At 66.5% G+C, this 50,306-nt stretch carries 56 protein-coding genes and 2 tRNA genes; 22 read left to right on the plus strand and 36 right to left on the minus strand.

The features are described 5' to 3' along the window. Positions 1-536 precede the first annotated feature (536 nt). The 16 genes from VFV09_12290 to VFV09_12365 all read right to left on the minus strand — a co-directional run bounded on the left by VFV09_12290 (position 537) and on the right by VFV09_12365 (position 15,959). Entirely contained in the window at positions 537-974 is a 438-nt protein-coding gene (locus tag VFV09_12290; GenBank protein ID HEU4868492.1) for a DUF1801 domain-containing protein, read from the minus strand. A 12-nt stretch (positions 975-986) separates the two neighbouring features. Further along, positions 987-2,150: a hypothetical protein gene (locus VFV09_12295; protein HEU4868493.1), complete on the minus strand. Its 1,164-nt coding sequence runs from the start codon at positions 2,148-2,150 to the stop codon at positions 987-989. Positions 2,151-2,212: 62 nt separating this feature from the next. Continuing rightward, positions 2,213-2,926, minus strand: coding sequence for a peptidylprolyl isomerase (locus VFV09_12300; protein ID HEU4868494.1), 714 nt, complete (start codon positions 2,924-2,926; stop codon positions 2,213-2,215). Between the two features lie 182 nt (positions 2,927-3,108). After that, a complete protein-coding gene (locus tag VFV09_12305) occupies positions 3,109-4,047 on the minus strand; it encodes a Ppx/GppA phosphatase family protein (GenBank protein ID HEU4868495.1) in 939 nt (312 codons plus the stop codon). Next, on the minus strand, positions 4,044-4,517 hold the full coding sequence (locus VFV09_12310; protein HEU4868496.1) for a DUF501 domain-containing protein: 474 nt from the start codon (positions 4,515-4,517) through the stop codon (positions 4,044-4,046). The genes VFV09_12305 and VFV09_12310 overlap by 4 nt, the downstream gene beginning before the upstream one ends. Before the next feature lie 43 nt (positions 4,518-4,560). Further along, the gene (locus VFV09_12315) at positions 4,561-4,926 is read right to left on the minus strand and encodes a S1 RNA-binding domain-containing protein (GenBank protein HEU4868497.1); all 366 of its coding nucleotides are present in this window, start codon (positions 4,924-4,926) and stop codon (positions 4,561-4,563) included. A gap of 97 nt (positions 4,927-5,023) precedes the next feature. After that, positions 5,024-5,404: a septum formation initiator family protein gene (locus VFV09_12320; GenBank protein HEU4868498.1), complete on the minus strand. Its 381-nt coding sequence runs from the start codon at positions 5,402-5,404 to the stop codon at positions 5,024-5,026. After that, on the minus strand, positions 5,383-6,675 hold the full coding sequence (gene eno, locus VFV09_12325; protein HEU4868499.1) for a phosphopyruvate hydratase: 1,293 nt from the start codon (positions 6,673-6,675) through the stop codon (positions 5,383-5,385). Before eno ends, VFV09_12320 begins: the two co-directional genes overlap by 22 nt. Positions 6,676-6,911: 236 nt before the next feature. Then, positions 6,912-7,619 (minus strand): MazG family protein, encoded by a 708-nt coding sequence (locus VFV09_12330; GenBank protein HEU4868500.1) that lies wholly within the window; start codon positions 7,617-7,619, stop codon positions 6,912-6,914. Positions 7,620-7,628: 9 nt separating this feature from the next. Continuing rightward, positions 7,629-8,738 carry a peptidylprolyl isomerase gene (locus tag VFV09_12335; GenBank protein ID HEU4868501.1) on the minus strand — a complete coding sequence of 370 codons (1,110 nt, stop codon included), beginning with the start codon at positions 8,736-8,738 and terminating at the stop codon, positions 7,629-7,631. Beyond that, positions 8,735-12,070 carry a transcription-repair coupling factor gene (gene mfd, locus VFV09_12340; protein HEU4868502.1) on the minus strand — a complete coding sequence of 1,112 codons (3,336 nt, stop codon included), beginning with the start codon at positions 12,068-12,070 and terminating at the stop codon, positions 8,735-8,737. Before mfd ends, VFV09_12335 begins: the two co-directional genes overlap by 4 nt. Next, positions 12,063-12,674, minus strand: a complete 612-nt coding sequence (gene pth, locus VFV09_12345) for an aminoacyl-tRNA hydrolase (GenBank protein ID HEU4868503.1) — start codon at positions 12,672-12,674, stop codon at positions 12,063-12,065. Before pth ends, mfd begins: the two co-directional genes overlap by 8 nt. 78 nt (positions 12,675-12,752) lie before the next feature. Next, complete coding sequence (locus VFV09_12350; protein ID HEU4868504.1) at positions 12,753-13,415, minus strand: 50S ribosomal protein L25; 663 nt, start codon at positions 13,413-13,415, stop codon at positions 12,753-12,755. A gap of 46 nt (positions 13,416-13,461) precedes the next feature. Next, the gene (locus tag VFV09_12355) at positions 13,462-14,469 is read right to left on the minus strand and encodes a ribose-phosphate diphosphokinase (GenBank protein HEU4868505.1); all 1,008 of its coding nucleotides are present in this window, start codon (positions 14,467-14,469) and stop codon (positions 13,462-13,464) included. Continuing rightward, positions 14,469-15,878 (minus strand): bifunctional UDP-N-acetylglucosamine diphosphorylase/glucosamine-1-phosphate N-acetyltransferase GlmU, encoded by a 1,410-nt coding sequence (glmU, locus tag VFV09_12360; GenBank protein ID HEU4868506.1) that lies wholly within the window; start codon positions 15,876-15,878, stop codon positions 14,469-14,471. Before glmU ends, VFV09_12355 begins: the two co-directional genes overlap by 1 nt. Before the next feature lie 10 nt (positions 15,879-15,888). Then, positions 15,889-15,959, minus strand: a tRNA-Gln gene (locus VFV09_12365). Between the two features lie 161 nt (positions 15,960-16,120). On the opposite strand from VFV09_12365, the gene VFV09_12370 reads away from it, so the two are divergent. After that, positions 16,121-17,332 (plus strand): class E sortase, encoded by a 1,212-nt coding sequence (locus VFV09_12370; protein ID HEU4868507.1) that lies wholly within the window; start codon positions 16,121-16,123, stop codon positions 17,330-17,332. 6 nt (positions 17,333-17,338) lie between these two features. Here the strand turns inward: VFV09_12370 and ispE are convergent, their stop codons facing one another. From ispE to VFV09_12390, 4 genes are all read right to left on the minus strand, one after another. Then, positions 17,339-18,244 carry a 4-(cytidine 5'-diphospho)-2-C-methyl-D-erythritol kinase gene (gene ispE / locus VFV09_12375; GenBank protein ID HEU4868508.1) on the minus strand — a complete coding sequence of 302 codons (906 nt, stop codon included), beginning with the start codon at positions 18,242-18,244 and terminating at the stop codon, positions 17,339-17,341. After that, on the minus strand, positions 18,241-19,080 hold the full coding sequence (gene rsmA / locus VFV09_12380; GenBank protein HEU4868509.1) for a 16S rRNA (adenine(1518)-N(6)/adenine(1519)-N(6))-dimethyltransferase RsmA: 840 nt from the start codon (positions 19,078-19,080) through the stop codon (positions 18,241-18,243). Before rsmA ends, ispE begins: the two co-directional genes overlap by 4 nt. Then, positions 19,074-20,123 carry a ubiquitin-like domain-containing protein gene (locus VFV09_12385; protein ID HEU4868510.1) on the minus strand — a complete coding sequence of 350 codons (1,050 nt, stop codon included), beginning with the start codon at positions 20,121-20,123 and terminating at the stop codon, positions 19,074-19,076. Before VFV09_12385 ends, rsmA begins: the two co-directional genes overlap by 7 nt. Before the next feature lie 240 nt (positions 20,124-20,363). Continuing rightward, the gene (locus VFV09_12390; protein ID HEU4868511.1) at positions 20,364-21,053 is read right to left on the minus strand and encodes a DNA alkylation repair protein; all 690 of its coding nucleotides are present in this window, start codon (positions 21,051-21,053) and stop codon (positions 20,364-20,366) included. A 74-nt stretch (positions 21,054-21,127) separates the two neighbouring features. Here VFV09_12390 and VFV09_12395 point away from each other — a divergent pair, with 74 nt between their 5' ends. Next, positions 21,128-21,511: a PPOX class F420-dependent oxidoreductase gene (locus VFV09_12395; GenBank protein ID HEU4868512.1), complete on the plus strand. Its 384-nt coding sequence runs from the start codon at positions 21,128-21,130 to the stop codon at positions 21,509-21,511. Here VFV09_12395 and VFV09_12400 read toward each other — a convergent pair. After that, the gene (locus VFV09_12400) at positions 21,508-21,942 is read right to left on the minus strand and encodes a nitroreductase family deazaflavin-dependent oxidoreductase (protein ID HEU4868513.1); all 435 of its coding nucleotides are present in this window, start codon (positions 21,940-21,942) and stop codon (positions 21,508-21,510) included. The genes VFV09_12395 and VFV09_12400 overlap by 4 nt on opposite strands. 44 nt (positions 21,943-21,986) lie before the next feature. Here VFV09_12400 and VFV09_12405 point away from each other — a divergent pair, with 44 nt between their 5' ends. After that, complete coding sequence (locus VFV09_12405; protein ID HEU4868514.1) at positions 21,987-22,745, plus strand: DUF5995 family protein; 759 nt, start codon at positions 21,987-21,989, stop codon at positions 22,743-22,745. A 35-nt stretch (positions 22,746-22,780) separates the two neighbouring features. After that, complete coding sequence (locus tag VFV09_12410; GenBank protein HEU4868515.1) at positions 22,781-23,878, plus strand: WD40 repeat domain-containing protein; 1,098 nt, start codon at positions 22,781-22,783, stop codon at positions 23,876-23,878. On the opposite strand, the gene VFV09_12415 is transcribed toward VFV09_12410, so the two are convergent. After that, on the minus strand, positions 23,871-24,248 hold the full coding sequence (locus VFV09_12415; protein ID HEU4868516.1) for a TraR/DksA C4-type zinc finger protein: 378 nt from the start codon (positions 24,246-24,248) through the stop codon (positions 23,871-23,873). The two genes, VFV09_12410 and VFV09_12415, sit on opposite strands and share 8 nt — an antisense overlap. 105 nt (positions 24,249-24,353) lie before the next feature. Here VFV09_12415 and cutA point away from each other — a divergent pair, with 105 nt between their 5' ends. Next, positions 24,354-24,677, plus strand: a complete 324-nt coding sequence (cutA, locus tag VFV09_12420; protein ID HEU4868517.1) for a divalent-cation tolerance protein CutA — start codon at positions 24,354-24,356, stop codon at positions 24,675-24,677. Here the strand turns inward: cutA and VFV09_12425 are convergent, their stop codons facing one another. Next, a complete protein-coding gene (locus VFV09_12425; GenBank protein ID HEU4868518.1) occupies positions 24,678-25,004 on the minus strand; it encodes a plasmid stabilization protein in 327 nt (108 codons plus the stop codon). 144 nt (positions 25,005-25,148) lie between these two features. Here VFV09_12425 and VFV09_12430 point away from each other — a divergent pair, with 144 nt between their 5' ends. After that, a complete protein-coding gene (locus VFV09_12430; GenBank protein HEU4868519.1) occupies positions 25,149-26,078 on the plus strand; it encodes a dienelactone hydrolase family protein in 930 nt (309 codons plus the stop codon). Here the strand turns inward: VFV09_12430 and VFV09_12435 are convergent, their stop codons facing one another. Next, a complete protein-coding gene (locus VFV09_12435; GenBank protein ID HEU4868520.1) occupies positions 26,079-26,489 on the minus strand; it encodes a nuclear transport factor 2 family protein in 411 nt (136 codons plus the stop codon). Between the two features lie 159 nt (positions 26,490-26,648). On the opposite strand from VFV09_12435, the gene VFV09_12440 reads away from it, so the two are divergent. The 4 genes from VFV09_12440 (at position 26,649) to VFV09_12455 (ending at position 29,806) form a co-directional block, all read left to right on the plus strand. Then, positions 26,649-27,320 (plus strand): response regulator transcription factor, encoded by a 672-nt coding sequence (locus VFV09_12440; protein HEU4868521.1) that lies wholly within the window; start codon positions 26,649-26,651, stop codon positions 27,318-27,320. After that, positions 27,317-28,696 carry a HAMP domain-containing sensor histidine kinase gene (locus VFV09_12445; GenBank protein HEU4868522.1) on the plus strand — a complete coding sequence of 460 codons (1,380 nt, stop codon included), beginning with the start codon at positions 27,317-27,319 and terminating at the stop codon, positions 28,694-28,696. The genes VFV09_12440 and VFV09_12445 overlap by 4 nt, the downstream gene beginning before the upstream one ends. A gap of 115 nt (positions 28,697-28,811) precedes the next feature. Continuing rightward, on the plus strand, positions 28,812-29,099 hold the full coding sequence (locus VFV09_12450; GenBank protein HEU4868523.1) for an SHOCT domain-containing protein: 288 nt from the start codon (positions 28,812-28,814) through the stop codon (positions 29,097-29,099). Then, positions 29,096-29,806, plus strand: coding sequence for a YceI family protein (locus tag VFV09_12455; protein ID HEU4868524.1), 711 nt, complete (start codon positions 29,096-29,098; stop codon positions 29,804-29,806). The genes VFV09_12450 and VFV09_12455 overlap by 4 nt, the downstream gene beginning before the upstream one ends. Positions 29,807-29,877: 71 nt before the next feature. Here VFV09_12455 and VFV09_12460 read toward each other — a convergent pair whose 3' ends face one another. Beyond that, positions 29,878-30,609, minus strand: a complete 732-nt coding sequence (locus VFV09_12460) for a hypothetical protein (GenBank protein HEU4868525.1) — start codon at positions 30,607-30,609, stop codon at positions 29,878-29,880. Between the two features lie 79 nt (positions 30,610-30,688). Here VFV09_12460 and VFV09_12465 point away from each other — a divergent pair, with 79 nt between their 5' ends. Further along, the gene (locus tag VFV09_12465) at positions 30,689-31,186 is read left to right on the plus strand and encodes a cupredoxin domain-containing protein (GenBank protein ID HEU4868526.1); all 498 of its coding nucleotides are present in this window, start codon (positions 30,689-30,691) and stop codon (positions 31,184-31,186) included. A gap of 7 nt (positions 31,187-31,193) precedes the next feature. Here VFV09_12465 and VFV09_12470 read toward each other — a convergent pair whose 3' ends face one another. Continuing rightward, positions 31,194-31,550: a VOC family protein gene (locus tag VFV09_12470; protein HEU4868527.1), complete on the minus strand. Its 357-nt coding sequence runs from the start codon at positions 31,548-31,550 to the stop codon at positions 31,194-31,196. 67 nt (positions 31,551-31,617) lie between these two features. Between VFV09_12470 and VFV09_12475 the strand changes: the two genes are divergently transcribed. Both VFV09_12475 and VFV09_12480 read left to right on the plus strand, forming a co-directional pair. Then, on the plus strand, positions 31,618-32,193 hold the full coding sequence (locus VFV09_12475) for a pyridoxamine 5'-phosphate oxidase family protein (protein HEU4868528.1): 576 nt from the start codon (positions 31,618-31,620) through the stop codon (positions 32,191-32,193). Between the two features lie 29 nt (positions 32,194-32,222). Further along, positions 32,223-32,669: a TspO/MBR family protein gene (locus VFV09_12480; protein ID HEU4868529.1), complete on the plus strand. Its 447-nt coding sequence runs from the start codon at positions 32,223-32,225 to the stop codon at positions 32,667-32,669. Here VFV09_12480 and VFV09_12485 read toward each other — a convergent pair. Then, positions 32,666-33,232, minus strand: a complete 567-nt coding sequence (locus tag VFV09_12485) for a hypothetical protein (protein HEU4868530.1) — start codon at positions 33,230-33,232, stop codon at positions 32,666-32,668. The two genes, VFV09_12480 and VFV09_12485, sit on opposite strands and share 4 nt — an antisense overlap. 109 nt (positions 33,233-33,341) lie before the next feature. Here VFV09_12485 and VFV09_12490 point away from each other — a divergent pair, with 109 nt between their 5' ends. Further along, positions 33,342-35,081, plus strand: coding sequence for a hypothetical protein (locus tag VFV09_12490; GenBank protein ID HEU4868531.1), 1,740 nt, complete (start codon positions 33,342-33,344; stop codon positions 35,079-35,081). Positions 35,082-35,086: 5 nt separating this feature from the next. On the opposite strand, the gene VFV09_12495 is transcribed toward VFV09_12490, so the two are convergent. Then, positions 35,087-35,839 carry a methyltransferase domain-containing protein gene (locus tag VFV09_12495; protein ID HEU4868532.1) on the minus strand — a complete coding sequence of 251 codons (753 nt, stop codon included), beginning with the start codon at positions 35,837-35,839 and terminating at the stop codon, positions 35,087-35,089. 38 nt (positions 35,840-35,877) lie between these two features. Here VFV09_12495 and VFV09_12500 point away from each other — a divergent pair, with 38 nt between their 5' ends. Continuing rightward, on the plus strand, positions 35,878-36,630 hold the full coding sequence (locus VFV09_12500) for a glycosyltransferase family 2 protein (protein HEU4868533.1): 753 nt from the start codon (positions 35,878-35,880) through the stop codon (positions 36,628-36,630). Between the two features lie 17 nt (positions 36,631-36,647). Here VFV09_12500 and VFV09_12505 read toward each other — a convergent pair. After that, a tRNA-Arg gene (locus VFV09_12505) sits at positions 36,648-36,720 on the minus strand. Between the two features lie 362 nt (positions 36,721-37,082). On the opposite strand from VFV09_12505, the gene VFV09_12510 reads away from it, so the two are divergent. The 3 genes from VFV09_12510 (at position 37,083) to VFV09_12520 (ending at position 39,090) form a co-directional block, all read left to right on the plus strand. After that, positions 37,083-37,304: a hypothetical protein gene (locus VFV09_12510; GenBank protein HEU4868534.1), complete on the plus strand. Its 222-nt coding sequence runs from the start codon at positions 37,083-37,085 to the stop codon at positions 37,302-37,304. A 92-nt stretch (positions 37,305-37,396) separates the two neighbouring features. Then, entirely contained in the window at positions 37,397-38,779 is a 1,383-nt protein-coding gene (locus VFV09_12515; protein ID HEU4868535.1) for a cytochrome P450, read from the plus strand. 41 nt (positions 38,780-38,820) lie between these two features. Continuing rightward, positions 38,821-39,090, plus strand: coding sequence for a rhodanese-like domain-containing protein (locus VFV09_12520; protein HEU4868536.1), 270 nt, complete (start codon positions 38,821-38,823; stop codon positions 39,088-39,090). On the opposite strand, the gene VFV09_12525 is transcribed toward VFV09_12520, so the two are convergent. Continuing rightward, positions 39,068-39,721 (minus strand): hypothetical protein, encoded by a 654-nt coding sequence (locus VFV09_12525; GenBank protein ID HEU4868537.1) that lies wholly within the window; start codon positions 39,719-39,721, stop codon positions 39,068-39,070. The two genes, VFV09_12520 and VFV09_12525, sit on opposite strands and share 23 nt — an antisense overlap. Before the next feature lie 73 nt (positions 39,722-39,794). On the opposite strand from VFV09_12525, the gene VFV09_12530 reads away from it, so the two are divergent. Further along, positions 39,795-40,484: a CPBP family intramembrane glutamic endopeptidase gene (locus VFV09_12530; protein ID HEU4868538.1), complete on the plus strand. Its 690-nt coding sequence runs from the start codon at positions 39,795-39,797 to the stop codon at positions 40,482-40,484. Here VFV09_12530 and VFV09_12535 read toward each other — a convergent pair. After that, positions 40,481-40,981 carry a hypothetical protein gene (locus VFV09_12535; protein HEU4868539.1) on the minus strand — a complete coding sequence of 167 codons (501 nt, stop codon included), beginning with the start codon at positions 40,979-40,981 and terminating at the stop codon, positions 40,481-40,483. The genes VFV09_12530 and VFV09_12535 overlap by 4 nt on opposite strands. Before the next feature lie 245 nt (positions 40,982-41,226). On the opposite strand from VFV09_12535, the gene VFV09_12540 reads away from it, so the two are divergent. From VFV09_12540 to VFV09_12550, 3 genes are all read left to right on the plus strand, one after another. Further along, entirely contained in the window at positions 41,227-41,937 is a 711-nt protein-coding gene (locus VFV09_12540; GenBank protein HEU4868540.1) for a hypothetical protein, read from the plus strand. 131 nt (positions 41,938-42,068) lie between these two features. Continuing rightward, positions 42,069-44,606 carry a hypothetical protein gene (locus VFV09_12545; protein ID HEU4868541.1) on the plus strand — a complete coding sequence of 846 codons (2,538 nt, stop codon included), beginning with the start codon at positions 42,069-42,071 and terminating at the stop codon, positions 44,604-44,606. A gap of 127 nt (positions 44,607-44,733) precedes the next feature. Then, complete coding sequence (locus VFV09_12550; GenBank protein ID HEU4868542.1) at positions 44,734-45,129, plus strand: cupin domain-containing protein; 396 nt, start codon at positions 44,734-44,736, stop codon at positions 45,127-45,129. Between the two features lie 3 nt (positions 45,130-45,132). Here VFV09_12550 and VFV09_12555 read toward each other — a convergent pair whose 3' ends face one another. The 5 genes from VFV09_12555 to VFV09_12575 form a co-directional block, all read right to left on the minus strand. After that, a complete protein-coding gene (locus VFV09_12555; protein HEU4868543.1) occupies positions 45,133-45,690 on the minus strand; it encodes a class I SAM-dependent methyltransferase in 558 nt (185 codons plus the stop codon). 21 nt (positions 45,691-45,711) lie between these two features. Next, entirely contained in the window at positions 45,712-46,362 is a 651-nt protein-coding gene (locus VFV09_12560) for a hypothetical protein (protein HEU4868544.1), read from the minus strand. A gap of 108 nt (positions 46,363-46,470) precedes the next feature. Continuing rightward, a complete protein-coding gene (locus tag VFV09_12565; protein ID HEU4868545.1) occupies positions 46,471-46,926 on the minus strand; it encodes a hypothetical protein in 456 nt (151 codons plus the stop codon). A gap of 86 nt (positions 46,927-47,012) precedes the next feature. After that, a complete protein-coding gene (locus VFV09_12570) occupies positions 47,013-49,052 on the minus strand; it encodes an ATP-dependent helicase (GenBank protein HEU4868546.1) in 2,040 nt (679 codons plus the stop codon). A gap of 22 nt (positions 49,053-49,074) precedes the next feature. Continuing rightward, the coding region (locus tag VFV09_12575; GenBank protein HEU4868547.1) for a LuxR C-terminal-related transcriptional regulator at positions 49,075-50,306 on the minus strand (1,232 nt) is incomplete at its 5' end.

Genomic DNA, 50,306 nt, shown 5'->3' on the forward strand with positions numbered 1-50,306 from the left:
TTGGGCTACGGGGGCGTCAGGCTCCTACCGATATTTCTACCTCTATATGTACTTGTTTGAGCGTGGCAGTTCGGGCACAGCAGCGCAAGGTTCTCCAGCCGGTTGTCGGTGTTTCGACCGTTGACATGCTCCAACTCCAAGGGTATGGGCTGTCCCCTCCACAAAGATCCCCCGCATCCTTCGCAAATCGGTTGCTTGAGGCCCTCCCGGAGAAGCCTCTTCTTGAGGTGCGATGATCTTGTGGTCGACCCATCCACCAGCACTTCAACAAGCGGCCGCGGCGGCCGAAGGGTAATTGACTGTCCCCTCGACCAGCCCTGTCCTCGGAAATGAGAGGTATCTAAATCCAGTTCGAGGATACGCGACTGAACGGTCTTGTAATTGCCTCCGGCAGGTCGCAACCCAATCGCCTTAAGCACTTGCGCAACGCTGAATGCTTCCGGAACGGCTGTTCTCAGGTCGTCGTCCGTGTACTTGCGCTGCATCGCCATGTACACAGCTTAGAGACGACCACTGACATTTTTGAGGCGACTCCGTTACCCCTCCACCGGCACCTTTAACGGCGCCATGATCGCCTCCGACTCCTTCAGGATCTTGCCCAGCACGTCGAAGTCGATGTGCTCGAACTTCTTGAACCGGATGCAGGACTTGCCGATGTCCGCCTTCGGCATCTGGTCCTTGAAGCGCTCGGCCACGTACTGCTCGCCGTCACCGCCGGTGGCATAGACCGAAATGTAGGCCTTCCGGCTCGACAGCCCGATGATCGAGGCTTCGCCCTCCCGGCCGGTGGCGTACTTGTAGTGGTATCTGCCATAGCCGATCAGGTCCTTGCCGTACATGTAGGGCTGAAGATCCGGGACCGTCTTACGGATGAACGCGTGGATCTGCTGCAGGTCGGACCGCCGGGGCTCTTCTAATCCGTCGATGTACGCCTGCGCTGCCTCTGCTCCCGAAATCGGATCCTCTCCGGTCAAACTGAGGTCAGGCTACTTCAGGTTGCCGAGGTGCTTCCAGATCGGGACACCGCTGGACTGGGTGGTGGCGTAGTCGTAGAAGCTGCCACCGATGCCCACCTGGTTGGTGGCGGCGACGTATCCGACCACCTCGGCCTCGGTGACGCAGTCGGCGATGCCGCCCACCGGGTGGATCGGCCGGTCCGACCCCATGTAGCTGCGGGTTAAGGAGACGACCTCCCGGATGTAGGCGTCGGCGTCGTACTGGGTGCCGCAGCCGCCGTTCTTTGCTTTGGTGACGGTCCAGTACGCCATGGGAAGCACCACGTCGTAGTTCTTGGAGATCTCCCCCCACGGGAAGCCGGCGTGCCGCTCGGGCGCCCTCAGGTTGTTCTTGGCGTCGTCCACGATGGCCCCGATGGTTGCGTTCGGTAGCTGGGAACGCAGCCGGACGCTGTACTCGGCGACGCCGGCGTTGTAGCGGGCGGCGCTTCCTCCGACCTCTTCACGGGTCTCGATGTCCGGGGCGAACCCGTCGAACTGGTGGCCGCCGGGTGTCTTGTGCTCAAGCACCACGAGGCTGCGGCGGATGTCCCGGTCGAGGTTGCCGAAGCCGGGAACGTACCACCCGACGACCTTCAAACCCCGGGCATGTGCGGCCTCCAGGAAGGTGTTGACCGCTCCGACGTTGACGATGTCGTTGGGGTCCTTCCAGCGGCCGGTCTGCAGATAGAGGGTCTTGACGCCGCGATCGGCCATCACGTTGACCGCTTCGGGAATGTTCATGGTGTCCCGGATGGCGTAGTCGTAGATGTCCACCCAGGCGCCGAACCCGCGGTAAGGGTCGATGCTTGCCGTGCTCCGGGGGGCCGGCGCCGGTGCGGGCGCAGCTTTCGGTGCAACCGGGGCGGCTTTGGGTGCCGCAGCAGGTTTGGCCGCCGCCGGTGCAGGCGCCGGAGGAGCCGGAGCCGGGGCGGGAGCGGGAGGGGGCGGAGGGGGAGGTTCGCGGTGCAGCGGAACCAGTTCGTCGTCCACGTCGATCACCTTGGCGGACCCGCCCTTCGCCTGGGCGATGGTCTCGGTGGCGTCGCCGACGGACGCGCTCTTGTCCAGCATCACGACCGTGAGGCCTGCCAGGATCAATATCAGCAGGCCGACGACGGTGGTCGACACGAGCGGCAATTTGTGGCGCGTCAAGCGCTCAGAGTGTTTTGGCATGGGTTGGACAGTCTAGCGGAGTTACGTCCAGTTACAACGGACTAGGGTTCTTTAATCTCAACCTTTTCAATCGTAACCGGGTTCACGGGCGTAGATTGTTCCCCGCCGGCAGGTCCGGAGGTCGGCACCGCGTTCAGCTTGTCCACCGTCTCGAGCCCCGAGATGACCTTGCCCAGGATGGCGTAGTCGGGCGTCAGCCGGTCGGCGGCGGCGTCGCTGGGGACGATGAAAAACTGGCTGCCGGCGGTTCCGGCCTCCTCGTCGCCGCCTTTTGCCATGGCAACCGTGCCCCGTACGTACCGAAATCCCTCAGGAATCGCGTCGACGGTCTTCGTGTCCGGGCCGCCGGTGCCGTTACCCGCGGGGTCTCCACCCTGGATCGCGAAGTCCTTGACTATTCGGTGGAAGGTGAGTCCGTCGTAGAACCCTTCCTTGGCCATGGCCTGGAACGCAGCTGCGACGTTGGGAGAGGTGTCGGTCGCCAGCTCGATCTCGAGAGGCCCTTCAGAGGTCGTCATGACGGCCACCGGCTTGGGATCGGAGGGGTCGGCGGGAGTGGCGCTGGCCGCAGGCTCCGGGTCGTCGCCGCCCCGGTCGACAAAGAAGAGGGCTCCGATCACCACGACTGCTGCCAGGACACCGAGGATGCCGGCCGTCCGGCGCTTCTTCGCCAGGGCAGCTTTGCGCTCCTGCTCGAGCTTCAACCTGCGAAGTTCCTTCTGGCGCTGGCGCTTGGGGTTCGGCACGTTGTTCATCTTCAGTGGCCTCCTGGGAGCAGCACTCGAAGCTGCTTCGATGTCTGGTTACCAATTTCGGGTGGCCGCCCACCCAGGACCTGCTCGCAAATCAGCAAGCACGGCTTTTAGCGGTTCTTCACCGCTTCCGATCGGATTCTACTGTGCCGCCGGTGTGATACGTCCCGGGGACAACGGTAACGTCATCCGGGCAAGCCCCGATCGTCCAACCGGCCCATCAGCTGGAGCACCAAACCGTCCAGGATGTCCTTCTCCGATACCACGACCTGATCGAAGCTCCACCTGGCCAGGATGCGCGAAAGGATTGCCGCGCCGGCCACGATGACATCCGCCCGGCCTTCGGGCAGGACAGGAATCCGGGAACGCTCGGCCAGGGACATCCGGGCCAGGTTGCGGTAAAGCGCATCCAGCGACTCCCGCCGCAGGCTGGTCTGGTCCACCGACTCCGGCTTGTATCGGTCCAGCCCCAGGTGAATGGCGGCCAGGGTGGTCACCGTGCCCCCGAGGCCGACAAACACCGCCTCGGAGCCGTTCTGGATCTGGGCGTCGGCCCGCGACAGAAGTTCGTCGATCGCTGCCTCCATGAACAGGATCTCCTCGGTCGCAGGAGGGTCGGAGACCAGGTAGCGCTCGGTAAGCCGGACCGAGCCGATGTCCAGCGAGATCCGGCCGGCGATCTCCGCCGACGGGGTCCCCAGAACGAACTCGGTCGACCCGCCGCCGATGTCGCACACCAGGCATTGGGAGACCGCCAGGTCGCCGGTGGCCCCCCAGAACGACAGACGCGCCTCCTGGTCGCCCGTGAGCGCCACTGCGGGGGATCCGGAGAGCTTCCCGGCGGCCTTGAGAAAGTCGGAGGAGTTTTGCGCATCCCGCACGGCGCTGGTGCCGGCGACCTGCACCTTCTCGACGCCGAACTCGCCGCAGAGCGAGCAGAACTCGGCGATGGCGGCCAGGGTTCGCTTCATGGCGACTGGCTGTATGACCTTGCCGGAGTCGACCCCTTCGCCCAGACGCGTGAAGGTCAGCCTCCTATCCAGCTCCCGGTAGCCGGTGCCCTGCGCCTCGGCGATCAGCAGCCGCGTGGTGTTGGTCCCGACGTCGATGGCGGCGACCCTCATACGCACGGCCTCGTCGGGTCGACCCAGCCCAGTTCTTTCAGGACCTCGGCGCCGACCGGGTTGTCGCCCTCGACCAACTGGTGCGCGGTGTGGGCGTGCAGGCACTTCACCCGATCAGGCCCGCCGCCGGGGTGGGCGGTGGGGCCGAGGGCATCCAACGCGTTCCGTTTGGTGACGTACGCCTCGGTCGACCGGCGCAGAGCGTCGTGAAACTCGGGGTCTTCGACCAGGCGCCGGTTCAGGCCGGCCATCCAGCCGCCCGACTCCAGCCCGCCGATGGCTGACGACAGCTTGCGGCAGCTGAGCCAGTAGAGAGTGGGGAACGGGGTTCCGTCGTCCAGCCGGGGATAGGTTTCCAGGACCTGCGGTTTGCCGCAAGCACACCGGCGTGCGACCTTCCACTGCCCGCGCGGGGCGCGGCCGAGCTGAGCCTTCACGGACTCGAAGTCCTGCTCCGGATCTGGGGTCACTGAGATTAAAGGGGCGACGGCCGGGGTTGGGCCATGCAGTTGATTACTGGCGCTTTGAGTCCCGCTGCCTCCGGACGTCGGCCAGGCGCTCCTGAGATTCACGCATGAACCTCTTGAGCTTGGCTTCGAACTCAGGGTCTCTTCCTGAGCGGGCTCGGGTGGACTGCTCCTCCCAGGAGGGGTCTGCCTGCTTGATGGACAGATCGATCTTCCCATCCTCTTTGATGGCGACAACTTTGACGTTGACCTTGTCGCCTTCCTTCAGATGCTCCTTGATGTCCTTGACGTAGTTGCGGTCTACCTCCGAGATGTGAACCAGGCCTGTTTCGCCTGCTCCAATCTGTACGAAAGCTCCGAAGTCCGCTAGACGCGTGACCGTGCCTTCGACGATTGCTCCTACTTCTGCCAATCAACCCCCTAAATTAGATGCTTCGTGAATGGGCAATAAATCAACCCTAATCGTACCTTGATACCGACATAGACGGCACTTTACGCCTGGGAGGCGCCTATTCGTTGCCGATCAGGTCCTTGATCCACTCGGCCGTGCGCTGCCGGATCCCCTGGGGCTCGGGCTCGACATCGGAGACCGGCTTCAGCGGAGCGGGGGCCGGAACCACCACGTAGGCGGTCTCGCCGGGGCGAATCAAGCCAAGCTGTTCGCGGGCCAGCTTCTCCATGTACGCGATGTCGCTCAGCCGGTTCAGCCGTCCGGTCAGCTCGTCGTTGCGCTCCTGAAGTGCCGAAACCTTGGCCTCGACCTGGGCCAGCTGCTCCCGCTGCTGGAAAGCCTGGCGCGCCGGGGCCACCCCGGTCAGGGCCAGCGCTCCGACCACCAGGCCGAAGGCGCCCATCCGGAAGCGGGCCTTTAGGTGTTTTGGCGGCGCCATCTGGGGAACGCGTCGGTGCCCGCATACCGGGCGTCGGGGCCCAGCTTGGACTCGATGCGAAGAAGCTGGTTGTACTTGGCCACCCGGTCGCTACGGGCGGGGGCGCCTGTTTTGATCTGGCCGGCGTTGTAGGCGACCGCCAGGTCGGCAATGGTGGCGTCCTCGGTCTCCCCCGAACGGTGGCTGAGCATGGAGAAGTAGCCGTGGCGGGCGCCGAGCTTGATGGTGTGGGCGGTCTCGGACAGGGTGCCGATCTGGTTGACCTTGATCAGTATCGCGTTGGCGGCGTTGCGTTCGATGCCAAGCAGGACCTTCTCGAAGTTGGTGACGAACAGGTCGTCGCCCACCAGCTGGACCCGGTCGCCCAGGGCCGAGGTGATCTGCTGCCAGCCCTCCCAGTCCTCCTCGTCCAGCGGGTCTTCGATGCTGACGATCGGGTACTTGTCGAGCCAGCCGCGGAACAGCTCGGTCATCTCACCGGAGTCGAGCGTGAGCCCCTCGCCGGCGAGGTGGTACCTGCCGTCCTTGAAGATCTCGGACGCTGCAACGTCCATGCCCAGGGCGATGTCCTCGCCCGGGGTGTAACCGGCGCCCTCGATCGCCTCGATCAGCAGGGAGATGGCTTCCTCGTTGCTGCCGAGGTTCGGGGCGAACCCGCCCTCGTCGCCGATGCCGGTGGACAGGCCGTTGTTCAGGAGCACCTTCTTCAGCACCTGGTAGACCTCGGCCCCCATGCGCAGGGCCTCGGAGAACGAGGCGGCGCCGTGCGGGACGATCATGAACTCCTGGATGTCGACGTTGTTGTCGGCGTGGGCACCGCCGTTCAGCACGTTCATCAGCGGCACCGGCAGCAGGTTGGCGTCGGCCCCACCGAGGTAGCGGAAAAGCGGCAGGCCGAGTTCGTCGGCTGCGGCGTGGGCGACCGCCATCGAGAGGGCGGTGGTGGCGTTCGCGCCGACCTTCGACTTGTTGTCGGTACCGTCGAGCTCAACCATGAGGCGGTCGATGGCCCGCTGGTTCGTGACGTCCATGCCGACCAGGGCCGGGGCGAGGACCTTGTTCAGGGCGTCGACGGCCTTGCTTACTCCCTTACCGCCGTAGCGGTCGCCGCCGTCGCGAAGCTCCATGGCCTCGAACTTGCCGGTCGAAGCGCCGGAGGGCGCAGCGGCCCTGCCGAAACCGCCCAGGTCGGTGAAAACTTCGGCCTCGACCGTGGGATTGCCCCGGCTGTCGATTATCTCTCGTCCTATTACGGCATCAATCATGGCCAAGTTATAACTCCTTTAACAGCGCCCACGGCGCATATCGACTGTCGGCCCGCCCGGCCCGGCCCGTGGGAGGGGCGTGCCATGGGGGTTGGGTTCGGCGACGGGCTCCAAACGTTGGGACCGGCGGAAAGCCGAATCCAGCTTCAATTCGGTCCTGGGACGCCAACCGGGAATTGCGATGAACCTACAGCGTAGTTGAGAAAGGGCAGGGGCGAGTGCAGGCCGATCGGGAGTGGGGGCTATTCGACCGGAGCGCCGTCCTGGGCCGTCTGCATCAAAGCGTTGGATCGTCGCCTTAGGGCCCCCTCGGGGTCGATACCGGCGCTCCCGGCCAGGGCCACAACCTCCATCAGGAGATCGCCCACGGATTCCTCCGTAACCTCACCGCCCAGCGCCTCGGACAGCTTCGCCAGCCGCTCCGGCGAGGCGTCGAACTCGTGGCCCACGCCGGAAACCCTCCGCAGGACCTTGTGGGCGTACACCAGGGCGGGCAGGCCCTTGGGGAGGCCCTCGTCCAGCTTCGTCCGGCCCTTTTGCGCCTTCTTCAGCGTCTCCCAGTTCGCAACCACGTCGGCCGAGCCGCTCACCTGCACGTCACCGAACACGTGCGGATGCCGGTCGACCAGCTTCTTCACCAGGCCGTCGACGACGTCGCCGATCTCAAACCGGCCGGTCTCGGCTGCGATCTCGGCGTGGAACACCACCTGCAGCAGAAGGTCGCCCAGCTCCTCCTCCAGGTCGTGCATGTTCCCCGAGTCGATGGCGTCCAGCGTCTCGTGCGCCTCCTCCAAAAGGTGGACGGCCAGGGACTGGTGGGTCTGTTCGGCGTCCCAGGGGCAACCCCCGGGGGCCCGGAGGCGGGCCATGATGGCAACCAGCTGCTCGAAAGCCGGTCCGGCGCGCTCGGCCGCTCCCTGGATCGGGGTCGATGCGGCTCCTGAAGTCAAGACGGGGGGTTAGGGGGCTGCTGGCGGAGCGGCGGGCGGCTGTACGGGGTTGCTTGCGCCCTGGGCCTGCTTGGTGGTCTTGGGCACGACCGACTGCGTGATCTGGTCGAAGACCCCGAGCTTCGGGTTCACCTTGACCTGCGAGCCCTTGACGGCGTCGATCAGCCACTCCTCGAAGGCGGCGTTGGCCTTCTGGGTGGCCAGAGCGTTGGCGATCTCCGGCTTGGCCTCCTCGAACGGGCGGCCCACCGCAATCAGCTTCAGCACGTGGAAGCCGAAGGGGGTCTGGACCGGCTCCGAGATGTCGCCCGGGTCGAACAGGCTGAACGCAGCCTCCTCGAGCTCGGGAACCACGTCGCCCCTCGAGAAGAAGTCCAGCTCGCCGTTGCGCTCCTTGCTCACCGAGTCGACCGAAAACTCTCTGGCCATGGCGCCGAAGTCGTCACCGTTGCGGGCCCGCTCGGCGATGTCCTTGGCCCTCTGCTGGTCGGCGGGGCTGACCGCGCAGGTGCGCTTCTCGGCGTCGAAGTTGCCGCAGACGACGATGTGGGCGATCTTGACCTGCTCGTCGAACTGGGACTTGTTGAGCTCGTAGTACCGCTCGACCTCCTGGTCGGTGGGTTTGGCGTTCTTGCCGACGGTGTCACGGACCCGGGCAAGGATGCTCTCGTTCTCCAGGAAACCTCTCAGCTCCCGCTCGGTCAGGCCCTCGTCCTTCAGGGCCGCCTTGAAGGCTTTGTCACCGTCGAAGCCGGCCTTGACGTTTTCGAACCGGTTGTCGATGTCCTCCTGGTCGGTGGTGATCTTCATCGTGCGGGCCATCTGCAGGCCGACCTCCTGGCGGATCAGCTCGCCGAGGATCTCGCGCTGGGCGTCCAGCTTGTTGGTGTTGCCCTCCGGTCCCTTGAAGACGTTGGCGGTGGAGGGGTCCTTTACCACCGACGACAGGCGGCCGTTGATCCGGCTCTCGGGGATCTTCTCGCAGTTGATCGCGCCGCAAACCACGGCGGCAGTGGGTGCGAAGTAGCTGCCCTGCTCGTCGAGGGTCGTTTCGCCGCCGCATGCGCTGAGCAACAGCGCGGCTAGTAGCACGAGGGAAAGCTGGAGTTTGGGTCTCACTGGGGGTCGAGAATATCACGGAGCGTATCGAGAACCCACCGGGGCGTGTCGGCCGCCGGGACGTTCAGCAGCAGAGTCCCGGAGACCTCTTTGTAGACCGCCGTCGGGTACTTGCGCCGCAGGCGAACCTGCTGGGAGTCCCTCAGCTCGGGGATGGGCCGGAGTTTCATCAGGCCGTTGCGCACCCCGGCTTCGGTGATTCCCTTTTCGGCGAGGTACGCGCGCAGCTCGGCGACCACCAGTAGGGTGCTGAGCGGCTTGGGGACGGGACCGTACCGGTCGGTGAACTCCTCGATGAGGGCGACGACGTTCTCCGGCGCCCGCACCTGCTCGATCTGGCGGTAAGCCTCCATCCGCAGCGACTCACGCTGGATGTAGTCGGCCGGGATGTAGGCGTCGGCCGGGATGTCGAGCTTGATCTGCAGCTTGGGCTCGGGCGACCGGCCGGTGAGCTCGGAGATGGTCTCGGTCATCATCCGCATGTACAGGTCGAACCCCACGGCGGCGATGTGCCCGGACTGCTCGGCTCCCAGCAGGTTGCCGGCGCCCCGAAGCTCCAGGTCTCGAAGAGCGATCTTGAAACCGCTCCCCAGCTCGGTGAACTCGGACAGGGTCTTCAGGCGCTCGTGGGCTTCGGCGGTCAGGACCGTCTCGTGGGGGTAGAAGAAGTAGGCGTAGGCCCGCTCCCGGGAACGTCCGACCCGGCCCCGCAGCTGGTACAGCTGCGACAAGCCCAGCAGGTCAGCCCGCTCGACGATAAGGGTGTTCATCGCCGGGATGTCCAGGCCGCTCTCGATGATCGTGGTGCAAACCAGGACGTCCACCTTGCCGTCCCAGACGTCGACCATGACCTTTTCCAGCTCGCCCTCGGTCATCTGCCCGTGGGCGATCTCCACCCGGGCGCCGGGGACGAGCGATGCGATCCGCCGGGCGGTGGCTTTGATCGAGCTGACCCGGTTGTGGACAAAGAAGACCTGGCCGTCCCGCGCCAGCTCGCGCCGGATGGCGGCGGTGACCATGCGGGCATCGTAGTCGCCGACGAAGGTCATCACCGGCCTTCGGTCGGTGGGCGGTGTGTCCATGAGCGAGAGGTCCCGGATGCCGGTCACGCCCATCTCCAGGGTCCGGGGGATCGGGGTGGCGGTCATCGTCAGCACGTCGACGTTCTCCCGCAGGTGCTTGATCTTCTCCTTGTGCTTCACGCCGAAACGCTGCTCCTCGTCGACCACGAGCAGGCCGAGGTCGTGGAACTTCACATCCGGCTGCAGCAGGCGGTGGGTGCCGACGACGACGTCAACCTTGCCGGCGGCCACCTCCTCCAGCACCGCCGCCTGCTGGGCGGTCGTCAGGAAGCGGGAGAGCTGGGCGACCTTCACCGGGAAGCCGGCGAAGCGCTCCGAGAAAGTCTGGTGGTGCTGCTGGGCGAGGATCGTGGTCGGCACGAGGACCGCGGCCTGCTTGGAGTCCTGAACCGCTTTGAATGCGGCCCTGACGGCAACCTCGGTCTTGCCGAAGCCGACGTCGCCGCAGACCAGCCGGTCCATGGGGATCGGCTTCTCCATGTCCTCTTTGACCGCGTCGATCGCCCTCTGCTGGTCCGGCGTCTCCATGTGCGGGAAGGCGTTCTCGAGCTCGGCCTGCCAAGGCGTGTCGGGTGAGAACCGGAAACCCTCGGAGCGGATGCGGGTGGAGTACAGGCGGATGAGGTCCTTGGCGATGTCCTGCACCGCCTTCTTGGCCTTGGCCTTCGACTTCTCCCACTCGCCGGTGCCCAGGCGGTTGAGGCGCGGGGACTCGCCGCCGGTGTACTTGGTGATGGCGTCGAGCTGCTCGGTCGGCAGGTAGAGCTTGTCGTCCCCGGCGTAGCTGATCACCAGGTAGTCGCGGCTGATCCCCGCGACCTCACGCGTCAACATGCCGTGGTACCGGCCGACGCCGTAGGTGTCGTGGACGACGAAGTCGTCGGCGGCCAGCTGGAGCAGCAGAGCCGAGGCCCGGGCCGGCGCTTGCGGGCCCGACGAGACGACCGGCCGGCGGCGCCCGAACAGGTCGTTCTCCCCCACGACGGCGACCGGCGATCCGTTCGGGAAGTTGAGAAGGAACCCCCTGCCGACCGAGTGCTCGCTGAGAACGCCCTTGCCCAGCCCCGGCTCCGAAATGGGGAGGCCCAACCCGTTCTCGGCCAGGATCTGCTGCGCCCGCGGGGCGCTCCTGCCGGCGGCGACGACGACGCTGCCTCCTGCGGAAAGCACGTCGTTCAGGGCGGACGCCAGCCGGTCGACCCGGCCCATCTGCTCGTCCCAGCCGGTGACGTCCAGGTCGAGACCCTCCTCACCCCGGCCGTAGGCCCAGAGCTCGACGGTGACGGCGTCCTCGATGATCTGCTCGAGGGGCACGAACAGGCCTGCGGTTTCCGGTGCGCCCCAGGAGGCGGCCTGCTCCATGAAGTCGGCGCTGCGGTCCCGGATCTGCTTCGGGTCGCAGAGCACCAGCTTCGCCCCCTCGGGCAGCAGGTCGGTGATCGGCTTGAGAGGCCCTGCCAGTACCGAAAGGTAGGCCTCCATACCGGGGAAGACCACGCCCTCGGCAATCTTCGTCAGATCCCCGTGCAGCTCCGAGCCCTCGGGGGCCTGCTCCAGGAGGTGGGCCGCCCTCGTCCGGACGGCGTCGTCGAGCCGCAGCTCCCGGCACGGGGTGATCTCTACCGACTTCAGGTGGGCGCCGCTGCGCTGGCTGGAGACGGAGAAGCTTCGGAGGTCGCTGACTTCGTCGCCGAAGAACTCGGCCCGGACCGGGTCGTCGGAGTCGGCGGGGAACACGTCCAGCAAGCCGCCGCGAACCGAAAACTCGCCCGGCCGCTCCACCAGGTAGTTGCGTTCGAAACCGTAGTCGACAAGGCGCGCGACGGTGTCTTCCAGCGAGACCTCGGACCCGACCGACAGGTCGATCGCATCGGCCGGCGGCTCGGCAACCCCCTGGACCAGCGCCCGCACCGAGGTGACCAGTACCTTCGGCGAGTTTCCGGCAGCCAGGTCCCGCAGCACCTTGATCCGGCACCCCATGGTCTGCAGGGTCGGGGACATCGCCTCGCCGGGCAGCACCTCCCACGCCGGGAACAGGGCCACCTCCGACGGGTCCATCCACACCTTCATCGCCTCGGTGAACATCTCGGCGTCCCGGCTGCGCGGCAGCACGACCAGCAGGACCGGGGCGCGGCGGGCGAGGCCCGCCACGGTGAAGGCGCGCGCCACCTCGGGCACGCCGCCCCCGCCCTGATCCGCCAGCTCATCCAGCAGTCCGGAGGGATCCCAGGCCTTCAGCAGGTCATTCATCGGTGCTCTTCGATACCCCCGTCGAGGTGTTGAACTTGTTCATGGTGGTCTCCAGCCCGGAGTGGACCAGTGACAAAGCCGCTTCACCGGCCCGCTCCTCCAGCGCGAACAAATCGAGCGCCGCGGCCTTCGACAGGGGCTCCAGCACGAAGCTCGCCGGCTCCTGGAACGGGTTCGGGGGCCGCCCCACCCCGATGCGCACCCGGTAGAAGTCTTTAGTACCCAACGATCGGGCGACCGATTCAATTCCCTTGTTCCCCGCGCTCCCTCCGCCTATCTTCACCTTCAGGGCGCCGGCCGGCAGGTCGATCTCGTCGTGCAGGACCACGATGTTCTCCGGGGGGACCTTCTTCAGTTTCGCCAGCACCGCCACCGCCCGGCCGCTCTCGTTCATATAGGTGGAGGGGCGCGCGAGGTAGACGCGGACACCGTCGGAGGTGACCTCGCCCATGGCGGCCACCGAACGGGTCGAGCGCATCCTGACGCCGAACTTTTTGGCCAGCTTCTCCACGGCACGGGCGCCGGCGTTGTGCCGGGTGTACTCGTACTTGGTGCCGGGGTTGCCGAGGCCAACCACCAGCCAGGCGGATTCCGCGGAAGACATGACTTGGTCCTTGGAGGAGTTGAACCTTGAGAAGGGGGGCGTTACGGGGTCCAGCTTAAGAGAAAGGCCGTCAAAGCCTTAAGACTCGTCGGAGCCTTCGGAGGATTTGGAGGTTTCCTCGGCTTCTGCCTCGGCGATCTCTGCATCGGTGGGCACCGGAGCGATGCCGGTGAGCTCCTCCTCGGTGACGACCCTGGGCTCGATCACTGCGGCGATCATCTCTTCGCCCGGCGTCAGGATCTCGACTCCGCTCGGAGCCTTGACGTCGCTAACGTGGACGGTGTCGCCGATACCCATGCCGGAGATGTCGATCTCGATGGAGGTGGGAATATCGGTGGGGACGGCCTCGACCTGAAGCTCGTGCATGTGCTGGTCGAGCACTCCACCCTCATGGACTCCGTGCGAGTCGCCGACCAGGTGCAGCGGTACCTGAGCCTCGATCTTCTGGTCACGGGCGACGTTGACGAAGTCGACGTGAAGGATGGTGCCCCGGATGGGGTGGCGCTGGACCTCACGGGCAACCGTCAGGCGGGACGTGCCCTCGACGTTCAAGTTGATGAGGACGTTGCCTCCGGCCTCGGTGTGCAGAGCCTGGCTCATTGCCTTGGCGTCGACCAGAAGGGACACCGGATCGGCCGAGGGGCCGTAGAAAACTGCGGGGACCTGACCGGACGCGCGGTAGCGGGAGGCGGGGCCTTTACCCGTCTCAGTGCGCGGCTTTACATCCAGTGTGATCTCCATGAGCTACGAGTGTACCCGGTAAAACCGAGTCTCGCTCCTGTCCGCTTTAATCAAGACCACCCAGCCCCCGCTCCGGCGGACTGGCCTCCAGGTGCTCGCCCTGGAAGATCTCCGAAACCGACTCGTCCTCGAAGACCGCCTTGATCGTCGAGGCCAGGATCGTGGCGATGGAGAGAACCGTGATCTTGTCGGATTGCGCCTCGAGTCCCGAGGGCAGGCTGTTGGTCACGATGACCTCTTTCAAGGGCGAGTCTTCGATCCGCTTCATCGCCTCCCCGGAGAAGATCCCGTGGGTCGCGACGGCAATAACCTCCTTGGCGCCGTGGTTCATCAGCTCGACCACCCCGCCGCAGAGCGTGCCGGCGGTGTCGATCATGTCGTCCACGACCAGGCAGATCTTCCCCTCGACGTCGCCGATCAGCCCGGCGGTCTGGCTGACGTTGCGAACGTCGGTCCGCCGGCTCTTGTTCATGACCGCGATGTCGGCGTGCAAATGCCGGGCGAACTTTGCGGCATGCCCGGCCCGGCCGGCGTCGGGGGCCACGACCACCAGGTTGTCCGGGTAGTTCAGCTCAACGTACTTCGACAGGATCGGCAGGGCGGTCAGGTGGTCGACCGGACCGTCGAAGAAGCCCTGGGTCTGGCCGCTGTGCAGGTCGACCGTCAGCACCCGGTCGGCGCCGACCGCCGCCAGAAGGTCCATGACCACGCGGGCGGAGATCGGCTCCCGGGCCAGCGACTTGCGGTCCTGGCGGGAGTAGCCGTAGAAGGGGATGACTGCGTTGATGCGCTTGGCGCTGGCCCGCTTCAGTGCGTCGATCATGAACAGTTGCTCCATGATCATCTCGTTCACCGGGTGGCAGTGGCTCTGGACGACGAAGGCGTCGGTGCCGCGGACGGACTCGTGGAAGCGGACGTAGACCTCACCGGAGGCAAACCGGCTGACCTCCACCTCTCCCAGGCGCATTCCCAGGTGTACCGCTATCTCCTCTGCCAGGTCCGGGTTCGACGTCCCGGAGAAGATCATCGCCCGCTTCTTAACGGAAATCTGCATTACTCCTGCTCCAGCTTTCGTTTCCTAAAAGGCCTGGCGGGGACACCGGCAACGATCTGCCCGTCTTCGACATCCTTGGTGACCACCGATCCTGCGCCGGTGCCGGCGTTGCGCCCGATCCGAACCGGGGCTATCAGGGTGGTGTTGGTGCCGGTGAAGGCGCCGTCCTCCACCACCGTCGGAGACTTTACCTTGCTCTCCGTATCGTAGTTGGCGGTGATGGTTCCTGCCGCGATGTTGACCCCTTTCCCTATCTGGCCGTCGCCTATATAGGACAGATGGGGGACCTTGGAGCCCTCCCCGATGGTCGACTTCTTGGTCTCGACGAAGGTCCCCGCCTTCGAGCCCGCCTCCATACGGGTACCGACTCTGAGCGACGCAAACGGCCCGACCGTTGCACCGGGGCCGATGTGCGACTCCTTGACCACCGCAAACGTCACCTCCGCCCCGTCGGCGACCACCGAGTCGACCAGCCGGGTCGACGGGCCGATCAGGCAGCCCTCCCCCACCCGGGTCCTGCCTTCTATAAAGGTGAGGGGCCGCAGCACCGTGTCCGGCCCGACCTCGGCGCCGACGTCGACGTAGGTGGTGTCGGGGTCCTCCACGGTCACTCCGGAGGCCGCCAACTCGGCGATCTTGCGCCTCCACAGGACCTTTGCGGCCGCCGCCAGCTGCAGCCGGTCGTTCACGCCCTCTATCTCCGCGGCATCCGGGGTGGAGACCGAGCCCAGGCCGCTGCCGTCCCGGGCAATCACCAGCGCCGCCTGCGGCAGGTAGTACTCGCCCTGGGCGTTGTTGTTGTCGATCCGGCCGAGCGCATCGAACAGTTCCTCCTGCTCGAAGCACCAGATGCCGCTGGAGACCTCGGCGACCTTTCGCTGCTCCTCGGAAGCGTCCTTCTCCTCGACCACGTCGAAGACCTCGCCGGCGGCATCCCGGAGGATGCGGCCGTACCCGGCGGGGTCGGGGACCGTGGCGGTCAGAACGGTGGCGGCAGACCCTTTGAGCCGGTGGGCTTCGGTGAGGCGGGCGAGCGTCTGGGTGGTGACGAGCGGGCTGTCGCCAGACAGAACCAGGACCGTGCCGTCGAAGCCGGCCAGGGCGTCCTTGCAGCGTGCAACCGCATCGCCGGTGCCCAACAGCTCGGTCTGGTGGACGAAGACGGTGTCGGGAAAATGCTCCTCGATGTAGCCGGAGACCCGGTCCGCCCCGTTCCCGATGACCACCAGCACCTGTTCGACGCCGGGCAGGGAGTGAGCCGCCGAAAGGACGTGGTGCACCAGCGGCAGGCCTGCTGCTCGGTGGAGCACCTTCGGAAGGTCGGAGTGGAAACGCTTCCCGGCGCCGGCCGCCAGGATCACGACCGACAGCTTAGGAGAATCGGGTTCGGGCGGGTTGGGCGGCGGCATTGATCTCACGCTCCGGGACAAGGATTCGAACCTTGACTAAGGGATCCAAAGACCCTGGTGCTGCCATTACACTATCCCGGAATAGGCGGGTGGACGCCCCTCCCCTACATTTAACACCGTCGTCGCCTGCTTCCGGCCAACTAAGGCGATTGACCCCGCTGTGGGAAAAAACTACTCTCGTTAGAGTGCGAGAGGTCTCGGAACTGGCTTTATCCAGGCGGCGGTCACCTTGGAACCTGTTGATGGCTTCCCTTGGCTATATCGGCGCGGGCACCCGGCGCCTCCACCTACCGGACATGCGGATGCCGTACATCGGGCTCCCGCATCGGCTCCGGTTCCACGTCCCCCACGCCCGCGGCCTGATTATTTCGGCGTTGCTGCTTGGGATGGTGGTCACCATCGCGTCGGCCACCGGGCTGCTTGCCCTGCACCGAACCGACGCGGTCGAGGAGGCCGCCCAGGAGGCGTTGCGCCGGCAGTTCATCTCGGGCCTGGTGGCTTCTCCGCTCCAACTCGAAAGTCAACCGGCCGCCGAGGGCAGCGTCCCTGCGCCGGTTCAGTTCGTACCAGAGCAACCCGCCCCTGTACCCGGCACCCCGATCGCCCGGCTGCAGATCCCTGAGCTGGAACTCGACAAGATCGTCGTCCAGGGCACCGGCACCTCCGAGCTTCGAATGGGCCCCGGCCACTACCCGGGAACGGTGATGCCGGGAGAGGGTGGAACCTTCGGCGTCGCCGGGTACCGGGCCACCTACGGGGCGCCCTTCATGAAACTCGACAAGCTGAAGGCAAAATCCCTCATGTACGTCACCACCTCGGAGGGCATCTTCGTCTACCAGGTGGCCGGCCGGCGAACCGTCGCACCGAGTGAGAGCTCGTTCCTGGAGTCGGACGGCACCGAGCGGCTGGTGCTCACCACAACCGCCCCGTCGGTCGACGACAGCAAACGCCTCGTGGTGATCGCGGAGCTCAGAGAACACTCGGGCCGGGCCAAGGCACCGGTCCAGCTGCCCGCCGGGGAGCCCGGCGCCGGTTTGACCGAACAAGAGCAGATCATCGACACCTTTGAGCTGAACCCTCTGGGCCGCCTGGCCGCCACCAACGTAACTCCCAGCACCCCGGTGGCGCCGCCCGCCCCCCCGGCCCCGGCGCCCGCTCCTGCACCCGCTCCGCCGGCCGACCAGGCACAGAACCCGGCTCCGGCGCCTCCTCCGCCGCCTCCCCCACCTCCCCCGGCGCCGGTTGCGCTGAACCCGCCCCCGGCCTCCGCGCCACAGCCCGCACCGGCTCCGGCACCGCAACCGACGGGGCCGGTACACCGGAGCCTCAACCCGTTCGCCCCGGCGTGCCGGAACGGCTACGACGACGACGGAGACGGACTTATCGACTACCGGTCACTGGACGGCGAGCGCCAGGACACCGGGTGCAACGGCGAGAACGACGACGACGAGTAGCGGGCGCTAGCCCTCCAGCAGCTCGGCTCCAGCGGTAGTCCCCGAAACGACCTCCACGCGCTGGAACGCGCCGGCGGCACCTGTGGCCACCTCTTGGGCGTGCGCCTCGTCCCGGCAGAGCCCGATGATCGCGGAGCCGCTCCCGGTCATGATCGCCCCGAGGGCTCCGCTGTCGGACATCGCCCGCTTCAGCACCTTGAGTGACGGCATCAGGTCGAACGCGGCGATCTCCAGGTCGTTCGCCAGGTTGCCTGCGATTGCTTCGACGTCGCCGGCGGCCAGCGCGGTGATCAGCGCAGCGGCGCTGCCCGCCGGCCGGCCGTTTCCGGACGGGCGGCCCCCGGTGGGGACCATCTCGTCGTAGTGCTGGTAGACCTTAGGCGTGGAGAGGGCGCCTTCGGAGATACCCAGGACCCACCACAGGGTGGCCGGGCTCTCCAGAGGACTGAGGACGTCACCGACGCCGGTGGCCAGTGCCACCCCTCCCTTGAGGCAGAAAGGAACGTCGGCCCCGAGCCGTCGGGCCAGCACGTCGACGTCGAGCGACCCCGCGCACTCCGGCCCCTCGAGGCGGGTCAGCCCCACGAGGGCGGCCGCAGCGTCGGCGCTGGCTCCTCCGAGCCCGGCCCCGACGGGAATCCTCTTTTCGACTGTGATCGACGGGCGCTCGGCACACTTCAGACGTGCGGCGGCGACGGTGCGCTGGACGATGTCCGGTGCGGCCGGAATCGGCCCGTCCAGGCCGTCGGCCCACTTGATGGCCACCTCGGAGTGCTCCGCCGGCTCGATGGTCAGCGTGTCGCCGAGGCTGATCGACTGCATCACGCTCTCCAGTTCGTGATAGCCGTCGGGCCGCCGGCCGACGACCGCCAGCCACAGATTGACCTTGGCCCGGCCGATAGTCTTTATCACCGCAGCTCCCTCACCAATCCGGCGAACTCGTCCAAGCCCAGGGCTTCCGCCCGTGCGCCGGGGTCGACCCCCGCCCGGGCGAGGGCCGCCTCTACCTCGCCCACCTCCATGTCGAGCCCGGATGCAAGAGTATTCCGAATTGTCTTGCGCCTCTGGCTGAACGCCGCACGAACCACCCGCATGAGCTCCGGGCCCCCGAGGTCCGCCACCGGCTCACGCCGAGTGAGCCGGACCAGCAGCGACTCCACCTTGGGCACCGGCCAGAAGACCGACGCCGGCACCTTGCCCAGCAGCTTCGCCTCCGAGTGGTACGCAACCAGCAGGCTCACCGCGCCGTAGGCCTTCGATCCCGGCGGGGCGACAAACCGCTCGCCGGCCTCCCGCTGCACCATCACCACGAAGTCCGTGATCTCCGGCCGCTGCTGCAGCAGGTCGGCGATCAGAGGGGTGGCGATGTTGTAGGGCAGGTTGGCCACCAGCCGGTGCGGCCCCCCTGCAACCAGCGGAGCGAAGTCGAGGTCCATGGCGTCGCCGACCACCACGTCGACGTTGTCGGTCCCCTCGAGGACCTCCTCCAGAGCAGGGATCAGCCTCCGGTCCAGCTCGATGGCGGTGACGTGCTGTGCCGCCTCGGCCAGCCCGAGAGTGAGGGTCCCGACGCCTGCGCCGACCTCGATGATCCTGTCCTCCGGTGCGATCCCGGCCAGCCGGACGATGCGGCGGATGGTGTTCTGGTCGATTACGAAGTTCTGGCCGAGAGCCTTCGTGGGAACTATCCCGTACCGCCGTGCCAGCTCTCCGACGTCCGCAGGGCTTAGAAGCCTGCGGCCTACCACTCGACCTTTACGTTCAGCACGCCCCGGGAGGTCGGCGAGAGCTGGTTGAACGCGGTGTCGGACAGGTCGATGACCCGGCCGTCTATGTAGGGGCCCCGGTCCCGGATGGTGACCGTAACCTGCTTGCCGTTGGCGACGTTGGTAACCCGCACCACAGTGCCGAAGGGCAGCGTCCGGTGGGCGGCCATCAGGCCGGGCTGGTGATACCAGGAGGCTTTTCCGGCCTGGTTGTGGCTTGCGGCCTTGAGGGTCGGGCGGTTGGTGCCGACCAGGGTGACCTCGGGCGAGGGCTCCCTAAGGGTCTTGGCGCCGAGGAAGGTTCGTGACTTGACCTTGCCGTCCTCGTAGAGGATCCGGTACGAACTCTCGCGGATGCCTTCGACACCGGGCTTGGACACCTTGCGGATGCCCAGCTCAAGTTTGTCGCTCTGCTCGGTCTGGCGCTTGAAGCCAACCTTGGAGTGGAGCTTCTCGACCGCCTGGTTGACCCGGACCACCTTGATGGTGGAGCCCTCTGAGGGGTAGGCCAGGATGCTCGGCTCGACCCGGTCGTACGGTCCCAGGACCACACCGAGCTGGCGCAGCAGGCCCCCGGCCGTCAGCACGTTCGTGCGAACCGGCTGGGTCTTGCCGTCGAAGACGACGGTGGCGCCCACGGACTGGGCGACGACGATCTCGTCGCCGGGGTCGACCGGGGTGCTCGGAGCCGGCGCGATCAGCGCTCCGCGGGATACCACGGAAAGCTCTTTGAGAACCTCGTCGACCGTGCGGCCGGTCACCCGCTCGGTCTTGCGTTCGCCGTTGACCACCAGGACGACGTCCTTGGCCCGCATGACCTCGATCCGGCGGCCGGGCGTGAGCGGCGCCCCGAGCCCGGGCAGGACCTTGTCCGAAGGCCCAATGGCGACGCCGGCCCGGGTGAGGGCGTCGCCGACCGTGGGGGCGAAGGTCTCTATGCTGCGCTCGGCGCCCCGGTCGAAGACCGTGACCGTCTTTTGCGCCTGGAGATAGAGGGTGCAGCCGGCTGCGAGACCAAGCGCCACGGCAGCGCGAATAATCCCGCGAAATACATTGTTTCTGACAGGTTCCGTGGTGTACTGCAGCGAAACGAGGTCAATGATTTGGGCATCGGAATCCCACCTGGGTGGGTATTCGGGCGCGAAATCCCAATCGCCTGGCCGGGGAAGTCCGGATGCGCGCGGGGCGGGGGAAGCGTTTGCTCTGCTTGCCAAGAAGGTGAAACTAACAGGGTGCCTGCTCCGCGGGCAAACTGAGGCAATTCCCTAACCTTTGGCCTTCACCGTTAGCCGCTGCTGAACCTGCGGGCTGCGAAGCTCCTTCAACGCATCGGAAGCCACCCAGTGAGCCCCTTGGCAATCCATTGCGGCGATGCGTTCCGCAGCCGATATCGCCGCCTCGTTCAGCGCCGGGTTGCGTTTGCCGATCTGCCTCAAAGCCCAGTTCACGGCCTTTCGGACGAAGTTCCGGCGGTCGCAGGACTCCCGCTCGATCACCGGCAGAAGAGCGAGCAGCCGGTCGTCCGCCGCCCGCCGGTCGTGGACCGCAATCCCGGCCATGAGGCTGAACCCGGCCCGCTTCACGAACTCCTCCTCGCGGCCCGCCCACTCGAGCGCCTTGGCGTACCGGTGCTCGGTCCGGTCGAACAGGTTGCAACAGGCAGCGTCGACCACCTCCCAGGAGGCAAACTCCGCCGCCCACGACTCCATCTGCTCCGGCGTGACCTGCTGAGGGTCGTCGACCAGTGACGCGAGGATGCGGGCCTCCCGCACCCCGGAGTCCCAGAGGCTCTGAGCCAGTGCGTGGTCCTTGCCGATTTCCCGCGCCAGCGGGCGCAGCCGGGTCATCGAGATGCCGAGGGAGTTCGAGGTATCGATGCCGAACCGGGCCTGGCCGGGAAGGTTCGACGGGTCGGCCATCCCACGAAGGCGGCTCATGGTCTGCTCGTAGTCCACAGTCTCAATATAGGCGTGAGCTAGACGTAATCTGGGGTACAACAGCTACAAGAACCTAAGGAGGCCAACAGGTGTTGAGCGACGAGCAGAAAAAGTTCTTCCGAAAGCCGAACTTCGGCCACCTCGCCACCCTCGAGCCGGACGGCTCACCCCAGGTAACACCGGTCTGGATCGACGTCGACGGCGACTTCATCCTCATCAACACCGCCAAGGGGCGCAAGAAGGTCCGTAACGTCGAGCGGGACCCCCGGGTATCGGTCGAGGTCGTGGAGCAGGAAAACCCGTACAGCATGCTGAGCGTCAAGGGCAAGGTGGTCGACATCACCTCCGACGGGGCGGATGCTCACATCGACGCCATGGCGAAGAAGTACCTGGGCCAGGACTCCTACCCGTTTCGCCAGCCGGGCGAAGAGCGCCTGATCATGAGGATCCAGCCTGAGAAGGTAATCGCACCCTAGAGCTGCGGGGTGAGGATGACCACCGGGATCTCCCGGTCGGTCTTCTTCTCGTACCCGGCGTAACCCTTGAAGACCGCAACGAACATCGGAAACATTCGCTCGCGTTCTTCGGGTGAGGCCTTGCGGGCGTTGACCGCCAGTCGCTGGCTGCCCGCCTGGATCTCGGCCACCGGGTTCGCCTTGAGGTTCAGCCACCAGGACGGGAAGTAGTCGTTGCCTGCGTTGGAGGCGGCGAGCAGGTAGTCGTCCCCGTCCTTGACGTATCCCAGGGGTTTGGTCCGCTGTTTCCCCGACTTGCGTCCGGTGGTGGTCAGCAGCAGCACCGGCATCTTCCCGATGTGCCCGGCCACCCGTCCCCCGCTGGCCTTGTATAGGGCGACATGCAGCGCCGTAACCACCTTGGAGACCGAGTTGTACGCAGTCCGGTTCATGTTTGTACCGAGAATTGTAGTGCCGGACCTGCGCGAGGGGTAGGTTGAAAACCGGCGAACCGGGAGACGGGAGGCGGGCCATCAGCACCCCCAACGACGTACTGAAGGACCTTCTGAAGCAGCCGAAGGTCAAGACCACCGACCAGGTGGTGGCCCGGATGCGGCTCATAGACCAGACCCTGCCCACCCGGGACGGAGTCGCCTGGTTCAACAAGCTCTACCTCAAGACAACCGAGAACGTCCTGGCCGCCGTCGGGGAGGGATTCTTCAAGTACCCCGAGCTGATGTCCCACCTGGACATTGTTTTCGCCAACCTGTACTTCCAGGCGCTTCACGACAGCCTGCACAAACCGGACGGCATCCCGCGGGCGTGGCGCCCCCTCTTCTCGGAGCGGTCCCGCCGGGGCATCGCCCCCATCCAGTTTGCGATCGCCGGCATGAACGCCCACATCAACCGGGACCTGGCGATTGCGGTTGTTCAAAGCTGCAAGGACATGAAGATGAGGCCAGACGCCCGGGTGAAGAAGGACTACGACCTGGTCAACCCGATCCTGCAGAGCACCCAGGACGAGATCAAGGTCTGGTTTGCAACCGGGTTCGTCGGGGTGCTCGACGAGATCTTCGGCCGGCTGGACGACGTTATGGCGAACTGGAGCATCGGCCGGGCCCGGGACGCCGGCTGGGTCAACAGCGTCCTGCTCTGGGAGATCCGGGACAAACGGCTGCTGAGGTCTGCGTTTCTGCAGAACATGGACCACACGGTGGGCTTTGCCGGCAGGGGGCTGCTGATCCCCACGGCCTGACGGGCTTAGGTTCGACCGTAGCTACACTGAATCCGGTGAAACTCCGGCGGCCGGCCAGCGGCCTTCTTGCGTGCCTGATGGTCGTGCTGGCGGCCTGCACACCGCAGCCCGGATCCGGCCCTGCGGATCCCGGCCCCGCCGTCGACTTCTCCATGTTCCAGACCCCCGAGAAGCTCGGCACCGGTCTGGTGGGCGGTGCGACACCCGACGGCGAAGCCCTGTACATCGAGGAGCCCGACCCGGCGTTCCCCGCTCCAGCCTGCGAGGGCCAGCCCGGCTCCGTGATGTTCCGCCGGCCGCTGGACGGCTCGGAGCGAACCGTGGTCGGGAACGGCACCGACCCGCTGCGCGGGCGTTTGGTGCGGGGCGGATCCGGCGACCGGGTTGCATTGATCGCCTCCTGCGAGTCCTTCTTCACCGACCTCACCATCGCCGAGGAGGCCGAGGATGGGACCCTGTCGAAGATCCAGAAGGTCCAACCGGTCGTACCCGACGGCTTCCTGCTCAACCCTTCGACCGTCGCCTGGGCCCGGGACGGCAAACGGCTGCTGGCGGCAATCCAGGACATCGACGCCCCCGACGGCGACCCGGCCCAGGTCGTCTCGATCGACCCGGCGTCCGGCAAGGTCACCAGCCTCTTCGAAGCCGAACAGGGAACGGGCGTGTTCAACGTCGGCCAGATGCAAAACGGCAACTACGTGGTGGCCACCAACCTGGTGGTGTCGTTCCGGGACCGCGACGGGGACGTCGTGGCCGGCTTCCAGGGCCACGACTTTCAGATCTCGCCGGACCGGAGGCGGATGGTGGTCTTCGGACGGACCATCCGGCTCGCCACCCAGGGCGGGGACAAAGCGCCCGTGATCGTGCCGGAGAAGGAGGGCCTGGAGGTCTCCTCCGCCGGCTGGTCACCGGACGGGGAGGCGGTTGCCTTCAAGCGCTATTCGGTCGAGACCGGCCAGGTGGAGATCAACGTGCTGACCCCGGACGACCGGGAAGTGACGAACATCGTGACCGGCGACGAGTACGACCGTCCGGTCTTCACCGGCGACGGCAAGGCCCTGGCGTTCAACCTGTACACCGGCGATCCCGACTACCTCACCGAGGTGTACGTGGCGAGGTTCGAACCTAGCTAGGTCCGGTGGACTGACGCTCGACCTTCGCCTGGTCGGCGATGCAGAACCGGGCGGCCGGGCGAGCCTTCAGGCGTTCGTCGGGGATCTTCTTGCCGCACATCTCGCAGGTGCCGTAGGTGCCGGCATCGAGGCGTGCCAGGGCGTGCTCCACGTCGGCGAGCTGCCCCTCGACGGAGATGCGGATGGAGTCGGCTTTCTCCCTCTCGAAGGTAGCCGTGCCGAGGTCGCCGGTGTGCTGGTCGACCGAGCTCAGCTCCTGGTAGCTCTGGGTCTCGGACTCGTCCAGGGTCTCCAGCTCCGCTGTGTTCTTGACGTCCTCGAGCCGGGATCGCTCCGCTTCTAGGAGCTTGCGGGCGGTGGAGTCGTTCATTTGGGGTCCTTCCGTTTTCGGTAGGAGGGGTTATGCCCGATCCTGGGAAGAGCAATCCTGAGGGATGAATAGTCTTTCAACAACAGGCGGCGAAACGGAGCGGATGTGAACCAGACCTACCTGCAGGTGACGACCACCACCGAGTCACAAACCCATGCCCAGGAGCTGGCGCGGGCGATAGTCGAGGCGAGGCTTGCGGCCTGTGTCCAGGTCATGGGGCCGATCCAGAGCACCTACTGGTGGAAGGACGAGATCGAGATAGGCCAGGAGTGGTTGTGCCTGATGAAAACAACCGGTGACCGTTACCCGGCACTTGAAGCGTTCATCAAGGAGAAGCACAGCTACGAGACGCCCGAGATTGTGGCTTCCGAGGTGACGCTGGGGAGCGACGAGTACCTGGAGTGGATCGGCAAGGAAGCCGGGCCCTAGCTACTGGCGCTTTTTCCGGTCGACCTCCCGCTGAAGCTCCTGCTTGTTCATGTCGGAGCGTCCATGGATCCCGAGCCTCTTGGCGTCGGCGTAAAGCTGCTCGAGTGTCCGCGTTTTGCGGGAACGGGATCCCGGGGGGCGGGCCGAGAGGTCGTACTTGGACGGCTTGGAAGTTGACTTCGCCTCTCCGGTAATCACCCGGACCTTGTTGACGGTGCGCGCAGCGATCTCGGCCGCCTTGCGGTCGGTTGCTCCTCGCTCCAGAAGGCTCTCCTTGATGTGCTCGAACTGGCGCTCGCGCTTGTCGCTCCACCCGTTGACCGGCATAAACCCTCCTGAGGTGTCTCCGCCGCTAGTTCTACCTGTTTTCGCCGCTTCCTAAGGAATTTTTCAGGTACGGGTGTAAGGGTAGGTCGAAACCGGCCCGGAGTGTGGCAGGACGCCCCCCCGGCCCTAGCAAGGAGGCGGTGGATGCAGCAAACGGAGCACGAGAAGTACCTCGTCGAAGAAGTAGGAATCGACTACGCCGACGGCCTGATCAGCCGCCGGGAGGCACTCCGCCGGTTGGGCATGATGGGCGTAGGGGCGATGGCCGCATCAAGCCTGCTGGCTGCGTGCGCGGACGATGCCGCGGAAAGCCCGAGGGCAACTGCCTCGGCATCCGCTTCGGCGACGGCCAGCGCTTCGGCGACCGCAACCACCTCCGACCCTACCGCCGGAGCACTCCCCAGCGAGGACATCACCTTCCCCGGCCCGAACGGAAACGTCTTCGGCGCCTACGCGGCAGCGAGCGACCCCAAAGGCGCCGTGCTCGTCATCCACGAGAACCGCGGCCTCAAGGACCACTTCAAGAACGTCGCCGGCCGCCTGGCGCGGGACGGCTACTCCGCATTGGCGATCGACCTGCTCTCCGAGGAAGGCGGCACCGCGGCCCTCAACGACGACGCCAAGGCCATGGCGGCCTTGGGCGCTGCGTCCCCGGCCCGTTTTGTCGCCGACATGAAGGCCGGTCTCGACGAGCTGGAGAAGCGCAACGCAGACGCCAAGTTGGGCATCATGGGCTTTTGTTTCGGCGGCGGGCAGGTGTGGGCCATGCTGCAGGACGGCGACGAGAGGCTTGCCGCCGCCGCCCCCTTCTACGGCACCCCTCCCGAAAACCCGGACTTCTCCAAGTCAAACGCCGCGGTCCTTGCGGTCTACGCCGCCCTGGACACCCGCGTCGGAGCAACCCGCGCCGCGGCGGAGGCAGCCGTGAAGGAGGCGGAGCTGGAGAACAAGTTCCTCGAGTACGAGGGCGCCGACCACGCGTTCTTCAACGACACCGGCCAGCGGTACAACGCCGACGCTGCGACCAAGGTCTACAAGGAGCTCATCGACTGGTTCGGGCAGCACCTGGCCTAGCTACACCCCGGGCCCGGGAGTGGCGTCTGGGTCACGGCCCTCCTGCATGTAGAACTCGTGGAACTCTGCGCATCGCCCATCCGGGCTGAAGCGCATCAGGTAGGCGTTGTGGTACATGCGCTCCGGCGCTTCGGGGGTCGGCGGGTAGCGGCTCCAGCCGACGGCCACGGCGCGGTCGCCCTCCACGGCGTACGGCTCGTAGCGCGCCTCCCACGCGTCCGGATCGTCCGGCTCCTCGAGCCAACTGGCGACGATTGCATCCCGGCCGCGAACGGTGTGCTCATCGCTGTCCCACGGCCGGTAGCCGTAGACCGCGTCCTCGGTGAACAGCTCCCCGATGGGACCGGGCTCGTTCGCGCGCCACGCCGCTACGTATCGGTCCAGCCAGTCCTGCACGGAAGACCTGTCCATGGCCCGAATGCTACCTAAGCACGGGCCCCGCACGTTTCACCCTCTTAACCCCCCTCTCAGTTCAGGCTCACCTGTTTCTCAGGCAGCCCTCGCTTAATTGAGCGGGGGCCCGGGCCCTTAAATGCAGTGATCTTGGCGGGATGCCAAGCTAAGAGGGCAATGCGAATACTGGTTGTCGATGACGAGCCTGCTGTGCGCGACGCGGTTCAGCGCGCCCTCAAGCTCGAGAGCTACCAGGTGGAGACCGCCGGAGACGGGGCCGAGGCCCTCAAGTCCCTCGCGGTCTCCTCGCCCGACCTGATGATCCTCGACCTGCTTATGCCCCGGGTCGACGGGCTGGAGGTGTGCCGGCGACTCCGAGCCGCAGGAGACTCCACCCCGGTCCTCATGCTCACCGCCCGCGACTCGGTCGCCAACCGGGTGGAGGGCCTGGACGCCGGCGCCGACGACTACCTGGTCAAACCTTTTGCGCTCGACGAGCTGCTCGCCCGGGTGCGGGCGCTGCTTCGGCGCAGCTCACCCGAGGGCCAGGAGATGCTGAAGTTCTCAGACCTTTCGATGGACTCGGTGTCCCGGGAGGTCAAGCGGGGCGGGCGGCCGATTGAGCTGACCCGGACCGAATTTCTGCTTCTCGAACTGTTCCTCAACAACCCCCGCCGGGTACTAACCAGAGAGATCATTCTGGACCGGGTGTGGGGCTTCGACTTCGGGCCGGAGTCGAACTCGCTGGAGGTCTACATCGGCTACCTGCGCAAGAAGATGGAGGCCGAGGGTGAGCCCCGGCTGATCCACACCATTCGTGGAGTGGGCTACGTACTAAGAGAACAATGAGCTTTAGAAACCGCCTGATCCTCTCTGCCGCCCTGGCGGTGGCAATCGCCGTGGCCCTCTCCTCGGTAATCGTCTACTTCGCGGTCCGCCGCCAGCTGCTGGACCAGGTGGACACCACCCTTTTCCAGCGGGCCGAGTACCTGCAGAGCATCCAGGGCTCCCACTACGTCCGGCCGCCGCTCGGCGCGGCCGCCGGCTACGCTCAGGTGGTAACCGCACGAGGCGGCGTCGTTCGAGACACCGACGAGTCGATCACGATCCCCGCCACGCAGGAAGCCCGGCAGGTCGCCGCCGGGCAGCGGGAGACTTTCTTCAGCGATATGAGCGTCGGCGGGACCCGGGTCCGTGTGATCACCGCACCGCTTACCGAGGGTCTGGCCGTTATGGTCGTCCGGCCGCTCGACGAGGTCGACCTGATCCTCAAACGCCTCGGGCTGCTCCTCAGCCTCATCGCGGCAAGCGGCGTCGCCCTGGCCGCAGGACTGGGGCGGATGGTCGCCCAGGCAGCCCTCGTCCCGGTCCAGCGCCTGACCGAAGGGGCAGAGCGGGTCGCCGCAGAGGGAAGCCCGTCGCACCGTATCGACGTGGGGGGGAACGACGAGATCGGGCGCCTGGCCAACAGCTTCAACTCGATGCTGGAGGCCCTGGACGAGTCGCAGAAGTCCCAGCGGCAGCTGGTAGCCGACGCATCCCACGAGCTGCGGACCCCGTTGACCAGCCTGAGAACCAACATCGAGGTGCTCGCCCGGGCGGACGAGCTGCCCGAGGAGGAGCACCAGGAGCTGCTCAGCGACCTCAAGGTCCAGATCCAGGAGTTCACCGTGCTGGTGGGAGACCTGGTCGACCTTGCCCGGGGCGACGAGCCGGAGGCCGGTGAGGAGGAGATCAGGCTTGACCACCTGGTGGAAAGGGCGGTCCAGCGAATCCGCACCCACTGGACCCAGGTGCAGTTCACCACCGACCTCAAACCCGGCCTGGTCCGGGGAGCTCCCTCCCGGCTGGACCGCGCGGTCGCCAACCTGCTGGACAACGCCGGGAAGTGGAGCCCGCCCGGCAGCGTGGTCGAGGTCCGGGTCCAGGGCGGCGAGGTCACAGTTCGGGACCACGGCCCCGGGATCGACGAAGCCGACCTCCCGCACATCTTCGACCGCTTCTACCGGGCCTCCGAGGCTCGGGCGATGCCCGGCTCGGGGCTCGGGCTTTCGATTGTCCGGCGGGTGGTCCAGGCGCACGGGGGCACGGTGTCGGCCGAAAACGCCGAGGGCGGCGGCTCGGTGTTCCGGTTGAGCCTTCCGGCGCTGCCTTTTTCGCCTCCGCCCGAGCCCAAAACAGTCCCGGAAGCCGGCCCCGGGAAGCCTGCGCTGGCCGGCGAATAACCCCGCTTTTCCATTCTCACTTGGTTCTTAACCGGACCTCAGAGAGCTTTCACACTGAATCGTTTACCTAAGGGCAGGCTGCATTCGACAGCCGCTTTTCAGGAGGATTTCAATCATGCGTGGATATCCCCAGCACCATTTCGGCGGACCCAGATTTTTCGGCGGCGGCTTCGGGATGTTGTGCGCGCTGATCATCATCGGCCTTCTCGTCTACCTCGTGGTTCAGTCGAGGCGTGATCGGGACGACCGCCGGACGGTGGTCACCACCAGCAGCCCCGCCGTCCCGGGTGTCCCGCCCGCGACTCCGGGTCTCCTGACGCCCGCCGAGGTGATCCGCATGCGCTACGCCCGCGGTGAGATCACCCGCGAGGAGTTCGAGACCATGCGCCAGGATCTTGGGTGAGGTTGTCCAAAGGCAAGGCTCTGGCGGGCAGCCTGGTTCTGGTCTCGGTAGCGGGAATCGGCGCGGCCTACCTGGTCTTTTTCACCCCGGACGCCCGGGCGCCGGTTTCCCTCACCGACCCGGACGACCAGACCCACGCGTCGGCTCGCTTCCCGAATGTCGACGCGGCGGGGCGCTGGGTGATCCGTGAGGGGTCCGAGGCGGGGTACCGGGTGAAGGAGAAGCTGGCCCGCATGCCTGCGGCAAGCGACGCGGTCGGCAGGACCACCGGGCTCACCGGCGGCTTCACGGTTTCCGGAAGAGACGGCGGCTACTCGATCTCGAGCATCGCAGTTGACGTCGACATGAGCCGCCTGACCAGCGACAGCCCCCGGCGGGACGAGACCCTGCGCCGCAGGGGACTGGAGACCGAGCGCTTCCCGACGGCCAGCTTTCGAAGCCCGGGACCGATGGATCTGCCGAACAACCTCGGCTCCGGCGACCCGATCGAGTTCCTGCTGGACGGTGCGCTCACAATTCACGGCGTGACCCGCCAGGTGTCGATACCGGTTCGGGCCCAGCTCGCCTCCGAAACGCTGGAGGTGGTCGGCTCCTTGAGGATGCACATGGCCGACTTCGGCATCGAGGCCCCCAACGTGGCCAACATCGTCTCGGTGGAGCCGACCGGCACCATGGAGTTCAAGCTGCTGCTGGAAAAGGCGGCCTGACGCCGGATTCAAGTGTCCCCTGGGTTCGTTTCCTCCCCCCTTAACGAACCCAGGGGGAAGTACCAGGCAACTCAGTCGGAGGCCGGCTCCAAGGGCTCCAGGTCCTCGTCGTCGACCGGGCGATCCGACCGGCGGATCACGAACGCAGTCCCCAGCATCCAGAACACCAGCATCCAGGGCTGGGCCTGACTCAATACGAAGAACAGGCTGCCCAGGAACGCCGACAACGGTCCGACAACCTCGGGGGGCGGAAGCACGCCCAGGACGGCGCCGATCAGGGCGAAGTTGGCAAGGAGCCCGGAGAAGGCGCCGCTCCTGCGGATGGCCATGCCGAACCCGAGCAACAGAGGGACGGACCCGGGGACGAGGAGAGTTACCGCCACCGCCCAGAGGATCGCCAGGCCGGCGACCATCTCGGAGGAAAAGCCGTCCCGGTGGACCAGCCCGACCATACCCAGCTGCAGAAGGCTGACGACAAGAACCAGGACTGCGTAGACCACCGTCCCCGCCAGCCCGACGATCGCCCAGGCGCGAGCATCCTCGTGGCCGGCGTCGCACAGGCGCCTCCACATACCGGCACCGAAGACGATCAGGCAGATCGCCGCCAGTCCGTAGAGGTAGGACGACACCGACTGGAAGGTGCTCTGGCCGAGGAAGTATTCGGCGATCTCGCCCGCCGGTGCCTCGAACGGCGAAGGCACTCCGCCCTTGACGTTGCCGAACCGCGCAGCGAAATGGGCGAACAGGACCGCGCCGAGGCCGGCCAGAGGAACCGATTTGTTGAAAGAGATCTGTCTGCTCATGCAGGCTTTCCGCAGGTAGGAGGTCAACCTCTACAATAAGCCCCTGCGACATCTGCCGGTCACCAGGGGGAGGATCCACATGGCTCGCTACACCCGACTTCTCAGCATCTTTGCGGTACTGGTTCTGTTTGCTTCAGCTTGCGGCGGCAACGGGGACGACGACGGCGACGCCGGCACCGAGGGGACCGGATCCGGGTCCGCCACCGGCACCGAAGCGGCGGATGGCACGCCCACCCCGATCGTCGAGGAGACCATGGCACTTTCCGGCGGCGAGACCGCCAACTTCCACGACGAGGCGGACGTAACCGGCGAGGACAGCATCGAGCTGGAGCTGGACGACAACTACTTCGAGCCGACCGTCATGACCGGCCAGGCCGGGCAGGAGATCACGCTGGAGCTGTTCAACGAGGGCGGCAACATCCACAACTTCTCCGTCACCGAACAAAACGTGTCGGAGGACCTCGAAGAGGGCGGCAAACAAGAGGTCGAGGTCAAGTTCCCCGAGTCCGGTGCTCTCAAGTTCTTCTGCAAGTACCACCAGGAGCTAGGCATGCGCGGCGAGCTGAAGGTCTCCTGAGCCGGGCTTAGTCGGGCAGCTTGAAGTGGGGGTTCTCGATAACCCCGACCACGTCTTCGGTCGGACTGAGAACCGTCGCCACCCTGATCCCTTCGCCCACCTCGAAGATGTCGGTCCGGGGTTGTGCTCCGCCGCCCATGAGGGTTCCGAGCGCCTGCTCGATGTTCCGAACGCCCCAGTAGGAGACGGCCCCGGCTTCTACGTCGGCTTCGGGGTCCAGGCCCAGCTCGTATCCGCCTACGTTGAAGCCGACGTAGAAGGGCTCGTCGAAGTACGGCTGCATTCCGAGGACGCTGCTCCACCACTCCTTGGCGGCTTCCAGGTCGGGGGCGGGGTATATGACGGTTCTAAGGCCCTGAAACATTTGAGCTACCTCCAGAAATCGGGCCGAAGGGCCACGTGTACGCCCCGAGAAAGCTAGGCTGAAGCACATGGTAAGTCAGGGTGGAGGTTGGGAACCACCGGGAGCCGGCAGCGGTTGGGGGCCGGCGGGCGTTGCGGCGCCCCGTCCGGACAAGCCGGTCTCCAGCAAGCGCCCGTACATGCCCGGCTACGGGGTCAAGGGTCCCGAGGAGGGCGGCGGCCTGCTTCCCTGGGCCTGGGCCGAGGGCAGGCTGACCCGCAGCCACGACTACTGGCTGGCGTCGGTGCGGCCGGACGGCCGGCCCCACGTCATGCCGGTGTGGGGCGCCTGGAACCAGGGCTCCTTCTGGTTCAGCGGGAGCGGCAAATCCCGCAAGATTCTCAACCTCCGGGACAACCCCGCCTGCAGCGTCACCACCGACGACGCCCAGGAGCCGGTGGTAGTCGAGGGGACGGCCGAGATTGTCGACAACCGGGCGCTGCTGGCCATCTTCCTAAACCGGATCAACATGAAGTACCAGACCAACTACACGCTGGACTTCCTCGATCCCGAGGTGAACGCCTGCGTGAAGGTGAAGCCGGCCCGGGTCTTCGGGCTGGAGCAGGAGAACTTCACCGGCTCGCCCACGCGTTGGGACTTCTAGCTACGGGACATCGGACCAGAAGCGGGCTCATGGCCGCTCTGTTCATCGCGGCCGCGCAGACGGCCGGACTGATCGGCATCCCTTTCACCACGGTCGGCCCCTGGTACAACAACCTCGAGAAGGCGCCCTTCAACCCGCCTTCCTGGGTGTTCGGCCCCGTCTGGACTCTTCTCTACCTGATGATCGGGTACGCCGGGTGGCGCGCCTGGCTGGCGGAGCCTTCCCGGAGCCGCACGCTCGCCCTTCGTGGTTGGTGGACGCAGCTGGCGCTGAACGCCTCCTGGACTCCGGTCTTCTTCGGACTTCAGCAGCCGGAGGCCGGGCTGGTGGTGCTGCTGCTGGTCGTGGTGGCGGTCGCCGCAACCTGGTGGCACCTGCGGAAGGCAGCCGCGACGGCCGGGATGCTGTTCGTGCCCTATCTCGGGTGGGTCCTGTTTGCGACCGCCCTAAACGCCTGGATAGTCTTCGCCAACTAAGGCAGGTACTGCTCCTCGATCGCAGTGATACGCCCTCCGGCTACCGTGAGCCAGAACGGCACCGCCAGACGGTCTACCGTCTTCAGGTAGGCGTCCATCTCCTGCAGAGTTGCGTCGTTCAGGTCGGCGTTGGAGTCCTGAGCCAGCTTCACCAGCTTCACCGTCGCCTCCGGCGCAAGCGTTCCGGTCCGCAGCTTCTTGTTGGCATTGACGATGTAGTAGTCGTTCGGGAGGTCGCTCTCACCCGGGTTGTCCCGTTTGAAGGCGTCGACCGCCTCCTGCCCGGAGAGGATCTGGATCACGTCGATGGTCGCCTTGCGCTCCGGGACGCTGAGCTCGGTGAGGTACGCCGGGTGGCGGCCGTCCGCCAGGTCCAGTAGGCCGGCCGCGATCGACTCGGCGGGTAACGGGGTGGTGGAGGCATCCGGCGTCGGGGTCGCAGGCCCGGAGGTGCCGGTTGGGGTCGGGGACTCCAGGACCACCGGGTCGTCGTTCGAACACGCCGAAAACACGACCAGTAGAAGCACGGCAGCAAGCACCCTTACTGACCGAAATCGCGTCATGGGCAGAGCCTAGATCGTAGGCGTGCTTTTCACCACTGGCGCACCACTGCGCCGGAGCCGGACTGTAGGATCGGTCCGCCTCTGCCCATAACCCCTACACAGGATCTGGATGCCCAGGGAAACCGCAGACGAACCGAGCCGCCGGGGGGTGCTGCCGGCCCTCTCTCGCCTCGTCGCATCTCCGATCTTCTGCTACCTCAGCGTCCTGGCAATCCAGCTGAGGGTGGTGTGGGAGTTCTGGTCCGGACGCGATCTCCCGTACGGCGACACGTCCGGGTACTTCACGGTCGCTCAGGTCTGGGCAGACTCGCTAAAAAACGCCTTCTTCTGGTCGCCGCTCTACACGGCGTACTACGGAACGGTCCTGAAATTCGCCGGTGACCCGGTGGTGGCCACGCTGGTCCACCGCATGATCGTCGTCTTCGCCGTCACCGTCCTGGTGACGGCGGTAGCCCGCCGACTGCTCCCGGCGAGCGCCGCCTGGCTCGTGGCCGTGTGGTGGGCAGTTCTGCCCATCAACTACGACACCCTCTACGAGGTACATCTCTTCTCGTTCATCCCCGTACTTGCCGCAGTCCTGCTGGTGGCTTCGAACCCGACCCACGGCCGCAGGGCGGCGGCTCTTGCGATCTTCGGCGCTTCAACGTTGCTCGTGCGCAACGAGATGATCTTCGCTACCGCAGTCTTCGGGATTTTCTGCCTCTGGGCTCTTTTGCGGGAGGCGCGCCGCAGCGGAGGCGGCGGGGGATTCCTGCGGCTTCTTCGCCCCTATCTGGCCGGCGCAGCAGTGGCGGCGCTGGTCGTGGCGTTCTTTTACACCCGGTCGACCGTTCAGCTCCCCCAGCTCGCAGATATCTTCCGTGAACGAGCCAGGGTGAACTTCTGCCAGGCCTACGCCTTCAGCTACAAGCAGAGAAACCCGGAGTGGCCGGGCAACCCCTTCACCGACTGCGGCGGGTTGATGGCATCCACCTTCCACTCCGGCGACGAGAGCTCGTCCGGCCCGGGATTCACCGAGAGCGTTCGCCGCAACCCCGACGCGGTGCTGGATTACGTCATGTGGAACGCGGCTCTCGTGCCCAACGGCATCCAGCTGGCGTTGTTCAACGGGACCTCCCGCAGCCAAAACCCCGACTACGTGACGGTGCCTCTCAACCAGACGCTCCCATGGATCCTGTCGGTCGTTTGTTTGTTGATGCTTCTCGGGGGCGCCTGGGCGTACCTCGGGGATCGCCGGTTCTGGAGGGACTGGATCGGTGATCGGCGGTGGCCGCTGCTCGCATTGGCGTCACCGGCGATCGGGGTGGTTGTCGTGATGATCCAGCAGAGGCCGCGGCCCAGCTACATGTTCTCGTTCACCCTGCTCCTGATGATCCTCGTCGGGTTCTCGGCGTTCACGTTCCTTCGGGTGTTCCGCTCGAGCGATCTCCTGGCCGCCGCAGTACCGCTGGTCGTCCTGGCGGTTCTTGTCCTCGCCCCGACGCCCTATACGGAGGGCTCGCGGCCCCTGCAGGAAAGATACGAAAGCCTCGAACCTCGTTTAGAGGAACTGAGCGTCACCGGTACATCCGTGCCGGGCTACCGGGAAGATCTGTGCCGGTACCTGTCCGTCTCCAACTGCAAGATCGTCGACTACTGGACCGCCGTGCGCCCGCTTGCGGTGGCAGGGGGTGACCTCGATGCAGTCCTAGCGCAGCTGGACATCGGACTCTTCTACGCCGACGAAGCCGTCTTGAACGATCCCATCGCCGCCGAAATAGTCGGTGGAGCCAACCCGGAGTGGAGGCGCACGGAAGGAACCACCGGGCCGGCGCTGTTCGAACGGGTATCGAGCGGGCCGCAGAATTGAGCTCGCTACCGGCTGCAGACTGCCATCAAATCCAGGCCGGCTTCCGGGCGGTCCGACCGAAGTTCGAAATCGGAGGTCGTGAACTCCGACCCCGGACTCCCCTCGCGAATGCGGGAGCGGGTCAGCTTGTAGTCGTAGAGGATCTGCCGGACCCGACGGGGAAGGATTTTGCGAAGACGGAGCGGATCCTTCCTGAGCAGGGACCTCAGCTGCCGGCGTTCGTCGTCGAAGAAATCCATGTACCGGGGGGAGCCGAAGAGCGCGTATATCTGGACCCGGCGATAGTGCTCCCGGCAAACGGCTTCCAGCTCGAGGGGGTCGTACTCCCGGTAGTGGTAGGGGTCGATGATCTCATCGGGCATCCCGAACGTCAGGCGGTTGGGCGTGACGAAGACGGCGACGCCGTCCGGCCGGAGCACTCGCACCGATTCCGCAAGCAGGGGCTCGGGGTCCGGGATGTGCTCGATCGAGTGGATGGAGAGCACGGAGGAGAATCGATCGCCGGCAAACGGCAGATTGCGCATGTCTGCCGCAACGCACGGTCCGGCCAGGGCTCCGAGGGGCTCGGGCTCGAGATCCAACCCGACCACCCGTCGGGGCGCGAGCAGCACGTGAGCGTGGCCCGTGCCGCAACCGATGTCCAGCACCGTTCCCCCGTCGAGGAACTGTGCCGCGAGCGAGTAGCAGGCGGCGTGCCTCTGCCAGCTGGCGTTGAACCCCCCGCTGGACGTGACGATACGTTCGCCGGTTACCCTCAAAACCGCCTCACCGTACCTTCCGAAGGACGGTCTGCAGCTTGAGTTCCCGGCACGAGTCGCCCCTGGTCATGGTGGTCATGCCAGCCTATAACGCTGCAGGGACGCTGGTTTCCACCCATCAGACAATCCCCGCATCCTGCGTCGACGAGGTGCTGCTCGTTGACGACGGCAGCTCGGACGAAACGGTCGACATCGCACGGACGCTGCCCCTCAAGATCATCGCCCTTCCCCACAACGTCGGCTACGGCGGGAACCAGAAGGTCTGTTACCTCGAAGCCCTGCGCCTGGGAGCCGATGTCGTGGTCATGCTGCACCCGGACGGCCAGTACGACGCAGCCGTCATTCCCGACCTGATAGCCCCGATACTCGCCGGGAACGCCGACCTGGTGCTCGGGAGCCGGATGCTTCAGCCGGGCCAGGCGAGGAAAGGCGGAATGCCGCTGTACCGCTTCGTCGCCAACAAGCTGCTGACTGCGGCGGAGAACCTGGCCCTCGGAACTTCGGCCAGCGAGTTGCACACCGGCTACCGCGCCTACTCCCGGCGGTTCCTGGAGCTGGTGCCCTTCCTCAGAAACTCGAACAACTTCGTTTTCGACTCCCAGATGATCGCCCAGTCGGTCGCCTTCTCCCAGCGGCTGGTGGAGGTGCCGATCCGGACCCGGTACCACCCGGAAGCTTCTTCGACCTCCCTGAAGGCCAACCTGGAGTACGGGTTGGCAACCCTTCTCACCATGGTGCGCTGGCGCCTACACAAGGCCGGCATCCTTAAGTGCAAGCTCTTCCGGCGCTAGCTTTCGATCGACAGAGGCGCCCCCGAGACGAATCGAACGTCCGACACCAGGTTTAGGAAACCTGTGCTCTATCCACTGAGCTACGAGGGCTTGGGTGCAACAAACCATCCTACCCAAGGCTGGCGGTCCGAAGAGAGTATCCAGCGTTTCAGGCGCCTCACAGCACTCCCAGGGTGGTATCGAGCCGACCGGCAGGTGGGAGAGCCGGGTCGGCCACCGGCCCGCGGGGCTTTACCGAGTGAAGGCGGGGTTTCTGGACTTAAGAAGCGGTAGCACGGCGGTTACCGTCAATTAGCCTCACGGTTACGGCGACGAAACCTGCTGTCCCTACTGTGGTTACCAGGAGCACCCACAAAAGGCCTTCAAATAGCAGCACGGGGGACCCGCCTGGAGGGTCCCCCGCAGTACCCCAAGCCGGCCGGCTTTGTTCGTTCGATCCCCTGGAGGTGCAGATGGAAACCAATGGAATCACGACCGCAGAGCTCGAAGCCGCCCTCGGCGGCCTCTACACCGCTCCCAAAGATCCCGACGCACCGGACTTCGCGGATGAGCCGGATCCGACACCGGTCGACGAGTTGCCGCTCCCGGCGACCGCACGCCGTTTCACTGTCGCCGACATGGAAGCGACGCTCGGTGACATGTACACCGCCCCCTCCCTGGAGGAGGCCGCCTAGAACAAAGCTTCGATCCCGCAGGAAAGGCCCGGCCCCTGGGAGCCGGGCCTTTTTTGTGTGGGAGTATTGCTTCAGCGCAAATCGGAGAGTTCATGGCGATAACCGAGTCCAGCACAGCAACCGAGGCCCCCGGCCCCAAGGGGCTTCCCCTGGTGGGGTCCGCGATCGATCTGCTCCGCGACTTCCTGAACACCACTCTCGACGGCCGCCGTGAGTTCGGCGACGTCGTTCGCTACGTGGCCGGCCCGCCCGGACCGATGAGGGTGGTCGCCTACGGCATCGCCCACCCGGATGGGATCCAGCACGTGCTCGCCTCCGGTGCCGAGAACTACTCCAAGCAGGATGCCGCCTACAACGAACTCCGCGCCCTCGTGGGCAACGGGCTGCTGACCAGCGAAGGAGAGACCTGGCGCCGGCAGAAGCGACTCGTCCAGCCTCTGTTCACGCACTCGCGGGTTGCCGGGTACGTCGAGATGATGTCGGAGGAGAGCGCCGGGCTCATCGAACGGTGGAACGAGATGCGCAACAAGGACGGCACGGTGGACCTCCATTCCGAGATGACCCGGTTCAGCCTGCGGGTGGTCTGCCGGGCGCTCTTCGGCACCGACGTGGACCGCATCATCCCGGTGCTCAAGGACAACGTCCCGTACCTCAGCCGGAAGGCCTTCACGCGAAGCCTGTCTCCGGTCCACATCCCCCACCACTGGCCGACACCGGGCAACCGCCACGTCGACCGGGCGGCGAACGAGATCTACGACGTGGTCGACCAGCTGATCGCCGATCGCAGGGCTACGCCCAGCGGGTCCGAGGACCTGCTCAGCCTGTTGTTGAACGCCCAGGACCCGGAGGGCGGGCAGGGCCTGTCGGATGCCGAGGTCCGGGATCAGGCCCTGATCTTCCTGCTGGCCGGACATGAGACCACCGCAACCTCTCTGACCTTCACCCTTCACCTTCTCGGACTCCACCCCGAGGCTCAGCAAAAGGTTCGCGACGAGGCAATCGCCGTGCTGGGCGACCGCCTGCCCGACCACGCCGACACCTCGAAGCTGACCTACTCGACCATGGCCATCAAGGAGGCGATGCGGTTGTACCCGGCGGTTTACGTGATCCCCCGTCTGGTGGTGAACGATGACGTCGTCGGCGGCTACCGCCTCCCCGCCGGCTCGGTGGCTGCGCTCAGCGCCTGGGTGACGCACCGGCACCCGGACTTCTGGGACGACCCGGAGCTGTTCGACCCGGAGAGGTTCACGCCGGACAAGGAAAAATCCCGGCACCGCTACGCATATTTCCCCTTCGGCGGCGGGCCCCGGGCCTGCATCGGCCAGTACTTCTCGATGCTGGAGTCAATAGTCATGACCCCGGTCCTCGTGAGGGCGTTCCAGTTCACCTCCCCGCCGGGCGACGTAAAACTGTTCAACGGCATTACGCTCAGGCCGCACCAGGCGATGCCCTGCCGAATAGACCCGGCCCGATAAGTCCCATCGACGCCCTCACCGCCTCCAGGCAGCTGGACCAGATGTTGATAATCGACGTGCGGGAGGCCTACGAGGTGGAGGAGGGGCACCTGCCGGGGGCGGTCCACATTCCGATAGGCCAGCTCAGCCACCGCATGTACGACCTGGACCGGTCCCGGCCGATTCTGCTGGTTTGCGAGACCGGGCAGCGCAGCGGCTCCGGCGAGGAGATCCTGAAGGACTCGGGGTTCGACGCCCACAACCTCGACGGCGGGATGTGGGGTTGGAGGCTTAGAAACCTCCCGGTGGTCATTCCGCAGGATCCGGGGTAGCCTCCGCAGGGAAGCGGCTGCCTTCCGCGACGGCAGCAAATGACGGCTCGAAGTCGGTGAGAACGGCGTCCCGGAACTCCGCTCCGTCCCCCGGGGAGCAGGTGCCCTCTTCCTGGGCCTCGGCAGAGACAAGGTGCACCCGGCCGCTTTCGACCGCCCAGTACTTCACGTAACGCTCGACGGTACGGCCGTCGCCGTCCACCACCGAGTACCCGCTGCGCCTTCCTTCGCTCCCCCCGACCTCAGCATCCGATGGTTTTTCGGTCTTCACCTCGAACTCGGGAGGGCATGTTCCTTCCCGGTCCTCGGTGAAGGTGCGGTTGTCGTCCTCGATCAGAGCGTCGACGGTGGCGCCGGGGGACACCGGGAAATTGAGGTACTCCACCAACCCCACCGCATCTCCCGCCCGGGAGACACAGAGGAAGGGCGCGTCGCCGGGGCACCCCTGCACGCTGAACCCGCCGGCCAGAGCGACGGGCTCGGCAGGACGAGCGGACCAGTCGATCGTCACGGTGGGCACCGGCGAACGGGTCGCCTGTGAGGTGGGTGATTGGCTCGGCTCCGGCGAGCTGCTGCCTCCGCAGGACGCCAGAAATAGAACCGAAATTACTGCTGCCGTGCGACGGATCAAGCTGACCTCCTTCGATCTGGGTGTGCCCGGCCGGGCAGAACCTTATAACCGAGTGTTGCCCGAAACTGAAGGGGTGACTTTTCTGGCGCTGGCCGCCGTGCTCGCGGCATACAACAACGGCCTGAACCGGTGGCCGCCCTTCCACGGCCGGCTCTACGTCCCGCTGAACCTGGCGCTTACGGCTGCGGTGACCCTGGTGGGCGTCACCCTGGGCGGCCTCGACCGTGAGGACCTTGGACTGGGGCCCGGGCAGGGCGGCGGCGCGGCGATCGGACTGGCTCTGGGGGTGGCGGCGTCCGTTCCGCTGTTTCTGGCCGTACTCAGCAGAAGGGCCGCCGAGCGGGTCGCGGACGAAAGGTTCGCCGGCGTCGGCCGGGCCGGCCTCGCCTACCGGACGCTGCTGCGGATACCGCTGGGGACGGCGCTGCCCGAGGAGCTGATCTTCCGGGGCGTGTTGTTCGGGCTGCTGGTTCAAGGAGGCGAACTCCAGGCGGCGCTCTGGTCCAGCGTGGTATTCGGCCTGTGGCACCTCGCCCCGGCCTACAACCGGATGGAGGAGAACGGCGGGATTGCAGGCGCCAGCCGGTACGCCGTGGCCGGGAAGCTGGCGGCTGCGGTTGTGGCGACCGGCGCCGCCGGCCTGACCTTCACCTGGCTGAGGGTGGCGACCGGCGGCATTGTTGCGCCGTTCGTGCTGCACGCCGCCGCGAACTCCCTGGGCATGATTGCCGCCCACCTCGCCAGCCGGCGGTCGGGTGCCTAGCCCTCGGGGCAGTGCTCCTGGACGAACTTTTCGATGTTGGCCGCCGCGGTTCTGACCTCCTCGGTGTCCAGCTTCGCCAGAGACTCCTCCATCCTCTGCAGCTGCTCAGGGGTGATGCTCGCGATGGCGGACGGGTTGGTGAAGTCGAGGTCCCCGGCTCCTTCGGCGAAAGTGCGGTAGGCGTTGCCGAGGGTCCTGAAGTCGTCCGAGACCTCGTTGGGCACCTTGTCGGCGACGCTTTCCATGAACTCTGCAATCTTCGTGAAGCTGGACGGGCTCAACGGCTGGTCGGGGTCGGGGGAAAAGCCGGCGAACGAGTTCGCATACTCCAGGCAGTCGGCGTCGGCGATCGCCCTCGCCTGCGGCGATTCCTCGGCTTCGGTGGCCCGAGCGCTGGGGGTCGACTCGCCTTTGGAATCGGAGCCGCCGCCGCAGGCCGGCGCCAGAAGCCCAACCGCAAGGAGCAGCACGCACAATCGAACCCATTTACCTGTCATGGACTTCCTCTCAACGTCGATTGTCTGATTCTTCCCTATTGCGCGGTTCAGGTCTTTTCCGGAGCCCCACCGGGGAGTAAAATCGAACCAACGGCGCGTCCCGCGCCCGACCCCTATCCGGAGCCCACGCGCCGGCTCGTGGGGTAAAGGGGGCTTCGAGCTCTCGGGATTGGTCAGCGATGCCCTTGTCCAGCGGGGCGGCGGGAGCGTGGGTCTCGAAGCTTCGTTGGGGACGGGAGCACGAGATGACCAAGCAGAAGACCTTCAAGCGCCGGGTGCGCACCCGCATGGAAAAGACCTCCGAAAGCTACACCGCCGCCAGGCGCCAGCTTTTGGCGCATTCGGAACGGCAGGCGGAACCCCAACCGGCGGCAGGCCCGGAAACGCCTGCGGGCACGTCCTCGACCGGAGTCTCAGAGAACCGGGTCTCCGCCGAGGTGGTCGCCGCAAAGACCGGCCGGGACTGGGACTCGTGGTTCGCCCTGCTCGACGCATGGGGCGCACAGGGGCGCAAGCACTCGGAGATCGCGGGCTGGCTCACCGGAGAACAAGGTGTGGCCGGTTGGTGGGCGCAGAGCATCACGGTTTCCTACGAACAGGCAAGAGGCCTGCGGGTGCCCGGCCAGGGCCGGGACGGCGCCTACTCGGTCAGCGCCAGCAAGACCGTGAACGTGCCGGTCGAATCGTTGTTCCGGGCGGTGGACGACGCCGAGATGCGTTCACGGTGGCTGCCGCAGGACCTCCTGGAGATCACCACCTCGTCGCCCCACAAGTCGATCCGGGGCAGGTGGGACGGGGGCGACGGCCGGGTCGCCATCGGGTTCGTCGCCAAGGCAGAGGGCAAGAGCCAGATCGCACTGGCCCACGAAAAGCTGGCCGACCCCGGGTCGGCCCGCCGGATGAAGGCCTTCTGGGCGGAGCGCCTCAACGAGCTCAAGCGGCTGCTTGAAAGTTGAGCCGGGAGGCGGCCGGCGCCCTTTCGGCCCCGAATGAACTGAGAATTCTCTAATTTTCTTTGGCCTCTATTTAACTTAGTCGGCCCTCCTGCCGATACATGCGCTGTCTTAGCCCTCCGAAAGGCAGCTAAATGAACGGTCCGACCGACCTCTTGCCAAACGCGTCCCGAATCCTCGGATTCCGCAGGTTTCTCCTGGTGACCATGCTGATCTCGGTCGTCGCAACCCTTGCACCGAGCGCCCCTGCGCTCGCCGTGAGTCCCAAAGCGGCTGAGGCCGAGCGGATAAAGGATCTGTGCCGGAGGAACGGGCTGAAGGTCGTCGAGAAGGCAACCGCCCAGTGCAGCCACGGCGAGGACCCGCCCCCCCACGGCAAACAAATTCACAAGTCGGTCAAGCCGGTTGCGATAGCCCCCGCCGCCGAGTTCGGCGCCGCCGCATCTGAGGGGACCCAGCTGACGCCGGGCGCCCCGAACTTCACCTGCGACGGGGACGGCACCACAGGTTTCCGCACCCAGGTGGTCTACGTCCGTGCCTCCGACAGGGCGGACCGCTACGCCACCTACAAAGCGTCGTTCCTCCAGTGGGCGTGGGAGGCCGACCAGATCTACCGGATGAGCGCCCAGGACACCGGCGGCCTCCGCCGCATCCGGTTCGTCCACGACAACACCTGCACCCCTACCGTCTTGAACCTGACGCTGTCGGCAAGCGGTGACGACAACCTCAGCGCCACGATCTCGCAGCTGGAACAGGCCGGTTACGACCGCACCGACCGCAAGTACATGATCTTCATGGACGCCAACGTCCTGTGCGGGGTCGGCACCATGGTCGGCGACGACCGCCCGGGCGCCGAGAACTGGAACAACCAGGGACCGGACTACGCCCGCATCGACTCCGGCTGCTGGAGCGGCGACATCGCAGCCCACGAGCATATGCACACCATGGGAGGAGTCCAGAACTCCGCCCCCCACGGAAGCGGAGGAAACCACTGCACCGACGAGTACGACGTCATGTGCTACTCCGACTCCCCCAACTACCCGTCCATGCAGATCGCCTGCCCCACCACCAGCCGGGACTGGAGCCGGTTCGACTGCAACTACGACGACTACTTCCACAGCAGTCCGCCGTCCGGCAGCTACCTGGCGACCAAGTGGAACACTGCGAACAACCGGTTCCTCGCCTCAGACGGCGGCGGCTCGGCTCCGGTGTGCCCCGACCAGTCCTCCGAGCCGGACGAGACCTACGCCACAGCTCGCCCGCTGACCACCGGCGTTGCCGCCGCCCGGACCTTCTGCCTCGCCGGGGACCAGGATTGGATGTACTTCCAGGCGACGGCCAACCAGCGATACCGGGTCGAGATCGTCAACCACGCCGCGCCGATCACCCCCGCCATCGAGGTCTACGCCGGCAATGGCAGAAAGATGCTGGCATCGAACGTGCCCGCCCCGGGAGGTCACGCGGTGGTCGAACTCCGCGCCCGCACCGGTGGAGCGCATTATCTAAAGGTCTTCAACACGCCCGCCACCTTCACCCCGGCGGTCACCAACGTCTACAGCATCAAGGTCTCCGACGCGTCCCAGTCGGGGTCGGCGGTCGGCGGCTTCGGCTACAACGCCTACAGCCAGCTCGGAGGGAGTCCGGCAGAGGCGATCAAGGCGCTTCCGGGGATCTCGTTCAACGCCGGTGCGGTCCAGGTCGCCGGCGGGCTTCTTCACAGCGCCGCTGCCATGAGCGACGGCACCGTTCGCACCTGGGGCTGGAACGCCTACGGCCAGCTGGGCAACGCGACGTTGCTCGACAGCTCCACGCAGGTCCAGCCCACCGGCCTGACCGGCGTAGCTTCGGTCTCCGCAGGTTACCTGCACACGGTCGCCTTGAAGAAGGACGGCACGGTTTGGGCGTGGGGCTGGAACGGAGTCGGGCAGTTGGGAGACGGCACCACCGTCGACCGGACGGTCCCCGTGAAGGTCGCAGGCCTGACCGACATCGTCGAGGTCTCCGCAGGTTGGTTCCACAACCTGGCGATCAAGCGGGATGGGACGGTCTGGGCCTGGGGCTTCAACGCCTTTTCGATGATCGGCGACGGCACCACCGTCGACCGGCCCGTTCCGGTCAAGCTCGGCCTGACCAAGGTGACCTCGGTGGCCGCCGGGGGCTATCACAGCCTGGCGACGCTCGAGGACGGTACCGCTCGGGCATGGGGCTGGAACGGATACGGCCAGCTCGGCGACCGCTCCCGAACCACCCGCACGGTTCCTGTCAGCGTTTTCGGCCTTACGAACACCTACCGGGTCAGCGCAGGCTGGACCCACTCGGTGGCGCTTCGGAACGACGGGTCCGTTCTGGCGTGGGGAATCAACGCCCAGCAGCAGGCGGGCGGCGCAGTGAGCCCCGACAGAGTCACGCCGGTCACGATCAACTGCGGCAGCAACGCTGCCTGCCCCAAGGTGACGGGCACCCAGTTCCTCGGAAAGATCGCCTGGATATCGTCGAACAGCTCACTGCACAACCTGGCGCTGGCGGAAGACGGGACGGTCTGGAGCTGGGGCTGGAACGCCCTGGGCCAGCTGGGCGACGGTAGCCTGGTGGACTCCGGCGTTGCGGTCAAGGCCGCGACGACGGCCAACGACGTCGGCGCCGGCTTCTATCACAGTCTCTACCGGTCCTGACCCGTGAAAGGCAGGCTCTCCCACGCCGTCGACACCCTCTGCCGGTTCCTGGAGTCGAGTCTCGGGCTGTTGCGGTAAACGGCGTTAGGGTGGTCCCTCGAAATCCAGTCCTGCAGAAAGGGGCCCCATGGAACACACCAGAGCCGAGGACATCCCCTGGGAGCCGGCGCCGGCAGACCACTTCACCGGGAAGGTCTTCTTCGGCCCCCTGAGCCACGCCACGCCGGACGGCCTGAACGCCCTGGCCGTCCAGTTCGAGCCCGGGGCGCGCACCGACTGGCACACCCACCCGGACGGCCAGGTGCTTTACGTGGTCAACGGCGCCGGGATCGTGCAGAAGGACGACGGGACGACGGCTGAGTTCTCGGCCGGCGACGTGGTCTACGCCCCCCCGGGCGAGCGGCACTGGCACGGGGCCCGGCCGAACAGCCCGATGACGCACCTGTCGCTGACCACCGGCGGCGCCACCGAGTGGCTGGAAGACAAGGTTTCCGAAGAGCAGTACAACAGCCGTCCGGAGTAGGACCTACCTCCGAACCGCAGCGATCCTCTGGACGGCCGCCGGTTTGGGCTCTTCGACCTGAAGGTCCTCGTACGCCACGACCTGAAGTGCCGGGCGGGCGACGTCCAGCAGCTCGCCCGGCTCCAGCAGAAAGTCGGGGTTCTTCGGGGTGCCGAACCGCTCGTTGCCCCGGGCAAAGGTTTCGTAGATGAGGGCCCCGCCCGGCCCAACAGCTTCTACGAGGTTCCCCAGCACCGGCCGGTACAGGTAGTTCGCCACCACGACCGCCCCGAAGGTGCGGCCCGCAAACGGGAACGGTCCGCCGTCCTCCAGGTCGAGCTCGTGACTTTCGATCGACGGGTTCCCCCGAAGGTCCTCGATCCCCCGGAGGTCCCGGTCCACCGCAACCACCGGGTGGCCGCGTTCGGCAAAGAAACGGGTGTGCCTGCCGGCGCCGCAGGCGAGGTCCAGCACTGTGGAGCCTGGCGGCACCAGGCCGGCGAACCTGACCACCCACGCCGAGGGAGGTGAACCTCGATGCCAGCCTTTAGGGGTTGGTGCGGAGCTCGAATCGGAGTCCATGAGGCACTGTAGCGCCTCGGTTCAACAGAGGCCGAGCAGCTCTGAAAGACCCAGCAGGCTGAGCAGCGAACCCAAGCCGGCGCAACCCCCGTTCGCCTGGGGCTCGGCGGTTTCAACCGGCAACTCATTCGCCGGCACGATGCCCTGTGGAACGAGCTCGAGGGTTCCCGCCGGAGGAGGCGCCAAAGCCCCACCGGGAGCGGCGGCCTGTGGGGGCTGGACGGTTTCCGTTGTCCCCGGAACACCCGCGGTCCCCGGCGTCCCGGCGGTCCCCGGTGTCCCGGCGGTTCCCGGGGAGCCCACTACAGAAGTTCCGGCAGACCCCGCGGCACCGGCGCCGCCTACCGAGCTCCCCCCCGGAGCGCCGTTGCAGCCGCCGGTACAGGAGCTGGAGCCCCCGTTGGCGCCCGGCGTCCCGGCGCCGCCGGAGCCCCCTGCACCGCCGGCCAGCCCGCCGATCGACCCACCGGCGCCCCCGTCCGCACCCGAAGCCCCGGAGCCCGGGTGCCCGGCGGCTCCGAAGACGCTGCTACCGAACCTTGCCGGGGAACAGTCTGAGCCGCAGTGCGCCTCGTCTGAGAGGGTGAACGCTGCGAACACCGTTGCCGCGACGGCCAGCAGGAACAGGATTCCAACAACCGGAGTGAGCCTCAAAGAGGCGTTTCTTCCCATGGCCTGGCGGACCCCTCAGTGAATCTGCAGCGTGAAGTGGGGGGACATTGTAGGCAAGCCGGGAAAAAATAGATAGAGGGAAATCTGCAGCCGCGGGATCTTCCAGGCTTAGTCGATCACCCGGACGAACAGCCGGCCGTCGGGGGTGCGGCACTGCTCGGGGTAGGACTCCATGACCGGGTAGCCGGCGGCGGCACACTGCTCGAAGTTACGGATGCCGCTGAACGCCGACGGCGGGTCGACCATTACGGTTGGCTCCGGCCGGGGGGTGTCGTCCGAGCTGACCGGGGTGTCCGGACCGGCCGGTGACGACGCGTTCCCGCCTGAAGCCGGCGGGTTGGCGTCCGAGCCCCCTCCTGCCGGTGGGTCGACGAGGGCCGGCTCAGTAGCGGCGGCGTTCCCCTCGCCGGTGGGATCTCCGGTGGACGACGGTTCGGCGGAGTCCACCTGGAAGTCGTCGTCGCCTCCGCCCAGGTTCCCGGAAGCCGCAGCCACCGCCAACGACGCCAGGACAAAGATCCCGATCAATGCCGCAATTAGGGTTCGCCGGCCTGGTTTGTGCATGAGGGCCTCCTGCGGGTGGACTCTGCCAATCTACCCCCATTTGACGGTGCTCCGGGCCGGTTGGTTCCCAGGTGCCGTGCAAGGCACTAGTCCCACAAAGCCGCAACCATCCGGTCGACAGCCTCGATCCCGGTCGCAGCGCCGGCGGCGGGATCCTCCGGGTCGGCGACCGGCGTGCGAGAGGAGCTGGTGCTGTCCATGCACGACAGAACCGCAGGCGTGAAGAAGCGGGTCAGCTGGCCGTACCCGTGGCCGTCGTCCCGTCCGTGCGGGCGGAAGTGGTAGCGGAGCGGCGAGTAGGTGTAGAGGTGGTTGCGAGCCCGGGTCATGGCAACGTAGAGGAGGCGGCGCTCCTCCTCGATTTGTTCGGCGTCTCCGGTGGCCAGGTCGGACGGGATGTGGCCGTCGGTGACGTGGAGAACGTGGACCACATCCCACTCGCACCCCTTGGCCGAGTGGATCGTGCTGATCGTCACGAAGTCGTCGTCCAGGTGCGGCGGGCCGGCCAGGTCGCTGGTGGAGCTGGGTGGGTCGAGCGTCAGGTCGGCCAGGAACTGCCGCAGGCTGGAGCTTGCCGCCGCCAGCCGGCCCAGCTGGTCCAGGTCCGCGATGCGGGCGCCCGAGTTGGGGTACCGGGCGGTGACCGCCGGGTCCAGCCACGACCTGGCGCGCTCGACCGCGGCGCCGGGTGCCTCCGGTCCCAGGCTGCGGCACTCCGCAAGCGCCTCGGCCAGGGCTCGGACAGCTGTCTGCGGGGCCTCGGGCAGCCGGGAAATCGCATCGACCAATCCCTCGTCGGGGCTCTCTTCCTCCAGGATCCCCGCGGTGACCCGACGGGCGGCGCCGGGCCCCAGGCCGTCGATCAGCTGGAGCACCCGGAACCACGCCAGCTCGTCCCGGGGGTTCTCTATCAGCCGCATCAGGCACACCATGTCCTTGACGTGCGCCGCCTCCAGGAACCGAAGGCCACCGTACTTGATGAACGGGATTTTGCGGGCGGTGAGCTCCATCTCCAGCAGGCTCGAGTGGTGGGCGGCCCGCACGAGGATCGCCTGTCCCTGCAGCTTGGTCCCCTGCTCGTGGTGGTGCAACAGCCGGTCGCACACCTGCCGGGACTGATCGGACTCGTCGTCGCAGCGCACCAGCACCGGGCGCCCCCGGTCGTCCCGGGACGACCACAACTCCTTGGGGTGGCGCAGCGAAGCCTCGGCGATCACAGCGTTGGTGGCCGAAACCAGCGACGGCGTCGACCGGTGGTTGCGCTGGAGCATCACGACCTCGGAGCCGAAGCGCGCCGGGAACTCCATGATGTTGCGGTGGGTGGCCGCCCGGAACGAGTAGATGGCCTGGGCGTCGTCCCCGACCGCGGTCAGCGTCGCCCCTCCCCCGGCCATCGCCTCCAGGAGGTCGGCCTGCAGCGGGTTTGTGTCCTGGTACTCGTCGACGAGGATGTGGTCGAACTGCGACTGCAGGATCCGGGCGACATCCGGCACCTTGAGCAGGGCGTTCCAGAAAAGCAGCAGGTCGTCGAAGTCCAGGACCTGCCGCTCCCGCTTCCGGGCGGTGTAGGCCTCGAAGGCGGCCCGGATCTCGGCCTTCTCGTCGGCACACCAGGGAAACGTGGTGCGAAGAACCTGCGACAGCGGTGAGTTGGTGTTCACGCACCGGCTGAGGATGTCGGCCAGCGTCTGCTTGCGGGCTCGGCGACGGAACGGCGCCTCGGACTGATCGTCCTCGGCCGGGCCCTCGAGCTCCTTGCGGACCAATGCCAGCAAGTCGGCGGTGTCGGTCTGGTCCAGGACGGTGAACGAGGGCTCCAGCCCGATGGCTCGCCCATGCCGGCGCAGCATCCGGTTGGCAACCGCGTGGAATGTTCCTCCCCAGGTGCTGGCCGTCGACTCACCGGTCATCTGCTCGGCACGGTTGAGAAGCTCGGCCGCGGCCCGGCGGCTAAAGGTGAGCATTAGGATGCGCTCCGGAGGGACGCCCGATCGCAGCAGGTGGGTGAGCCGGGCGGTCAGCGTGGTGGTCTTCCCGGTCCCCGCCCCCGCGACGATCAGCAGGTGCCCGGCATCGTAGGTGGCAGCGGTCCGCTGCTCGGGAGTAAGGGTTTCTATATCGAACATCAGTTCGATATCTTACGCTGCGCTAGCTCGGATTCTCCGGATCGATGCCCATCAAATGCATCTTCGAGTTGATGCCGAGCTTGGCGTAGGCGTTGGAGAGGTGGGTCTCGACGGTCCGGGCGCCGATGAACAGCACCTTGCCGATCTCCTTGGCGGTCATCCCCTGCTGCGCCAGTCGCACAACCTCGCGCTCCCGCGGCGTCAGCGACGTCTTCCCCCGAGCGCCCGCCGCGGCCCGTCTACCCCTGGTCCCCAAGGCGGCCAACGCCTGCAGGGTCCTCTGCTTGCGGGCCACTGCGCCGCACTCCTCGAACAGCGCCGCCGCTCGCTCTAACGCCTTGACCGACTCCTCCCGGTCGGTGGCGGCCAGAGAACGACCCAGCACGTAGTGAGCCCGGGCCAGAAACGCCTGGCACCCGGTCCCCGACAAAAGGCGCACGGCGGCCTCGGCGGCAACCGCCGCCTGCGGGTTTCGGTCGTCGAGCAAAGCCCAGGCGTGGCCGAGGTGGGCCAGGCCCCGATACATGTCCCGGTCGACCTCCTCGGCAATCCGGTCCAGCTCCCCGGCGGCCAGCACGGCATCCTTCCGGCGGCCGGTCACCGAAGCGATCTCCGCGCGGTCCAGCACCATGGGTGCCACCCAGGGCCGGGCCTGCATCTCGATCATGCTTTTCGCCGCGGGGTCCAGCACCGCGCCGGCCTCCTCGAGGCGGTCCCTGCCGGCCAGAACCTGTGCCTCGGCCCACGAGGCGAAATCGACACAGAACGACCAGGTGCTGGTTCCGTAGAGCTCGCGGGCCTTGGAGGCGAAGACCTCCGCTTCCGCGAGGCGGCCGGTCTCCACCGCTGCGGCCGCTGCGAAAGGCAGTGCGTAGCCGCGCCGCCGGCTCAATCCCCCTGGGTTGGCGGCGAGCGCCTGCTCGGTGAAGCTGATGACGGCCGGGTAGTCGCCGGCGAACCAGCTGACCATGGCCGACCACTCCAGCACCACCGCCTCGATGAACCTGGGGTAGACCCGCCTGGCCTGGTCCAGCAGCGAAATCGCCTCAGGGATTCTCCCCTGAAGGGCCACGACGAGGGCAATGGCGGACAGCCCGCGCGCCCAGCCGTAGTCGTTGCCCGCATTGCGGGCCAGCTCGGCGCTGCGGCGGGTTGCATCCTCGGCGGGACCGAAGACCCCCATCGCAAGTTGCTGGTAGCCCCAAACCGCCCCTGCTTCTATTTGGGGGGCCAGCTCGCCGGCTGCGGAGGCGG

The sequence above is a fragment of the Actinomycetota bacterium genome (assembly GCA_035759705.1).
In the GTDB taxonomy this organism is placed as follows: domain Bacteria; phylum Actinomycetota; class CADDZG01; order JAHWKV01; family JAHWKV01; genus JAJCYE01.

Excerpts from the sequence above, each read along its gene's own strand:
- VFV09_12300 (HEU4868494.1), bottom strand. The coding sequence starts at position 2,926 with ATGAACAACGTGCCGAACCCCAAGCGCCAGCGCCAGAAGGAACTTCGC.
- VFV09_12305 (HEU4868495.1), bottom strand. The coding sequence starts at position 4,047 with ATGAGGGTCGCCGCCATCGACGTCGGGACCAACACCACGCGGCTGCTG.
- VFV09_12320 (HEU4868498.1), bottom strand. The coding sequence starts at position 5,404 with ATGGCGCCGCCAAAACACCTAAAGGCCCGCTTCCGGATGGGCGCCTTC.
- mfd (HEU4868502.1), bottom strand. The coding sequence starts at position 12,070 with ATGAATGACCTGCTGAAGGCCTGGGATCCCTCCGGACTGCTGGATGAG.
- pth (HEU4868503.1), bottom strand. The coding sequence starts at position 12,674 with ATGTCTTCCGCGGAATCCGCCTGGCTGGTGGTTGGCCTCGGCAACCCC.
- VFV09_12350 (HEU4868504.1), bottom strand. The coding sequence starts at position 13,415 with ATGGAGATCACACTGGATGTAAAGCCGCGCACTGAGACGGGTAAAGGC.
- VFV09_12355 (HEU4868505.1), bottom strand. The coding sequence starts at position 14,469 with ATGCAGATTTCCGTTAAGAAGCGGGCGATGATCTTCTCCGGGACGTCG.
- glmU (HEU4868506.1), bottom strand. The coding sequence starts at position 15,878 with ATGCCGCCGCCCAACCCGCCCGAACCCGATTCTCCTAAGCTGTCGGTC.
- VFV09_12370 (HEU4868507.1), top strand. The coding sequence starts at position 16,121 with ATGGCTTCCCTTGGCTATATCGGCGCGGGCACCCGGCGCCTCCACCTA.
- VFV09_12400 (HEU4868513.1), bottom strand. The coding sequence starts at position 21,942 with ATGAACCGGACTGCGTACAACTCGGTCTCCAAGGTGGTTACGGCGCTG.
- VFV09_12415 (HEU4868516.1), bottom strand. The coding sequence starts at position 24,248 with ATGAACGACTCCACCGCCCGCAAGCTCCTAGAAGCGGAGCGATCCCGG.
- VFV09_12425 (HEU4868518.1), bottom strand. The coding sequence starts at position 25,004 with ATGCCGGTCAACGGGTGGAGCGACAAGCGCGAGCGCCAGTTCGAGCAC.
- VFV09_12430 (HEU4868519.1), top strand. The coding sequence starts at position 25,149 with ATGCAGCAAACGGAGCACGAGAAGTACCTCGTCGAAGAAGTAGGAATC.
- VFV09_12435 (HEU4868520.1), bottom strand. The coding sequence starts at position 26,489 with ATGGACAGGTCTTCCGTGCAGGACTGGCTGGACCGATACGTAGCGGCG.
- VFV09_12440 (HEU4868521.1), top strand. The coding sequence starts at position 26,649 with ATGCGAATACTGGTTGTCGATGACGAGCCTGCTGTGCGCGACGCGGTT.
- VFV09_12445 (HEU4868522.1), top strand. The coding sequence starts at position 27,317 with ATGAGCTTTAGAAACCGCCTGATCCTCTCTGCCGCCCTGGCGGTGGCA.
- VFV09_12450 (HEU4868523.1), top strand. The coding sequence starts at position 28,812 with ATGCGTGGATATCCCCAGCACCATTTCGGCGGACCCAGATTTTTCGGC.
- VFV09_12460 (HEU4868525.1), bottom strand. The coding sequence starts at position 30,609 with ATGAGCAGACAGATCTCTTTCAACAAATCGGTTCCTCTGGCCGGCCTC.
- VFV09_12465 (HEU4868526.1), top strand. The coding sequence starts at position 30,689 with ATGGCTCGCTACACCCGACTTCTCAGCATCTTTGCGGTACTGGTTCTG.
- VFV09_12470 (HEU4868527.1), bottom strand. The coding sequence starts at position 31,550 with ATGTTTCAGGGCCTTAGAACCGTCATATACCCCGCCCCCGACCTGGAA.
- VFV09_12475 (HEU4868528.1), top strand. The coding sequence starts at position 31,618 with ATGGTAAGTCAGGGTGGAGGTTGGGAACCACCGGGAGCCGGCAGCGGT.
- VFV09_12480 (HEU4868529.1), top strand. The coding sequence starts at position 32,223 with ATGGCCGCTCTGTTCATCGCGGCCGCGCAGACGGCCGGACTGATCGGC.
- VFV09_12485 (HEU4868530.1), bottom strand. The coding sequence starts at position 33,232 with ATGACGCGATTTCGGTCAGTAAGGGTGCTTGCTGCCGTGCTTCTACTG.
- VFV09_12490 (HEU4868531.1), top strand. The coding sequence starts at position 33,342 with ATGCCCAGGGAAACCGCAGACGAACCGAGCCGCCGGGGGGTGCTGCCG.
- VFV09_12510 (HEU4868534.1), top strand. The coding sequence starts at position 37,083 with ATGGAAACCAATGGAATCACGACCGCAGAGCTCGAAGCCGCCCTCGGC.
- VFV09_12515 (HEU4868535.1), top strand. The coding sequence starts at position 37,397 with ATGGCGATAACCGAGTCCAGCACAGCAACCGAGGCCCCCGGCCCCAAG.
- VFV09_12520 (HEU4868536.1), top strand. The coding sequence starts at position 38,821 with ATGTTGATAATCGACGTGCGGGAGGCCTACGAGGTGGAGGAGGGGCAC.
- VFV09_12535 (HEU4868539.1), bottom strand. The coding sequence starts at position 40,981 with ATGACAGGTAAATGGGTTCGATTGTGCGTGCTGCTCCTTGCGGTTGGG.
- VFV09_12540 (HEU4868540.1), top strand. The coding sequence starts at position 41,227 with ATGACCAAGCAGAAGACCTTCAAGCGCCGGGTGCGCACCCGCATGGAA.
- VFV09_12545 (HEU4868541.1), top strand. The coding sequence starts at position 42,069 with ATGAACGGTCCGACCGACCTCTTGCCAAACGCGTCCCGAATCCTCGGA.
- VFV09_12550 (HEU4868542.1), top strand. The coding sequence starts at position 44,734 with ATGGAACACACCAGAGCCGAGGACATCCCCTGGGAGCCGGCGCCGGCA.
- VFV09_12555 (HEU4868543.1), bottom strand. The coding sequence starts at position 45,690 with ATGGACTCCGATTCGAGCTCCGCACCAACCCCTAAAGGCTGGCATCGA.
- VFV09_12560 (HEU4868544.1), bottom strand. The coding sequence starts at position 46,362 with ATGGGAAGAAACGCCTCTTTGAGGCTCACTCCGGTTGTTGGAATCCTG.
- VFV09_12565 (HEU4868545.1), bottom strand. The coding sequence starts at position 46,926 with ATGCACAAACCAGGCCGGCGAACCCTAATTGCGGCATTGATCGGGATC.
- VFV09_12570 (HEU4868546.1), bottom strand. The coding sequence starts at position 49,052 with ATGTTCGATATAGAAACCCTTACTCCCGAGCAGCGGACCGCTGCCACC.